This window comes from Asaia sp. Ae19-3 (assembly GCF_059801175.1).
Map to the genome: position 1 here is coordinate 114,356 of NZ_JBCHWF010000001.1, position 57,671 is coordinate 172,026.

45 protein-coding genes (2 of these 45 running past the window's edge) are annotated in these 57,671 nt (G+C 59.2%); 19 read left to right on the forward strand and 26 right to left on the reverse strand.

What is annotated here, in order from left to right; genetic code table 11:
- Positions 1-61, forward strand: the 3' portion of a protein-coding gene (locus AAID99_RS00510) for a hypothetical protein (RefSeq protein WP_188424577.1). The gene continues 176 nt to the left of window position 1, outside the view; the window shows 61 of its 237 coding nt (coding positions 177-237); the start codon falls outside the window, past its left edge; the stop codon is at positions 59-61.
- Between the two features lie 43 nt (positions 62-104).
- Here AAID99_RS00510 and AAID99_RS00515 read toward each other — a convergent pair whose 3' ends face one another.
- The 8 genes from AAID99_RS00515 to glgA all read right to left on the reverse strand — a co-directional run bounded on the left by AAID99_RS00515 (position 105) and on the right by glgA (position 13,176).
- Positions 105-1,196: a glycosyltransferase gene (locus AAID99_RS00515; RefSeq protein WP_229719457.1), complete on the reverse strand. Its 1,092-nt coding sequence runs from the start codon at positions 1,194-1,196 to the stop codon at positions 105-107.
- Positions 1,193-2,125 carry a galactosyltransferase-related protein gene (locus AAID99_RS00520; protein WP_188424579.1) on the reverse strand — a complete coding sequence of 311 codons (933 nt, stop codon included), beginning with the start codon at positions 2,123-2,125 and terminating at the stop codon, positions 1,193-1,195. The genes AAID99_RS00515 and AAID99_RS00520 overlap by 4 nt, the downstream gene beginning before the upstream one ends.
- Positions 2,122-3,255 (reverse strand): hypothetical protein, encoded by a 1,134-nt coding sequence (locus tag AAID99_RS00525; RefSeq protein ID WP_498492712.1) that lies wholly within the window; start codon positions 3,253-3,255, stop codon positions 2,122-2,124. The genes AAID99_RS00520 and AAID99_RS00525 overlap by 4 nt, the downstream gene beginning before the upstream one ends.
- A complete protein-coding gene (locus AAID99_RS00530) occupies positions 3,252-4,628 on the reverse strand; it encodes a glycosyltransferase (protein ID WP_498492714.1) in 1,377 nt (458 codons plus the stop codon). The genes AAID99_RS00525 and AAID99_RS00530 overlap by 4 nt, the downstream gene beginning before the upstream one ends.
- A 218-nt stretch (positions 4,629-4,846) precedes the next feature.
- The gene (gene treY / locus AAID99_RS00535; RefSeq protein WP_498492716.1) at positions 4,847-7,480 is read right to left on the reverse strand and encodes a malto-oligosyltrehalose synthase; all 2,634 of its coding nucleotides are present in this window, start codon (positions 7,478-7,480) and stop codon (positions 4,847-4,849) included.
- Positions 7,481-7,485: 5 nt separating this feature from the next.
- The gene (treZ, locus tag AAID99_RS00540) at positions 7,486-9,240 is read right to left on the reverse strand and encodes a malto-oligosyltrehalose trehalohydrolase (RefSeq protein WP_498492718.1); all 1,755 of its coding nucleotides are present in this window, start codon (positions 9,238-9,240) and stop codon (positions 7,486-7,488) included.
- 24 nt (positions 9,241-9,264) lie between these two features.
- Positions 9,265-11,481, reverse strand: coding sequence for a 1,4-alpha-glucan branching protein GlgB (gene glgB / locus AAID99_RS00545; RefSeq protein WP_498494222.1), 2,217 nt, complete (start codon positions 11,479-11,481; stop codon positions 9,265-9,267).
- Between the two features lie 51 nt (positions 11,482-11,532).
- Positions 11,533-13,176, reverse strand: a complete 1,644-nt coding sequence (gene glgA, locus AAID99_RS00550) for a glycogen synthase GlgA (RefSeq protein WP_498492720.1) — start codon at positions 13,174-13,176, stop codon at positions 11,533-11,535.
- 205 nt (positions 13,177-13,381) lie between these two features.
- Here glgA and glgX point away from each other — a divergent pair, with 205 nt between their 5' ends.
- On the forward strand, positions 13,382-15,514 hold the full coding sequence (glgX, locus tag AAID99_RS00555; protein WP_188424591.1) for a glycogen debranching protein GlgX: 2,133 nt from the start codon (positions 13,382-13,384) through the stop codon (positions 15,512-15,514).
- 41 nt (positions 15,515-15,555) lie between these two features.
- Here the strand turns inward: glgX and AAID99_RS00560 are convergent, their stop codons facing one another.
- Positions 15,556-16,005, reverse strand: coding sequence for an Lrp/AsnC family transcriptional regulator (locus AAID99_RS00560; protein WP_188424593.1), 450 nt, complete (start codon positions 16,003-16,005; stop codon positions 15,556-15,558).
- Between the two features lie 117 nt (positions 16,006-16,122).
- Here AAID99_RS00560 and AAID99_RS00565 point away from each other — a divergent pair, with 117 nt between their 5' ends.
- Positions 16,123-17,580: an aminotransferase class V-fold PLP-dependent enzyme gene (locus tag AAID99_RS00565; protein ID WP_188424595.1), complete on the forward strand. Its 1,458-nt coding sequence runs from the start codon at positions 16,123-16,125 to the stop codon at positions 17,578-17,580.
- A gap of 6 nt (positions 17,581-17,586) precedes the next feature.
- On the opposite strand, the gene crcB is transcribed toward AAID99_RS00565, so the two are convergent.
- Both crcB and AAID99_RS00575 read right to left on the reverse strand, forming a co-directional pair.
- Positions 17,587-18,021 (reverse strand): fluoride efflux transporter CrcB, encoded by a 435-nt coding sequence (gene crcB, locus AAID99_RS00570; RefSeq protein WP_188424596.1) that lies wholly within the window; start codon positions 18,019-18,021, stop codon positions 17,587-17,589.
- Between the two features lie 44 nt (positions 18,022-18,065).
- Positions 18,066-19,772, reverse strand: a complete 1,707-nt coding sequence (locus tag AAID99_RS00575) for a glycoside hydrolase family 32 protein (protein ID WP_188424598.1) — start codon at positions 19,770-19,772, stop codon at positions 18,066-18,068.
- Between the two features lie 490 nt (positions 19,773-20,262).
- On the opposite strand from AAID99_RS00575, the gene AAID99_RS00580 reads away from it, so the two are divergent.
- The 4 genes from AAID99_RS00580 to AAID99_RS00595 all read left to right on the forward strand — a co-directional run bounded on the left by AAID99_RS00580 (position 20,263) and on the right by AAID99_RS00595 (position 25,469).
- Positions 20,263-22,488, forward strand: a complete 2,226-nt coding sequence (locus tag AAID99_RS00580; protein WP_498492723.1) for a TonB-dependent receptor domain-containing protein — start codon at positions 20,263-20,265, stop codon at positions 22,486-22,488.
- A gap of 191 nt (positions 22,489-22,679) precedes the next feature.
- Positions 22,680-23,717: an NAD(P)-dependent alcohol dehydrogenase gene (locus AAID99_RS00585; protein WP_498492725.1), complete on the forward strand. Its 1,038-nt coding sequence runs from the start codon at positions 22,680-22,682 to the stop codon at positions 23,715-23,717.
- 25 nt (positions 23,718-23,742) lie between these two features.
- Complete coding sequence (locus AAID99_RS00590; protein ID WP_188424605.1) at positions 23,743-24,702, forward strand: AraC family transcriptional regulator; 960 nt, start codon at positions 23,743-23,745, stop codon at positions 24,700-24,702.
- Positions 24,699-25,469, forward strand: a complete 771-nt coding sequence (locus tag AAID99_RS00595; RefSeq protein WP_188424607.1) for an SDR family NAD(P)-dependent oxidoreductase — start codon at positions 24,699-24,701, stop codon at positions 25,467-25,469. Before AAID99_RS00590 ends, AAID99_RS00595 begins: the two co-directional genes overlap by 4 nt.
- Positions 25,470-25,592: 123 nt before the next feature.
- Here the strand turns inward: AAID99_RS00595 and AAID99_RS00600 are convergent, their stop codons facing one another.
- Complete coding sequence (locus AAID99_RS00600; protein WP_188425358.1) at positions 25,593-27,380, reverse strand: thiamine pyrophosphate-requiring protein; 1,788 nt, start codon at positions 27,378-27,380, stop codon at positions 25,593-25,595.
- A 279-nt stretch (positions 27,381-27,659) separates the two neighbouring features.
- Between AAID99_RS00600 and AAID99_RS00605 the strand changes: the two genes are divergently transcribed.
- From AAID99_RS00605 to AAID99_RS00620, 4 genes are all read left to right on the forward strand, one after another.
- Positions 27,660-28,862 (forward strand): alpha-hydroxy acid oxidase, encoded by a 1,203-nt coding sequence (locus AAID99_RS00605; RefSeq protein ID WP_188424609.1) that lies wholly within the window; start codon positions 27,660-27,662, stop codon positions 28,860-28,862.
- Positions 28,863-28,975: 113 nt separating this feature from the next.
- A complete protein-coding gene (locus AAID99_RS00610) occupies positions 28,976-29,932 on the forward strand; it encodes an SIS domain-containing protein (RefSeq protein ID WP_498492728.1) in 957 nt (318 codons plus the stop codon).
- 71 nt (positions 29,933-30,003) lie between these two features.
- Entirely contained in the window at positions 30,004-31,089 is a 1,086-nt protein-coding gene (locus AAID99_RS00615; RefSeq protein ID WP_498492730.1) for a catalase family protein, read from the forward strand.
- A gap of 224 nt (positions 31,090-31,313) precedes the next feature.
- Positions 31,314-33,134 (forward strand): OprO/OprP family phosphate-selective porin, encoded by a 1,821-nt coding sequence (locus AAID99_RS00620; protein ID WP_498492732.1) that lies wholly within the window; start codon positions 31,314-31,316, stop codon positions 33,132-33,134.
- A gap of 36 nt (positions 33,135-33,170) precedes the next feature.
- Here AAID99_RS00620 and AAID99_RS00625 read toward each other — a convergent pair whose 3' ends face one another.
- The 7 genes from AAID99_RS00625 to exbB all read right to left on the reverse strand — a co-directional run bounded on the left by AAID99_RS00625 (position 33,171) and on the right by exbB (position 38,909).
- Positions 33,171-33,737, reverse strand: a complete 567-nt coding sequence (locus AAID99_RS00625) for a PqiC family protein (protein WP_188424617.1) — start codon at positions 33,735-33,737, stop codon at positions 33,171-33,173.
- Positions 33,734-34,696 carry an MlaD family protein gene (locus AAID99_RS00630; RefSeq protein WP_498492734.1) on the reverse strand — a complete coding sequence of 321 codons (963 nt, stop codon included), beginning with the start codon at positions 34,694-34,696 and terminating at the stop codon, positions 33,734-33,736. The genes AAID99_RS00625 and AAID99_RS00630 overlap by 4 nt, the downstream gene beginning before the upstream one ends.
- Positions 34,693-35,463 carry an ABC transporter ATP-binding protein gene (locus tag AAID99_RS00635; RefSeq protein WP_188424628.1) on the reverse strand — a complete coding sequence of 257 codons (771 nt, stop codon included), beginning with the start codon at positions 35,461-35,463 and terminating at the stop codon, positions 34,693-34,695. Before AAID99_RS00635 ends, AAID99_RS00630 begins: the two co-directional genes overlap by 4 nt.
- 3 nt (positions 35,464-35,466) lie before the next feature.
- On the reverse strand, positions 35,467-36,624 hold the full coding sequence (locus AAID99_RS00640) for an MlaE family ABC transporter permease (protein ID WP_229719459.1): 1,158 nt from the start codon (positions 36,622-36,624) through the stop codon (positions 35,467-35,469).
- A gap of 199 nt (positions 36,625-36,823) precedes the next feature.
- Positions 36,824-37,723 carry an energy transducer TonB family protein gene (locus AAID99_RS00645; protein WP_498492736.1) on the reverse strand — a complete coding sequence of 300 codons (900 nt, stop codon included), beginning with the start codon at positions 37,721-37,723 and terminating at the stop codon, positions 36,824-36,826.
- Complete coding sequence (gene exbD, locus AAID99_RS00650; RefSeq protein ID WP_188424630.1) at positions 37,720-38,154, reverse strand: TonB system transport protein ExbD; 435 nt, start codon at positions 38,152-38,154, stop codon at positions 37,720-37,722. Before exbD ends, AAID99_RS00645 begins: the two co-directional genes overlap by 4 nt.
- Before the next feature lie 2 nt (positions 38,155-38,156).
- Positions 38,157-38,909: a tonB-system energizer ExbB gene (exbB, locus tag AAID99_RS00655; RefSeq protein WP_229719461.1), complete on the reverse strand. Its 753-nt coding sequence runs from the start codon at positions 38,907-38,909 to the stop codon at positions 38,157-38,159.
- A gap of 140 nt (positions 38,910-39,049) precedes the next feature.
- Here exbB and AAID99_RS00660 point away from each other — a divergent pair, with 140 nt between their 5' ends.
- The 3 genes from AAID99_RS00660 (at position 39,050) to AAID99_RS00670 (ending at position 41,461) form a co-directional block, all read left to right on the forward strand.
- The gene (locus tag AAID99_RS00660; RefSeq protein WP_188424632.1) at positions 39,050-39,733 is read left to right on the forward strand and encodes a Fe2+-dependent dioxygenase; all 684 of its coding nucleotides are present in this window, start codon (positions 39,050-39,052) and stop codon (positions 39,731-39,733) included.
- A gap of 88 nt (positions 39,734-39,821) precedes the next feature.
- Positions 39,822-40,034: a DUF3311 domain-containing protein gene (locus AAID99_RS00665; RefSeq protein WP_498492740.1), complete on the forward strand. Its 213-nt coding sequence runs from the start codon at positions 39,822-39,824 to the stop codon at positions 40,032-40,034.
- Positions 40,031-41,461, forward strand: a complete 1,431-nt coding sequence (locus AAID99_RS00670; protein ID WP_498492742.1) for a sodium:solute symporter family protein — start codon at positions 40,031-40,033, stop codon at positions 41,459-41,461. The genes AAID99_RS00665 and AAID99_RS00670 overlap by 4 nt, the downstream gene beginning before the upstream one ends.
- Here the strand turns inward: AAID99_RS00670 and AAID99_RS00675 are convergent.
- From AAID99_RS00675 to AAID99_RS00690, 4 genes are read right to left on the reverse strand one after another with little or no spacing between them, the layout of a single operon-like run.
- A complete protein-coding gene (locus AAID99_RS00675; RefSeq protein WP_498492743.1) occupies positions 41,405-42,154 on the reverse strand; it encodes an ABC transporter permease in 750 nt (249 codons plus the stop codon). The two genes, AAID99_RS00670 and AAID99_RS00675, sit on opposite strands and share 57 nt — an antisense overlap.
- Positions 42,151-42,933 (reverse strand): ABC transporter ATP-binding protein, encoded by a 783-nt coding sequence (locus AAID99_RS00680; protein WP_498492745.1) that lies wholly within the window; start codon positions 42,931-42,933, stop codon positions 42,151-42,153. The genes AAID99_RS00675 and AAID99_RS00680 overlap by 4 nt, the downstream gene beginning before the upstream one ends.
- On the reverse strand, positions 42,930-44,300 hold the full coding sequence (locus AAID99_RS00685) for a glycosyltransferase (RefSeq protein WP_498492746.1): 1,371 nt from the start codon (positions 44,298-44,300) through the stop codon (positions 42,930-42,932). Before AAID99_RS00685 ends, AAID99_RS00680 begins: the two co-directional genes overlap by 4 nt.
- Complete coding sequence (locus tag AAID99_RS00690; RefSeq protein ID WP_498492748.1) at positions 44,263-48,282, reverse strand: amino acid adenylation domain-containing protein; 4,020 nt, start codon at positions 48,280-48,282, stop codon at positions 44,263-44,265. The genes AAID99_RS00685 and AAID99_RS00690 overlap by 38 nt, the downstream gene beginning before the upstream one ends.
- A 525-nt stretch (positions 48,283-48,807) precedes the next feature.
- Between AAID99_RS00690 and dhaL the strand changes: the two genes are divergently transcribed.
- Together dhaL and AAID99_RS00700 are read left to right on the forward strand one after the other, a co-directional pair.
- Positions 48,808-50,640 (forward strand): dihydroxyacetone kinase subunit DhaL, encoded by a 1,833-nt coding sequence (gene dhaL / locus AAID99_RS00695; protein WP_498492749.1) that lies wholly within the window; start codon positions 48,808-48,810, stop codon positions 50,638-50,640.
- A gap of 28 nt (positions 50,641-50,668) precedes the next feature.
- Positions 50,669-51,796 carry an MDR/zinc-dependent alcohol dehydrogenase-like family protein gene (locus AAID99_RS00700; protein ID WP_188424654.1) on the forward strand — a complete coding sequence of 376 codons (1,128 nt, stop codon included), beginning with the start codon at positions 50,669-50,671 and terminating at the stop codon, positions 51,794-51,796.
- A 103-nt stretch (positions 51,797-51,899) separates the two neighbouring features.
- Here the strand turns inward: AAID99_RS00700 and AAID99_RS00705 are convergent, their stop codons facing one another.
- A complete protein-coding gene (locus AAID99_RS00705) occupies positions 51,900-52,085 on the reverse strand; it encodes a hypothetical protein (protein WP_498492751.1) in 186 nt (61 codons plus the stop codon).
- A 227-nt stretch (positions 52,086-52,312) separates the two neighbouring features.
- Between AAID99_RS00705 and AAID99_RS00710 the strand changes: the two genes are divergently transcribed.
- The 3 genes from AAID99_RS00710 to AAID99_RS00720 all read left to right on the forward strand — a co-directional run bounded on the left by AAID99_RS00710 (position 52,313) and on the right by AAID99_RS00720 (position 56,891).
- Positions 52,313-53,644: a carbohydrate porin gene (locus AAID99_RS00710; RefSeq protein ID WP_498492753.1), complete on the forward strand. Its 1,332-nt coding sequence runs from the start codon at positions 52,313-52,315 to the stop codon at positions 53,642-53,644.
- 318 nt (positions 53,645-53,962) lie between these two features.
- Positions 53,963-56,236 (forward strand): TonB-dependent receptor, encoded by a 2,274-nt coding sequence (locus tag AAID99_RS00715; RefSeq protein WP_498492755.1) that lies wholly within the window; start codon positions 53,963-53,965, stop codon positions 56,234-56,236.
- Positions 56,237-56,381: 145 nt separating this feature from the next.
- Positions 56,382-56,891 carry a tetratricopeptide repeat protein gene (locus AAID99_RS00720; RefSeq protein ID WP_498492757.1) on the forward strand — a complete coding sequence of 170 codons (510 nt, stop codon included), beginning with the start codon at positions 56,382-56,384 and terminating at the stop codon, positions 56,889-56,891.
- Positions 56,892-56,933: 42 nt separating this feature from the next.
- Here AAID99_RS00720 and AAID99_RS00725 read toward each other — a convergent pair whose 3' ends face one another.
- On the reverse strand, positions 56,934-57,218 hold the full coding sequence (locus AAID99_RS00725; RefSeq protein ID WP_025823789.1) for a hypothetical protein: 285 nt from the start codon (positions 57,216-57,218) through the stop codon (positions 56,934-56,936).
- Between the two features lie 238 nt (positions 57,219-57,456).
- On the reverse strand, positions 57,457-57,671 hold the 3' end of the coding sequence (locus AAID99_RS00730) for an AMP-binding protein (RefSeq protein WP_498492759.1). Its footprint extends 1,534 nt past the window's final position; the window shows 215 of its 1,749 coding nt (coding positions 1,535-1,749); the start codon falls outside the window, past its right edge — the gene reads right to left on this strand; it ends in the stop codon at positions 57,457-57,459.

Consider the following 57,671-nt stretch of genomic DNA (forward strand, 5'->3'; position numbering starts at 1 on the left):
GGCATTGGGCGGTACGCTCTTCTGGGCCATGTTTGCCGTCTATAACATGAGCGTTTCCTGAGCACAGAAGGCCCCCCGGCATTCTGAAATCTCAGGCTTGAAGCTCAGGCAGCAGCGTGCGTCCGTGTATGGCACGTGATGACCTTTTCATAGAGTGCTTCATACCGGTCGACCATGCGCGAGAGGCTGAAATACTCCTCCACGCGACGCCGGGGAATGATCCGGTCAATCTTAAGAGCCTCCAGGATGGCCGCAGCCAGGGCAACAGGGTCATCGGGGGGCGCAAAACGTCCGGCTTCCTCGCCGATGATTTCACGCGTAGCCCCCTGGTCAAAAGCTGCGACGGGCAGGCCACTGGCCATGGCTTCAACCGCCACAAGCCCGAACGGCTCATCCCAGCATGGCGTGAAGAGCAGCAGGGCGGCCTCGCGCATCTGTTCTGCCAGCCCTGCGCCGTCCAGCACGCCCCCATAGATGATCTTTTCGTCCAGCAGCGGGGCGATTTCCCTGTCAAAATAGGTATCATCTTCCTTGACGCCGAAAAGCCTCAGCCCAATGCCGCATTGGCGCGCAGCTCTTATCGCGTGGTGCGGGCCTTTATTTGGCGTGATCCGGCCACACCACAGAGCATGATTTCCGCGCTTCCCTGACCATGGCCAAAGGGCGAGATCGATGCCGTTATGAACGATTTCGGCTGTGTCAGGCGTTCCCTCGGGCCACCAGCACAATGTCTGTCGCTGTGATGTAACCGTGGCCCGGTGGGTGGGGCTGAGACTGTCGCGCACCACCCCGTGAATGGCTTCGAAAGGAGGCACATGCAGGGATGTGACGCAGGGAAGACCACTCTTTTTGGCGCCCTGCATCACGAAGCGATGGAGAGAGTTATTGTGCACGACGTCGAAGGCATTGCTGAAAATACGCGGACACGCCGAGGCGAAGGCCCTGTCGAGAACAGGGTAGAGCCTGGGGTCAGGCCGGGCATTCTCCCAAGGGAAATCGCGATCGTAATGGACATCCAGAACAGGATCGATCGTAAAGCGCGCATCGCTGTCACCTGCCGCGAACAGGGTGACATCGTGCCCACGTGCAATCAGCCCTTTGGCGAGATGAAAACTATGGGCTTCCATCCCGCCCTTGAAGGGTTCTGCGATCGGATGACGCGGATGCGCGACGAGCGCAATGCGCAGAGGGGTCATTCTGCAGCAAGGCTCTGGGCGAGGGGGGCGGTGCGCTGTTCCAGGATGCGAATGACCGACGCTGTATTGGCATAGGGCTGATGACTCTGCTGCCCGGTCAGGGCGAGATCTGCCTCATCGGGTTGCCGCAGAATGCGGATAGGGCGCCCCGCAGTATCGTCTATCAGACCCATGAGACGAAAGGCATGCAGCCAGTGGCCCATGGTGCGATAGCCCCATTTTCCCTCGAAGCGCTCTGCGTTTTTGACCACCGTCTCCAGATGATGCACCGGTGGCATATGGTGGGCATGGTGCTGGTGATAGACAAGCGCGCCTTTCAGCCAGCCCAGCATCCCGCCGGAAAGGGTAAAGCCTTTCGCGTAGTCCGTATCTTCACCACCATAGCCGACATAGCTTTCGTCAAAGCCGCCCGACGCCATGAAGCTGTCGCGTCGTATGGCGAAATTCAATGACCAGAAACAGCGATAATCCGAGCAGATTTCAACGCCTTCTGCTGGCGGCCCGCGCCTGTCGGAGTGTCGGGCACAATTCTGTTCGAACCCGGCATATGTCCAGCCCGATTGGGATGCGCCTGCCGGGAGGTACATGACTTCGCCCATCAGAAGCCCGTCACATTCTGTGAGGCCTTTCTGATAGTCATGCAGGCAATCAGGGGCCGGGATGCAATCGATATCCAGAAAAACCAGTGCCTCGCCGCTGGCGAGTGACGCAGCGCGGTTGCGGGCGGCCGAGAGACGCAGGGCAAGAGGATCGATTTTCACCTGCCGTACCGGAAAAGGCATCTCGGGCAGATTGTCGTAGAGCGTGTCCTGCATGACCGCGATGATGAACTCGTGTGGCAGAACGCTCTGCCGTGCGAGCCCGAGCATCATATTGACCAGATGCGCAGGCCGTCCTTTTGCGAGGGTCAGAACAGACAGGGTTTTCATGGAAGGAGAGTCTCACGGACAGAGGTGGGGTGGTCATTCCAGAAACGGGCGATCAGGCCTTCGATCCAGAGCGCGGTGCGTTCTGCAGGCTGGTCGTCGATGGCGGCGCGCTGGGTTTCAGGGGCGTGGTGGCTGTAGGTTTCGGTCAGCGCGCGCGACCAGGCCTGGGCGGAGCTTGGGAGATGGGGGCGAATGGTTGCCATCCCGGCGGCGGCGAGGCATTCCGCCTTGCGATGCTGCTCGTCGAAATACCGCCATTCCGGCACGGCGAGCCAGGGTTTGCCAGCCGCCAGGATTTGCTGACAGGTTGTATTGCCTGTGCTGGCGATGATGCAGTCAGCTGCCGCGATATAGTCTGCCGTCTGCTCGACCCAGCCATGATGGACCAGATTGCCCGGTTCCGTAGCATGCCAGTCGCGCGCCATGGGGCCGATCGTTATCCAGAGCGCGTCGGGCCTTGTGCGCGCGCCGACGGCGATAGGGGCTGCGGTGAAGCCGGTGCCGCCACCGCCTGCCATGACAAGAATGATTTCGCGCGTGTCATCGAGTCCAAGGCGTCGGCGGGCGACCTCCCTTTCCGGAAGGCTGTCAGCCTTGCCCAGACCGCCTGCAAAAAAGACCCGGTTGCGCAGCGCGCCGTACCACTCAGGCTGGGCGAGCTTGCCGGAAAACGGCGCCAGCACGCCAATCGCGCCGTCATACGCTGCCTGATGCCCTTCATCATCGCGATCACCATGCTGGAGGATCTTGATATGAGGCACGCTGCATAATCTGCTGAGCTGAGCGATTTCGGCCGAAACGTCGCAGATCATCAGGGCAGGATCGGCCTCGACAAACCAGGCGACGATCTGCCCCATTGCCTTGCGAATTCCCGGCCAGCCCAAAGGCGCGCAGTGAACGGTGCGCGGGGTCGGAATGTCTGCCAGTGCCGAATTTTCGTGTCCGTCTGCCTCGAAGAGTGACGGGATTCGTATCAGCTCGGCATGAGCCGGCAGCATGGGGAAAAGATCATCGCGCGCGCAGAATATCGTAACTGGTCGTGACGCCGGCAATGCGTTGATGATCGACAGGCATCTCTCGGCATGCCCGCGCCCCTGATGATGGACGAAATAACCGATAGGTCTGGTCATATGACGGTTCCTGAAAGGGCAGCGTGATCGGGTTCAATGAGGGGCAGAGCGGATCTGGTTGCAAAGCCGCGAGGCGCCAGATCGTGCTTCTTCCGGGTAAGCGAGCGGTAGACTGCGATCGAGGCGCGGGCATAAGCCTCCCAACCTAGCAGAGGGGCTGCACGTCTTGCCGCCGTGGCGAGGTGCTGTTGGAGTTCTGGCCTGTCCAGCAGACGATGAAGCGCCAGCTTCAAAGCGTCCGGCGAGTCAGGTGAAACAAGAAGGCCATGGCCAAGCCGGTTGAGAATGTCCACCGGACCACCCTGGTTTGTGGCTACGACAGGAAGGCCTGCTGATGCAGCCTCCAGAAGGGTCAGGCCGAAGGGCTCATGACGTGCGGGATTGACGAAAACTCCCCCCGATGCAGCAGCGTGCCGATAGAGCCCCGCGACATCATCGGGGCTATGACTGGAGGGGAGCGCGAAGCAGCTATCGAGACGATAACGGGCCCGGATCTGCTTGAGCTTAGACACGACCCCGGCTTCTTCCGTTCCCGGATGGAGAAGCGTGTGTTGCCCGCTCAGAATGAGGAGATTGGCCTTGCGCTGAAGGGCTGTGTCCTGCGCGTATAGCGTCGCGAAGGCAGCCAGATTTTTCTTCTCGACAGGGCGCGCAATAGCAAGGATGAGGGGCCGCGCCGGATGCGTCAGCTTTCCTTTCAGGAAGCGCGCGCCGTGTTCGGCATCCACGTCATTCAGAGCGGGAACCCCAGGGGAGATGATATGTGTTTTTTCCCTCGCCGTTGGGACGCCGTAGCGGGGGATCTGGCAATCGGCCTCATCTCGTGTCGAGACAATCAGGGCGTCAGCGTCACGAATGGCGCATGTCTCGAGGGCAATCCTGTCATACAGTGCCGAAGATGCCGTCCCGCCAGAGTGGAGCTTGTCGATACCGAGCGCATGAGGCGTATAGACGACCGGAAGGCGTTCGCTTCCCGACATGGAGAGCGCAAGAGACGCGGCATCGGCAAAATGCACATGGGCGACGTCAGGGCGGTAGTCGGGTCGCGTCAGAAGCCGCCGCAGGGCATATGAAAGCGCAGGGAGCTGGGCGGAGAGCGCCTCCTTTTCGCAATAGGGAGCGCCCGGCGCACCTAATCTGACAATCGTGATCTTGTCGGAAACAGGTTCGATTTCCTGATCATGCACCGCGCCAAGATGCTCATTGCTGAATCGTCTTGTTACGATAGTAATCCGATCGACATCGGGGCGGCGCTCCTGAGCGAGTGCTGCCCCGAGCACATACGCAATATGGCCGCCGGTATCGGGGGTGATGCCATAGGTGACAGGAGGAGCGCGGAGGCAGCCGCCAAGCGCAATATGGAGAATATGCACGCGTCACCTCATCTATGGGGCGATAGAACGCCACCTTATGAGAGGCGGTTTCTAATGCGGGTGATCGAAAATCGCATTGATGCAAAATGATGCTGAAATGGAACAGATGGCCGATTGGGGGCCATTCTTCACCCGGCCTCGGGAACCGGACCGGACTCATCAAAAAAGGGGAGAGGGTTGCCCCATCTCCCCCTTTTTTCTCGCGGGTGATTTGCTGTTTATTTTCTGAAGAGAACATCAATGGGTACGGCCCGATCAAGATAGGCGAGAGAGAATGCCTTGCCCCTCGTGCTCGTGTATTGGTGGAGCAGACTTCCCCACTCGCCCTCAACCGCAAGATGAGTCTCCGCCCAGCCGGAATGGACAGTGCTCAGATCATTATTGGGGGAGAGGGCCATGGTCAGGCGTGTTGCGATGACCAGATAAGCCCCCTCGGGGCTTTCACGCTCAAAGGCTACGATATGTTCCGAAAGCGGCCCCGTGACAGCCACGGGTAGATATCGCCCGGCTTCGAACAGATTAGGCTGCCTTAGCCGCAGGGCCAGCACTGTCTCGATAAGGGCCTGCTTGGCGCGCCCCGTTTTCCAGTGATGGCAACTCTCGGCGAAATCTTCGCCCTTCTCCAGATCCTGCGACAGTTTTGCGTAATCGACCGGGCGGCGGTTATCGGGGTCGACGAGGCTGAAATCCCATCCCTCTCGACCCTGATACAGATCCGGCACCCCTGGGCTGGTCACGCGCAGCAATGTCTGGGAGAGGCTGTTGAGGGCAGCGCTGTTTTCCAGCCGGTTGATATAGGTGGTGAGTTCCTCGCTGAACTCGCCCCCCACGCACGCCTTGGCAAAGGTCAGACAGGCCTCTTCATAGGCTTCGTCGGGCGTACTCCATCCCGTGCGTTCGCCTGCTTCTCGTAGTGCCTTGGTGAAATAGGCCTCCAGTCGCTCCGGATAGGCAGCCATCTCGCTCTTTTCCAGCGGCCACGAGGAAATCAGCGTCTGGAAAATGAAATAGGCATCTGCCGGAACCGGTGACGGACCGTGAGAGGTCTTTTCGAGAAGGGATTCTGTGTGGGCCAGCCAGTGTCGTGCCGTATGCGGCCATTCGGCCTCAGGCTCACTCAGCACCATCAGTCTCGCACGGCCATCCTCACCCCGTTTATGGTCATGGGTTGCTGTCGTCAGCAATGCCTGAGGGTGAGTGGCAAGGCGCTCCTTGTTCAAGGTATGAAACTGGAGCACTGAGCCAGCAAACCGGTCGGGGCTACAGCCGACATCATTGCGGGAGAGCAGGCGGGCATAGCGATAAAATGCCGTATCTTCGCCCGCCTTTGCGGTGAGCGGTGCTGTCAGATGTTCGAAACGCTCGAGAATATCCTGACGCTCTGCTGTATCAATGCGTGCATCGGCAAGATACTGACAGATCTGGTCGAGAATATTGTGCTGATAGGCGGGCAGCATGTGCTGGGCGGCCAGGCGCGCCCGATCGATCGCGCGGAAATCGGCGCCTGAATCGCCCCCATCGGCAAAATAGCTGCGATAGACCGGAAATGCGGTCAGAACCGCACGCAAGGTCGCGCCAAGGGCATGGGGTGTGAGGTCGCGCTCCAGCGGAAATTCCTTTGCAAGCAATGCGACCAAGGTTTCGAATTCGCCGACGAAAGAGGTGTCGAGCTTTTCGTGGCGTGCGGTCTGCTCGACTTCCTCGAAATCGGCCGGGCCGAATGCCGACCAGAGTTCGGTGATAAGTGTTTCACCTTTGGGATGGTGCAGCAGGAGATCGACCTGCTCGAGAAAATCATAGCCGGTCGTTCCTGTGACGGGCCATTCGAGGGGGAGGATCTCGTTTCGCTGCAGTATTTTTTCGACGAAGAACGGCGCCTGCTCCTGCAAGGATTCAGGGCGTTCGCGACGCAACGTATCGAGCCGTGCGCGCAGGCGTGTGCAATATTCGGCGGGGCGCGCGAGACCATCGACATGATCGACGCGCAATCCGTCGATCAGCCCCTCGCGATACAGATCGAACACCAGACGATGCGCGTCGTCGAAAACGATACGCTGGTCCATACGCAATGCGACGAGGGAGGTCACATCGAAAAAGCGCCGCCAGTTGATGAGATCACCGGCGACGCGCCACCAGGCGAGGCGGTAATGCTGGGCATCAAGGAGTGTACGCAGACGTGCCCGCCCGGCCTTGGTGTGATGGTCCAGCAATGTCTTGAGGCGGTCCAGAACGGCTTCGCCTGCGGCGGAATTCAGAAAACCTGCGTCGACAGGACGGCCATTGTCGTGACCAGCCTCTTCGAGCAGTGTTTTCTCGCTTTCCGGCGAGAGCGGAAAACGCTGATCGCCGTAATGCAGTACCGCGTGATGGCTGGCTGCGTCGAAGCCGAGCGTCAGTTCGCCTGAATGGATAATGTCACCGAGGGGCGCCCCCAGAAAAGGGAGGAGCACCTTGTGATGCAGGCTCACATCCGCCGGGCGCCAGTCTATGTCGAAATGCTGGGCATAAGCGCTGCGCTGGCCGAGACGCAGAACATCCATCCACCAGCTATTATCGGGGCCGACACCCATATGATTGGGAACGATATCGAGAATCAGCCCCATGCCTTCCTGACGCAGCCTCGCCACCAGTCGGCGCAGCCCCTCTATGCCGCCGCGATCGGGGTCGATGCGATGGCAGTCGATCGTGTCATAGCCATGCATTGAGCCGGGTGTGGAAGCGAGAAGCGGAGAAGCATATATATGGCTTATCCCCAGTTTCCTGAAATACGGAACGAGAGGGATGGCCTGATCGAAAGTGAATTCGCGATGGAATTGCAGTCGAAGCGTAGCGGTAAGGGGGAGGGGGTTCATGTGCATTACTCCAGACCGGCGACGAGACTGCCAGGAGGAAGTTCTTCTACTGCTCGTCTGGTTGCAGAGCTATAGAGAAGCTTGCCCGGCTCACTGATCCTGCATGTTTCGTGATCGGAGAGATTGAGGGCGATGGTCAGGATGGCACCGTTATCGAGTTTCCATCGAGCGAGCACGGATTTGTCGCCTATGACAGTTGCATTCAGGCTATGTGCCTGGGCCAGATAAGGGGCGAGCCAGCGTTGACGCAACGCCAGCAGGCTGCGCGTACGATCGAGCCAGATACGACCTTCGAGCGTATTTCTCTCCTCCCGATCGGGCCGAGACGTGTCGAAAGTCGAAAGCGCATTGGGGTCAGGGATGGTCTTGCGCTTTTCCGGGTCCTGAAACGCCGAGAACTTCGCAAATTCCTTGCGTCTGCCTTCGCGAACGGCATCTGCGAGATCATCATGAAAATCGCAGAAGAAGAGAAAGGGCGAACGACATCCCCATTCTTCTCCCATGAACAGCATGGGCACCATCGGGCTGAGAAGCAAAAGTGCATAGGCAGCGTGCAGCGCGTCGGGAGAGGCAAGTGAAATCAGGCGCTCACCCAGAGCGCGATTGCCCGTCTGATCGTGGTTCTGCAGGAAGAGGATGAATTTTGAGGCGGGCAGATCGCCGCTCGGCATGCCACGCTTCTTGCCGGAATAGGGGTTGATCTCGCCCTGATAGGCAAAACCCTCATGCAGGACCCGGGCAAGTATGCGTGTTGGATGTTCAGCAAACATCTCATAATAGCCCTCGGTCTCACCCGTGAGCATGACATGCAGCACATTATGCCCGTCATCATTCCACTGGGCGGTAAAGCCGTTGCGCAGCAGGCCCGCATCATTGTTCTCGTTTTCGAGAATCAGATGGACATGGCGCCCCTGTTCGACATGCGCGGCAACGCGCTCACGCAGTTTGCCGAACCAGGTATGGTCGGTGATCGCCGAGGCTGCATCGATGCGAACCCCGTCGAAGCGGAATTCCATCAGCCAGTAGAGTACATTGTCGATGAAAAAATCGGCTACCTGCGGTTTGGCAAAAGCGATGCCTGTGCCCCAGGTGGAATTATTCTCGTGGTCGAAAAAGTCTTCCGCGTAGTCGTGCAGGAAATTACCGTCAGGGCCGAAATGGTTGTAGACCACGTCGAGAATGACCATCAGGCCTTTATGATGCGCGGTATCGATAAGCCGCTTGAGGTCATCGGGCTCGCCATAGGCATTGGTGGGGGCGTAGGGCAGAACGCCATCATACCCCCAGTTCCGTGTGCCGCCGAAGCTGTTGATCGGCATGATCTCTATGGCAGTAATGCCGAGTGTCTTGAGTTCGTCCAGCCGATTGCGCACGCCCTCGAAGCCACCGAGCAGCCCTGCATGAAGTTCGTAAATGACAGCTTCACACCAGGGGCGTCCCTGCCATTGTGGCGTCTGCCAGACATACTCTGCGGGTGCGGTGACGACGCTCGGGCCGTGAACGCCTTCCGGCTGGCTTTTGCTGGCGGGGTCCGGGACGGCCAGATCATCGCGCACGCGATAGCGGTAGCGCGCGCCTGACGGACACTCTGTCACAAGAGTGAAAGTGCCTTCCTGGTCGCGGGTCATGGCACGCGGCGTGTCATTTTCGATTTCAAGAGAGACCGCCTGGCACGAAGGCGCCCAGAGCGAGAAACGTGTCGTTCCGTCGCTCTGGAGATTGGCACCGAACCGGGTCTGGTAGAAGAAATCTTTTCGCATCGGTGCCTTCCTGCTGAGGGAAACTCAGCTTCGCTTGGGGGTAAGATAGAGCACTGCGAGGGGAGGAAGTGTCAGAACGAGAGAATGTTCCATCCCGTGAGCAGATTCTCGCTCTGCAGGGATGGGTTTTTCGTGGCCGATGCCCGAACCGCCAAACTCCGTGCGGTCTGTATTGAGGCGCTCTTCCCACTCGCCGCCAAAAGGCACACCAACGCGATACTCGTGATGCACCACTGGCGTCATGTTGCACACGACGAGAACAGGGGGTGCGTCGGGCGCCTCACGCAGCCACGCGAAAACAGCATTCTCGGTGTCGTCAGCAATGATCCAGCGGAAACCGCCGTGATCGAAATCACGGGCGGAAAGCGCAGGTTCCTGCTGATAAAGCGCGTTAAGCGTGCGCATTGTGTCGTAAACGCCGCGCCCCAGCGTGTCGTGCATTCTGTGCCAGGCCAGCTCGCGGTCATTATGCCATTCTTCCCACTGGGCGAACTCGCCGCCCATGAAAAGCAGCTTCTTGCCTGGATAGGCCCACATCAACGCATAATAGGCACGCAGATTGGCATGGCGACGCCAGTCATCGCCCGGCATGCGTGACAAAAGGGAGCCTTTGCCATGCACCACCTCGTCATGAGAAAGGGGAAGCACGAAATGCTCGGAATAGGCATAGACCATCCCGAAGGTGATGTCCGAGCCATGATAGCGCCGCCAGAGCGGGTCCTGCTGCATGTAGCGCAGCGTGTCATGCATCCAGCCCATGTTCCATTTGAACCGGAAACCGAGCCCCCCCACTTCGGGAGGAGACGTGACGCCCGGCCAGGCTGTGGATTCCTCAGCGATAAGCGCGGCATCGCGACAATAATCCCGGACGATGCCCGATAGTTCGCGCATGAAGCTGACCGCTTCGAGATTTTCGCGCCCGCCATAGATATTGGGGCACCACTCGCCATCCTTGCGGCTGTAATCACGATACAGCATCGAGGCGACGGCATCGACACGCAGCCCGTCGAGATGGAAGTTGCGCAGCCAGTAGAGGGCGCTGCCAGTGAGGAAATTGCGCACTTCCGTACGGCCGAAATTATAGATCAGGGTGTGCCAGTCCTGATGATAGCCTTCTTTCGGGTCTGAGTGTTCGTAGAGATGGGTCCCGTCAAAAAGAGCCAGCCCATGGGCGTCGGACGGGAAATGGGCAGGCACCCAGTCCATGATCACACCGATATTGGCCTGATGACAGCGATCGACAAAACGGGCGAACTCAGCGGGCGTGCCGTGACGCGAGGTCGGCGCGTACATGCTGAGCGGCTGGTAACCCCAGGACCCCGAAAAAGGATATTCGGTGATGGGCATCAGCTCGATATGGGTGAAACCCAGCTCGGTGATATAGGGGATGAGCTGATCGCCCAGATCGTTCCAGCTGATATAGCCGGTCGGGCTGTTGCGACGCTGCCATGAAGGTACATGCAACTCATAGATCGAGATTGGCGCCCCCAAGGCCTGTCTCTCGGCGCGTTTCGCCATCCATTCCTGATCATGCCAGTCATGTTCCAGCGGCGGTGCAACGATAGAGGCGGTCGCCGGTGGCAGTTCGGCATAACGGGCATAGGGGTCCGCCTTGGCAGGCAGGATCACGCCCCCCTGCGCCATGATCTCGAACTTGTAGCGCTCACCAGAGCCGATGCCTGGCACGAATAATTCCCAGATACCGGCGCTGTGCCGCAGGCGCATCGGATGACGACGCCCGTCCCAGATATTGAAATCGCCGACTACCGAAACACGGTGGGCATTGGGCGCCCAGACGGTAAACCTTACGCCCGAAGCCCCGTCGATCTCGCAGATATGCGCACCCATGATCTGATCGATATCGCGGTGATTTCCTTCGGCGAAAAGATACAGATCGAGATCGCCGATCAGCGTGCCGAAGCTGTACGGGTCGTAGGTCTCTTGCCAACCATCGGCCCAGAGAATCCGCAGGCTGTAGCGCGTCGATTGAGCGCTTATTGAGGCTGTATAGATGCCACGCTCGTCGATGCGCTCCATCTTCTTTTCAAGCGAAGGCTTGCCTTTGCGCTCGGCGACGAGACGTACTTCGACCGCATCCGGATAAAAGACACGCACGATGCCGCTGCGTCCTTCGCGGTGTCGGCCGAGATAGGAAAAGGGGTCATGAATGCGCCCTTCGACGATCTCGTCGATCAGAACTCTCTCCTGAGGCTTGAGAGCTTTTTGTGGCGTCAAAGCCATGTCGGTTTCGGTCATGGAGAGCTGCGTTTCGCCTCAGAGTAAGAAATCGTGTCAGGACGTTGTGCCGAAACGGGGCAGATCCGTTTTGCCAAGGCCGGGATTGCGCGGGCGGCTTTGAGGCATTCTTGCCGTCCGGGTGAACGAACTGTTCGGCGAGAGGGGCATTCCCATATCGCTGAGTCTCGGAGCGATGTCGTTCTCGTGGAGCGCCCGAACTGGCGCGCGTCCAGCCATCTCCATCAGGAGGCGTGCATAATGCGCGGCCTTGCCATGCCATGAGACATCATGCAGTGAGCCATTGCGCTGCAAACGAGCCCAGACCGACTTCTGTTTGAATAGTTTCTTGCCGTGCTTGATCGCCCGATAGAGAGCGTCGCCCTGTGTCGGGGCGAAGAGGATGCCATTAGCGACACCTTCCTCGATAGCTGCGGTATTGGCATCGACAATCGTATCGGTCAGGCCACCGACACGCGCGGCGATGGGAACCGAACCATAGCGCAGCGCGTGAAGCTGGGTCAGCCCGCACGGTTCGAAACGCGATGGAATGAGTGAGGCATCCACGGCGGAGTGGAGGCGATGACCGAGAAGCTCGTCATAGCGCAGATGGCAGACCAGATTACGTGGATAGGCAAGCTGCAGCGCACGGAATGACTGCATGATGTCGGCATCGCCCACCCCCACCACGGCAAGCTGGATATTGGTTTTGAAAAGGCGCGGGGCAATTTCGGCAAGGATATCGACCCCTTTCTGTCGGGTCAGGCGGCTGACGATCCCGAGCAGCATGGCATTTGGGTCCTGAGGTAGACCGAACTCCGCCTGAAAGACCCGCTTATTGGCTCGCCGCCCCGCGATATCGCCTATGGCATAGGGGAAAATAACCGCCGGGTCTGTCAGTGAGTTCCAGTCATGCAAATCAATCCCGTTGAGAATGCCGTGTAGGTCGGCAGCACGGCTGCTCAGCAGGCCTTCAAGGCCCATGCCGTTTTCTGCTGTCTGGATCTCTTCAGCATAGGTCGGCGAGACGGTGATCAGGCGGTTAGCAATCTGCAGCCCCGCCTTAAGGTATCCGATTTTGCCGTAGAATTCGACGCCATCGACGGTGAAAGCGTGCTCGGGCAGCCCGATGCGGGATAGAATTTCGCGTGGAAACAGACCCTGGAACGCCATGTTGTGAATCACGTGAGCCACAGGCGGCGCCGGACGTTCGTCATAACGCAGATAAGCGGCAACAAGACCAGCCTGCCAGTCATGGGTCATGACGACATCGGGGCACCATTGACCAAGGCAACCCTGTGCGATGCAGGCCGCCACTCTTGAAAGTACGGCAAAGCGAATGTCGTTATCCGCCCAGTCGCGACCATCCGGGCCCAGATAGGGGCCGCCGGACCGGTCATAAAGCTCGGGCACGTCGATGACATAGAGATGATGTCCGTGCGCTGTCCCTTCCCACACCGTGGCGCGATAGCCCAGCATGTCGTGAAAGACATAGGCCTGCGTCTTGGTGGTGAGAGCCGACAGCACGGATGGATAACCGGGCAGGATTGTGCGTGTGCGGACACCGTGATGGCGCAGTGCCGTCGGGAGTGAGGCCGCGACATCACCCAGCCCGCCCGTTTTCACGAACGGAAACATTTCCGCCGTGACTGAAAGGAGCTGCAGATCCGTTGGAAGTGCAACGATCTGGTCTGTAGGCATGGCGGGCCTCGTTTTTTACAGGAAGCCGCAAGAAATGACGGCACCGGGATAATGGTATTACTTGTGAAACGCCGGGAAGCTAAAATCGTTATCACCTCGCGTTTATGTTATCAGCCCTTTCTCCTGCCTGCGCCGTTAGGCGTCTCGTTATCCCAGCCAGGATTGCGAAAACGCTGGGATATCGGGTCAGGATGGAAAGAAACCTATGAGTGATTCTTTTGAAAAACGCCTGAAAGAGGGAAGCCCGACGGAACGCGGCGCAGTCTATGATGGCAAGGGCGTCAATTTCGCGGTTTTCTCTGCCAATGCCGAGGCGGTCGAAATCTGTTTGTTCGACCAGAACGGAGAGAAGGAAACCGACCGGATCAGATTGCCAGAATATACCGATCAGGTTTTCCATGGCTGGGTTCCCGATCTGCGACCGGGGCAGCTCTATGGTTACCGCGTGCATGGTCCCTATGAGCCGAATGAGGGGCATCGCTTCAACCCCAACAAGCTGCTGCTTGACCCGTATGCGCGCGAGCATTTCGGCGAAATCACCTGGAATCCTGCGCTTTTCGGCTATCAGCTCGGTCATGCCGACAAGGATCTGAGCTTCGATGATCGTGACAGCGCGGCTTTCATGCCCAAATGCGTCATCACCGATCCGGCCGCGCAGAATCTCCGCCCGCTCAAGACGCGCTGGACCGACACTGTCGTCTATGAAACCCATGTGCGAGGCTATACGCTCAATCATCCGCGCGTGCCCCGCAGGCTGCGGGGTACCTACGCCGGACTGGGAAACCGTCACGTCATCGAGCATCTGAAATCGCTTGGTGTCACCACCATCGAACTGCTGCCGATCCAGAGCTTCGTGGCTGACGAATATCTCGTGGATAAGGGCCTGACCAATTACTGGGGCTATAACACGATCGGCTATTTCTCGCCCGATACGCGCTATGCGGCTGATCAGGATGACGCGCTCTCAGAGGTGCGCCGCATGGTGGCGGCCTATCACGAGGCGGGCATCGAAGTGATCATGGACGTTGTCTATAACCACACGGCAGAGGGCAACGAGCTTGGCCCAACCCTGTCGTTCAAGGGACTTGACAATGCTTCCTATTACCGGCTCATGCCGGACAACAAACGATTCTATATTAATGATACCGGAACAGGTAATACGTTTAACCTGACCAAACTGGCGCCAATACAATTCGTTGCAGACAGCCTGCGTTACTGGGCGAACGAGATCGGTGTTGACGGGTTCCGGTTCGATCTCGGCACGATTCTGGCACGCGAACTCGATGGCTTTGACAGTGAGTCAGGCTTTCTCAGGATCTGCCGTCAGGACCCGACCCTGACGCATCTGAAGATGATCGCCGAGCCATGGGATATCGGCCCTGGCGGATATCAGGTGGGGCATTTCCCGCCGGGCTGGGCAGAGTGGAATGACAAATTCCGCGATACGGTGCGCGATTTCTGGCGCGGTGAGGCCAAGGCCGATGTGCTCGCACCCCGTCTGCTGGGCAGCCCGGACATGTTCAACCATTCGGGTCGGCAGGCCTGGGCAAGTGTGAACTTCATCACGGCTCATGACGGGTTCACTCTGCTCGATTGCGTCTCCTATAACGAGAAGCATAACGAGGCGAATGGCGAGGATAACCAGGACGGTACTTCTGACAACCGTTCCTTTAATTACGGCGTAGAAGGGCCGACAGACGACGCAGAGATCAATGCGGTACGCTGGCGTCAGTGCCGGAACATGCTCGCCACCCTGATCTTCTCGCAGGGGACACCGATGATTCTGGCGGGTGATGAGTTCGGTCGCACCCAGGGGGGCAATAACAATGCCTATTGCCAGAACAACGATATCTCATGGGTCAACTGGAGCATCAGTGAAGAGGGCGCACGGCTCTCCAAATTCACCACGCGACTTCTGGCCCTGCGTCGGCGTTTCCCCATTCTGCGCCGCTCGCGTTTCCTGACCGAGGCTTACAATCCCGATCTCGATGTGAAGGAACTGAGCTGGATCAGCGCCTCGGGTGGCGTGATGCAGCAGGATGAATGGTCGCAGGCACAGTGTTTCGGTCTCATGCTCGATGGGCGCGCCCAGCCGAGCGGCATCATGCGTCGTGGCGCCGATGCAACCCTGCTGCTCATTCTCAACAGCTGGCACGACGTGGTGCAGTTCACTCTGCCCAAGGCGGAAGGGGAGGAGTGGAAGCTGCTTCTCGATACCAACCGGCCGGATGATGGCGACACGCTCGAGCAGGAGCTTTTCGCACAGGAGAAGGTCTATACGGTCACAGGCCGATCGGTTCTGCTGTTCGAACTGATCACCCAGCCCGAGGCCAACTGATCCGGCAGGCGCGGCGGTTCTCATGCCGCCGCCCTTGAGTTTCAGACGGGCATATCCCTGTTATTGGCGATGGCCTCCATCGAGAGATAGGAGGTCACCGTGTCGAGTTCGACCTTGCCGATCAGGGTCTGATAGATCGTGTCAAAGGCATTCATGTCCTTTGCAACGATCTTGAGCATATAGTCGTAATCCCCCGCCAGCCGGTGGAAATCGACGATATGCGGAATTGAGAGAATGGCCTCGCGAAACTGGCCAAGCCATTCGCGCGAATGATAGCGCGTGCGCACCATCACGAATACCGTCACGCCGAGACCGATCGCCTCTTGGGAGAGGCGTATCGTCTCTCCCTGAATGACCCCTTCGGCCCGTAACTGGTGGAGGCGGCGCCAACAGGCATTTTGCGACAGCCCCACCTTGTCGGCCAGTTCGCGCTGCGAGAGCGAGGCATCGTTCTGCAGCGTACGCAGGATTGCCTTATCAATTTGATCCATAAAACCTCTGAAAACAGATCATTTGATAGAAAGATACCGCGTATCGTGAGGAAATAGGAGGAGTTTTTGCGGGGACGTCGCAGTAATCTTGCCGCACTGCCATTTGGAGCTGCGTTCATGTTCACTCCCGAGACCTGTCTTGCCGATTTCGCCCGTTCCCTGAGCATGCCCGAGGGGTTCGAGGCGCTGCGCAAGGGCGTGATTGGTGAGGGGGTACCGGTGCCCGGACCGTTCGGCGATCATCCTTTGCTCTATGCCGATTATGTCGCATCGGGGCGGGCCCTTCTGCAGGTCGAGAACTTCATGCTGACGCAGGTACTGCCCTATTACGCCAATAGTCACACCCAGGCGTCCTATTGCGGCCGCATGATGACCCGTCTGCGTGCCTCTGCTCGCGCCCATATCGCCCGGCTCTGTCAGGCGCCTGCAGGATTCAGCGTGGTCTTTACAGGCTCGGGCGCCACATCCGGCATCAACCGTCTGGTCAGTCTCATGGGCATCGGCGCAGCGATTGCAGCGGGTGAAACCCCGCTCGTGCTGATCGGCCCCTATGAGCATCATTCCAATATCCTACCCTGGCGTGAGAGCGGGGCCGAGATCATCGAGATCGAGGAAGGACCAAAAGGCGGCCCCGATCTTGAGAGCCTTGAAAGGGTTCTGGCGGCGGTCAAGCCGGGGCGTCTCGTTGTCGGCGCTTTTTCGGCTGCCTCGAATGTGACGGGCATCCTGACGGATGTGGATGCCGTGACGCGTCTGCTCAATGCTCATGGTGCCCGCTCGGTCTGGGATTATGCCGGTGGCGCCCCCTATCTGGCCATCGACATGAAGGCTGGAACCGAGGTCCAGAAAGACGCGGTTGTCATTTCGCCTCATAAGTTCATCGGCGGGCCGGGCGCTTCGGGTGTAATGATCGTACGAGATGCGGCAGTAGCCATCACGCGTCCCAGCTTGCCGGGGGGCGGAACGGTGCGTTTCGTCTCGCCATGGGGGCATGACTATTCTGCCTGCATCAGCGACCGAGAAGAAGCCGGGACACCCAATGTCGTCGGCGATATCCGCGCCGCTCTGGCGTTTCTGGTCAAAGAGGCCATCGGGCAGGATTTCATGGACGCCCGTCACGCCGCCCTGCGTCAGCGTGCGCTCGATGCGTGGCGCTCTGTCGCTGAAATCGAGCTGATCGGTACGGCGAAAGACGCGCCGGCACTCCCGATCTTCTCAATGCGCATTCGCGATCGCCAGCGTGGTGGCTATGTGCATCAGCAGCTCTTCACGCGGCTCCTGTCTGATTGCTACGGCATTCAGGCGCGAGGCGGCTGCGCCTGCGCCGGGCCTTATGCCCATCGCCTGCTTTCGATTGATGCCCCTGCTTCAGCCCTGCTGCGTCAGGCCATTCTCTCGGGGCAGGAAATCGAAAAGCCGGGCTGGACCCGACTGAATTTCAGCGTGCTGATGAGCGATGAGAAGGTCGATCGCGTCATCAATGCCGTCACGACACTCGCGCGCCAGCCTTACCCGATGGCCGATTTCTATCGCTGCGATGAGCAGACAGCGCGTTTCGAGGCGCTCTCGGCCTGACAGAACTCAGGCGTCTTCTTCGGTTTCGTTCTGCGCGATCTGGAAGGCGCCTGCATTGAGTTTCGAGGCAGCCTGATGGCCGAGCGAAACGGCACCGAGGCAAAGCAGGGCAGAGAGCGCGATATTGAGCATCGCCCGCCCCCAGGCATCAGCACGCAACAGATCGAGGGTCTGCAGGCTGAACGACGAAAAAGTCGTATAACCGCCGCAGATACCAACCATCACGAACAGGCGCATATTTTCCGAGACAGGAAAGCGCCCATGCGCCAAGGTCAGTGTTCCAAAAAAACCGATGATGAATGACCCGACCGTATTGATGGCGAGGATCGTTCCCCAAGGCATGGCGCGGCTATAGGGTGCTGTTGCGAGCGTCACGAGATAGCGTCCCAGCGTGCCCAGCGCACCACCGAGCATGACAAAAAGGCAGGTCGTAAAAGACATCGGGTCAGGATACTCCGCTTGGAACCATCAGGATTGCGGCCTTATCACAACGCTGTCTCACGCGGCATGACTTTCTTGAGGCGATGGAAGCTCAGGGTCTCGATCGTCGCCCCGGCGCCCGTCGCCTCGAGCTTGAGAAAGCTCAGCGGATTGGCGGGAAAGAGCAGGGCGGTGCCAACCGAAAGACCGCCATTGGCAAAAACCTCGAGCGTGCAGGCATCCAGCACGATCCTGACATCGAAATGGCGGTCATCGGGGTTGAGGGCGGTTGAAAACTGACCGGTAAAGAAAGGCTGCTTGAAGCCGTTGAGGTCGCCTCTGTCGATCCAGAGCTGCCCGCTGAAAGCATCAAAGCCGATGGTCAGATTTTCACTCAGATCATTGCCGAACACGATGACAAAGCGCCCGGTACGTCCCTTGTCGCCCAGTGGCAGATCGGGGGTCATCTGATCGACAGTGACACTGAGCGTCAGTTCCAGCGCGGTGCCAAGCGGTAGCGGCACAGAGGCGCTCGCCCCTGCAGCCAGTTTTGGGCAGGCGAAGGGGATGGGCGCCTCGCGCAGGGCTTCGAGCCCTCTCGGTGCTTGCGCCAGACGCAGCCACCCTGCTGAGTCGTGCCGTAGTGTCATGAGCCGTGGCAGCGTCATGCAGCCGCGCCAGCTCTGGGTCGGCAGTTCCTGGCAATATTGCCAGTTACCCAGCCAGGCGATGGAGACAGCCTCATTGCCTGGCATATTCTCATAGCACTGAAGGGCGTAGGCATCCTTGGCGAAATCGGTCAGGCCGATCACCGTGTCGTCTGGCGTGAAGCGACTGCCATCGAAATTGCCCACAAAATACTGGGTCGTGCTGCCACCCGTCGGCCCACCGGGATTGACCGAGATGAACAGAACCCAGCGTGATCCGCCACCCTCGATGGGGATCTCGATCAGGTTGGGGCATTCATAATCGACACCGAACAGTCCCGAAGGGCCAAAATCGCTGGTGTGGGTCCAGTGCTGCAGGTCGGTCGAGGCGTAGAACGCGATCTGATGCTGGCGAGCCTTGGCCACGACCATGACCCATTGGCCGGTGGGCTTGTGAAAGATCACCTTGGGGTCACGAAAGGAATTGCTGCCGATGTCGAGCACCGGGTTATGCGCGATATCCTTGAAGCTCTTGCCCTGGTCATCGCTGATCGCGAGAAACTGCGTCTGTTTTTTCGGGGTTGCCCGCGTATAGAGCGCCACGAGTCCGCCTTTGCCTGAAGGAAAGAGGTTGGATGTGTTCTGGGCGTCCAGCACGGCGCAACCCGTGAAAGCCTCGCCCTCTGGCGTTTCGCTCAGGGCTATGGGCTGATCTTCCCATCCCAGAAGATCGGTGCTCGTCGCATGGCCCCAGTGAACGCGCCCGGCATAGGGGGCAAAGGGGTCATATTGATAATAGAGATGATAGACCGTGCCGTCATGGATCAGCCCGTTCGGGTCATTCATGAAGCCGCGTTCGGGCGAGTAATGGATAGTAGGGCGATAAAGCGCGTCGGCCTGTGTGCGAATGACAGGATGCGAGGTCACGTCCGGCTGGTCGGCGGGTGAGGGGTGAGAGGCATTCGGTTCTGACTTGCGCTCGCCCTCGGGTGCGCGCGGCGGAGCCTGGGGGCCGGGCTCAGACGCCTGCGCGATCGACAGACCCACGACGCCTCCACCAGTGGCGAGCAGCGAGGCAAGTGCCGTGCGTCGGCTCAAACCGGGGGCGGTGGGGCGCTTGGCCATGCAGATCGTCCTTATCTCTCTTCAGGAAGGGGCAGCATAGGCTCGAGATTGCAGCAGCGCCAAATCGGTCTTTGCCCGTTTTTGGGCAGTTCAATGCCTTCATTCCGATCACAGGCTCCTCTCAGCCGGGATATGTAACGGTTCTTGCATCCACACTTTGTCACATTTAGCGTCATGATAACGATACAGCATCATTCCTGTATCGGAACAAATGTGCGGAGGTCAGCTCGATATGCGTCATGATGGCAAGGGGCGACGAACCCCGAACGCAAGGCAGATCCTGATCTGTGCTTCTGCCCTTTACTGCGTTTCTCAGCTTGCCTTGTCTCGATCTGCAGCAGCTGAGGCGAAACCAGTCGGCAAACAGAACTCAGTTTCGGCAGATACTGCAAAAAAGGCGCGTCACCACACCGCCCTCAGAGGGGGTGAACCGCGAACGCATACCCGTCATGTGCCAAGGCACGATGTCGAGGCCCGATCTGGCGAGTCCATGGTGATCTCTGCCCATCGCATTGCTTCTCACGGCGCGACAGAAATGGTCACACGCCAGACGATGGATCATTTTACCGCTGGCACGAGCCCCATGCAGATCCTGGCACTTACGACACCGGGCGCCAATTTTGCTTCAGACGATGCGTTCGGTCTCGATACAGTCGCCAATACGCTTTATATCCGTGGCTTCAATCAGTCGCAGCTTGGTGTTTCCATGGACGCTATTCCCATGGGTACGCAGGGCTTTCATAACTGGAACGGTCTGGGCGTCGACCAGATGGCGATTCAGGAAAACATCGCCGGCATGACGCTCACACAAGGCGCAGGCGCGGTGGAAATGCTCTCTGCCCAGACGCTCGGGGGCGCGATCACCTTCACGACGGATGACCCGCAGGACAAGGCGGGCGGGCGAGTCAGCCAGACCTTCGGCAGCTTCGACTTGTTTCGCACCTTTGCCCGCGCCGATAGCGGCATCCTGAATGCGACCGGCACGAAATTCTACGCCTCCTATGCGCGTACGGCTCAGGATCTGTGGAAAGGTTTTGGTGACCAGCAGGAGCATCAGGCCAATTTCAAGCTCGTACAGCCCGTCGGAGAGCATGGAAAAATCACGGCGATCTTCGATTATTCCAATTTCGACCAGTATAATTTCATGAGCCTTACCAAAAACATGTGGCGCCTGCTGGGGCGCAACACGACCTATCTCAAGCCCGATTATGAAAAGGCCAAGCAATACGCCTATTATGCCCAGAACGGCGGTATCCCGCCCGGACTACCCGCCGGGATCACCAATGACGAGGTGGGGGATTTTGCCTATGACGGCACGCAGGAGCAGCGCAATTATCTCTCGGCGGTTCGGGGTGATTTTGACCTGGCTTCCAATATCACCTCGCACACACTGGCCTATGGCCATATTTCCAACGGCGTCTATCAGGGCACCAATCCCTTTCTGATTTCACCGGGTTCGGGCGTGTTGATGGCCGATCAGGCGGGGCACCCTGATGTGCGTCGGCTTGGTATGACCCAGAGCTTCGACATCAAGCTGCGCCACCACACCATCCAGACCGGCCTATGGTATGAGAATGACCGCTTCAATTATCCGATGCGTCTGTACGAGGACGGGCAGGATGCAGCGCATAATTCAAAGAGCGATTATTATGCCTATCAGGCGACAACCTGGTATGCCGACTCATTCAACACCAACACATTCCAGTTCTATATCCAGGATGTCTGGCACCTCACCAAAGGCATGACTCTTACGGGCGGATTCAAATCGCTCACCCAGACGACGCATGGTGGGACGAGCTTCGACCAGACCAGCGCGCTCGCCGATAGCTGGGGCACCTATTACAGCCATCCGGCCTCAGGCAGCCTCACTGCGTCGAATGCGTTCCTGCCGCATTTCAACTGGGACTGGCATTTCGGGAATCATCATGAGCTTTATTGGGATATCGCTGAAAACATGCGCGCCTATGATTTTGGGGCGCAATCGGGATCTGGCAATCCATGGGGCGGGCTGGGCTCGTCAGCCAACCCGGCACAATCGGTGTTCGATGCCAGCAAGAAAACACTCAAGCCCGAGCGCACCTGGAATTACGTGATCGGCTATCGCTTCAATTCGGAATTTTTCTCCGGCAGCGCCGATTTCTATCACACGGATTATATCAACCGTCTCGCGGCGATCACCAGTGGCCCGACCAATAATGTCTATGCCGCCTTTCTCAATGTCGGGCACGAGACCATGAACGGTGCCGATGTTCTGGGCACGATACGCCCTTTCAAGGGGCTTGAAATCACGAACAGCTTCAGCTGGAATAACGCAACATATGAGGATTCAGCCCTGCCTTATAATGGGACGACGATCAGCATTAAGGGAAAGCACCAGGTCTATTATCCGAAATTTATGTACAAGGCGAACTTGACCTATACATGGCGTCGCGCCAGCTTCAACTTCAACACGACCTATACCAGCCGTCGTGCCATGACCTATACGAATGATGAATATATTCCGTCCTATTGGACGTCCAATATCAATGCCAGCTACGATTTCGGCAAAATCCTGTTCGCGCGCGGCATGAAACTGTCGGTTGGCGTCACCAACCTGTTCAACAGCGACTATATCGGCGGCGTCTATGGCGCCGCCTCCGTTTCCGGAGACGATAATGCCAATCTCTTTGTGGCGGCCCCACGGGAGTTTTTTGGCACGATAGCCGCGCAGTTCTGACAAGCTCGGGTGGGGGATGCGCCCTCCGCCCGATAATCCGCGCCCACAATCACATAGTAGTGTTCTGCGGACGCAAAAAATCATCGGTTTTTGTTAAGAGTCAATCTATTTCATGAGATAAAGTCGTTATATCTAACAGAAGGCGCGTGAAGAGAGGGTTCCTCAGGCGTCTCTGAAAGGGAAACGGCACAATGGCACAGGCCCTGGTTCTTGAAGAGCGTGGTGTTCTTTCGCTGCGGGAAATCGCGCTCGACGAGGCGCTGCGCCCGGATGATGTGCGTATCGCCATCCATACGGTCGGTATCTGTGGCAGCGACGTGCATTATTACACCCATGGTGCCATAGGCCCTTTTGTCGTGCGTGAGCCCATGGTCCTGGGCCACGAAGCTGCAGGGACGATCACCGAGATCGGTTCTGCCGTGACGGATCTCAGAGTTGGTGATCGTGTCTGCATGGAGCCGGGTATTCCCGACCCGCATTCACGTGCCACACGCATCGGTCATTATAATATCGATCCTGCCGTGCGCTTCTGGGCAACACCCCCTGTGCATGGCTGTCTGACCCCCTCGATCGTTCATCCGGCGGCCTACACTTTCAAACTGCCCGATCAGGTAAGCTTTGCCGAAGGGGCGATGGTGGAGCCTCTCGCCGTCGGGGTTCATGCCTGCGTCAAGGCCCGTTTGCAGCCGGGGGATGTCTGTCTTGTAACCGGGGCAGGGCCGATCGGCATCATGACGGCGCTTGCCGCTCTGGCCTCGGGGGCAAGCCGCGTTTTCATCAGCGATTATTCTGCACCGAAACTGGCCATAGCCGGAGCATATCCCAATATCGTGCCTATCAATCTTGGCGAAGGCAGTCCTGCTGCAATGATCGGCGCGTATTGTGGGGCCGGTTGGGGTGTGGATGTCACATTCGAGGCGAGCGGCTTCGAAGGCGCCTATCAGGATGCGCTTGACTGCACCCGCCCCGGTGGGCGTCTGGTTCTGGTCGGTATGCCGCCAAAGAAGGTCGCGTTCGATATCGTGGCAGCCCAGGCCAAGGAGCTGACGATAGAGACGATCTTTCGCTACGCCCATGTCTATGACCGGGCGATTGCGCTGATCGCGTCAGGCAGTATCGATCTCAAACCACTCGTTTCGGCCAGTTTTCCTTTTCAGGAAGGCGTGGCGGCGTTCGAAAGAGCGGCTGAGGGGCGTCCTGATGACGTGAAAATCCAGATCACGCTCTGACGCTCTGCGGGGAGAGGCAGCATTTATGGTGGCGACCCGTGCAGACAGGAATGACAGGCGGCGTGGCGGGCGCATTCCCGCCATTCTAGAGTTGTTCCCCGACCAGAAGGTCGAGAGTTTTCGTTGGCATCGCCATGATTATCCCGCGCCGATTGCCTGCTGGAATTATCACCCGGAATACGAACTGCACCTGATCACGCATGGTGCGGGTCGTGTCATGATTGGTGATCATATCGGCCCTTTTGAGGCGCGACAGCTTGTTCTCGTCGGGCCGGATCTGCCCCATGCCTGGTTCAGCCCGCTCGGTGAGGGAGAGGTGATGGCAGGCCGTGATGTCGTGCTGCAATTCAGCCAAAGCTGGATTGACGGTCTGATCGGTCTTTGTCCGGAGCTGGCCGGGCTATCGCAGATGCTGGCAGAGTCCCGTCACGGTCTCGAGTTTTCGGGCGAGCAGGCATTGCGCTGTGGCGCCAGGCTGGAAGAGCTGGGGGAAAGAACTGGCGGCGCACGTCTTGCTGGAGCGATTGCCCTTCTGGCTGATCTCACGCGCTGTTCGTGGCGCCGTCTTGCCACGCGGCATGATCCGGAGACGCCGGAAACGACAAAGGGAGGGCAGATCGCGCGTCTGGTGCGTCAACTGCTTGCGGCAGATCCGGCGGAGATCCGCCACGAAAGGATTGCCGCGTCGCTCGGCATGACCGCATCGACCTTCTCGCGCCAGTTCCGTGCACTCACTGGCGAGAGTTTCATGGGCTTTCTTCAGAGGCTGCGCATCGGTCACGCCTGCCATCTGCTGACAACCACCCCTCTGGCCGTGACGGATATCTGTCGCGCCTCCGGGTTTGGCAATCTCTCCAATTTCAATCGCGCATTTCTCAGCCTGCGCGGTTGCACGCCCCGTCAGTTTCGTCAGCAGGCCCGGCAGATCGCGATGGCTGAAACGCGTGCTGCTGTCGTCCCATCAGAAGGTTTGGTTCTCTCATGACCCGTCTTTCCGAACGCTTTTCCCTTTCCGGTAAAACTGCCGTCATTACCGGTGCCTCTCGCGGCCTGGGCGTCACGCTATGTGATGTCCTGAGCCAAGCCGGGGCGGATATCGTGGCTGTCGCTCGCGATGAAGCCCTGCTGGCCGAGACACAGGCGATCGTCACTGAAAACGGGCGCCGCTGTCTTTCCATCGCTGCCGATCTGCTCGACGCCAGCGCTGCTCACAGGGTGAAAGTGCGCATCGAGTCCGCATTCGGCACGCCCACTATTCTTGTCAATAATGCAGGGATGAGCATCCCCAAAACCCTGCTCGATCAAAGCGTCGAGGAGTGGGATTCCATATTTGCCCTCAATCTGCGGGCCCCATGGCTGATGGCGCGCGCCCTGGCACCGGGCATGATCGAGGCGAGGGGCGGCAAGATCATCAATATCAGTTCGATGGCCAGTTCTGTCGCCCTGACGGAGCATGGTCCCTATGTCGCCTCGAAAGCCGGATTGAACGGGCTCACCAAGGTGATGACGGCAGAATGGGGGCCCCATAACATTCAGGCCAATGCCGTCTGCCCTACGATTGTCTGGACCCCCATGGGCGAGCGCGTCTGGGGTGTTGGCGACAAGCTGACCCGTTTTCTGGAGAAAATTCCTTCGGGTCGCGTCGCAACCCCCGAAGAAATTGCCGATCTCGTGCTCTATCTCGCCTCTCCTGCCTCCGGAATGGTGAACGGGCAGGAGATCTTTGTCGACGGGGGCTACACAGCGCTCTGAGACGACAGATCGCGCGCCGTTGTTGGGCGCTCTTTTCCTGCACAAGTCGTGAGACCGCCGATGACGCCCTCATCGGCGAGATCGGCGGTCAGACGCATCGACAGGGCGATGAGAGCGTCTTGATCAGGATTTCTTCGAAGGCAGGAAAGTCGCAAGCATTTCCTTCGCCGATCCCCGGATCACATCGAGCAGTTCCGGCTCGTTGCGCAAGGATGAGAGAAAAGCCTTTGCCTGTTGCAGGGTGATGTGCGGCGGGAGGGGCGGCACATCGGGGTCGGTGCGTGCTTCCAGAATCACCGGGCGATCGGCGCTGAGCGCTTGTTCCCACGCCGCGCCAATCTGGTCAGGGTGGTCGACCAGAATACCCTTCAGATCGAGCAGTTCGGCATATTTATGATAGGGGAAGTCCGGGATGGATTGCGTGGCAGTCGTCTTGCCTTCACCGAGCTGAACGCGCTCTTCCCAGGTCACCTGATTCAGATCCCGGTTGTTCAGAACCAGCACAATCAGCTTCGGATTATCCCATTGCTTCCAGTATTTGGAGATGGTGATCATCACGTTCAGCCCGTTCATCTGCATCGCCCCATCACCCATGCAGGCGATGACGGTACGCTCGGGAAAGGCCATCTTGGCAGCAACGGCGTAAGGCGTCCCTGCACCGAGTGAGGCAAGCCCACCCGAGAGCGAGGCCTTCATGCCGCGACGGATTTTCAGATCGCGGGCAAACCAGTTGGCGACCGAGCCTGAGTCAGCGGTAATGATCGCATTGTCTGGCAGGCGCGGTGACAGTTCCCAGAAAACGCGTTGCGGGTTGACCGGGTTGGCGTCGGTCATGGCACGGGCTTCGAGCACCTTCCACCAGGTTGCGACTTCCTTTTCGATCTGCTCACGCCAGCTGCGGTCTTCCTTGCGCTTGAGCAGCGGGATGAGCGCGCGCAGGGTCGCGGCACTATCGCCCTGAAGACAGAGCTCCATCGGATAACGCAGCGACAGATTGGCAGTGTTGATATCGATCTGGACGCCACGCGCCTGACCGGGGTCGGGCAGGAATTCGCTGTAGGGGTAGGCGGAGCCGACCATCAGGAAGGTATCGCATTCCTTCATCAGATCCCATGAGGGCTTTGTGCCGAGCAGACCGAGCGATCCTGTGACATAGGGCAGCTCGTCAGGCACGGCGGCCTTCCCCAGCAGGGCCTTGGCGATGCCGGCGCCAAGCAGATCGGCAATGGCGATCAGCTCATCCGTTGCATCCAGCGCGCCTGCACCGGCGAGAATGGCAACCTTCTTGCCGGAATTGAGGATATCCGCCGCAGCCTGAAGCCCATGGGCTTCAGGCACCGGACTGATGATGGTCTCGCCGATGCCGGTATGGGTAAAGCCATGGGCGACCGGGCCATCCTTGTAGGGAAGTTCCTGCAGATCGTTCGGCACGATGACAACCGTCGGCGCGCGCTTGTCTCTGGCAATACGCACGGCACGGTCGACGGCATGGCGCATCTGGGAAGGCTCGGTGACGGTCACGATATACTCCGACCCGACATCCTTGCAGAGCGATTGCAGATCGACTTCCTGCTGGTAGTTCGAGCCGAGACAGCTGCGCGCCTGCTGACCCATGATCGCAACCACGCCCATATGGTCGAGCTTGGCGTCATAAAGCCCGTTGAGAAGATGAATGGCGCCCGGGCCGGAGGTGGCGAAGCAAAGCCCGACCTGACCCGTGAATTTGGCATGGGCCGATGCCATGAAGGCGGCCATCTCTTCATGGCGCACCTGCACATATTCCATGCGCCCACTATCGATCTCGCGCTGAAGCGCCACGTCAATGCCACCGGCCCCGTCGCCGGGGTAGCCATAGGCCCGTTTCAGCCCCCATTCCTGAAGGCGTTTCCACATGAATTCACTGACATTCATGGACATGGCGTCGATGCTCCGGTGGGTGGCTTTGTGCTTCAGCAACGTCGCGTCAACCGGATCTGTTCAGTCCATTCCCCGATAAAATTATTTTATGTTCATAAATCAGAATGATTATTTCATAGTTTGTCGAGGTTTTTCAGTGGCTGATGCGATGGTTCCCACAAGGAGAAGCTCTTCACATTAACGTGAATGCCATAATTCCCGAAAAAAGCCCCGTCTGGCTCGTTCTGTTGGTGTTGGCATCTGGCCTGCATTTTTCAGCCCCGGAGTTTCTCGATGTCCATGACGGCAAAGCGGCGTTTGCACGATATCTATCAGCTCACCGATTTCGAAAAAGCCGTGAAGCGCTATTTGCCCAAGGCGGTATATGAATATGTACGCAACGGTGCCGGGGCCGAACTCAGCCTGCGGCGCAACAGGGCGATCTTCCAGCGTTATCTCTGGCGTCCCTATCGCCTGCGCGACGTCTCATCCCTGAATACGAAAATCACCCTCTTCGGCGAGGAATATGCCCAGCCTTTCGGTCTGGCTCCGACAGGGGGCGCAGCCATGACGCGCTACGATGCCGACCGCATCGAGGCCGCTGCCGCACGGCGGCATAATCTGTTCTATGCACTCTCGGCCAATTCGCTGACACCACTTGAAGAGATTATCCGTATCAACCCGCGCACCTGGTTTGCGGCCTATCTGCCGAGCGATCTCGGCGTGATCGATGGCATGATCGACCGCGTGCAGAAGGCCGGATATCCCGTATTGCTGATTACCTGCGATGTGCCGGTTCCGGCGCAGCGCATTGCCGAGACGCGTGCAGGCTATTCCATGCCCATACGTCCCAACCTGAGGGCGACGATCGGTGGCATTCTCAACCCGGGCTGGACATTCGGCACGCTGGGGCGAACCATTCTGCGCGACCGCAATCCGAAAATCGTGAATATCAGGCCGCAGGGCGGGCCGGGTCTTTTCTCGAACGAGATCGCAGCAGTCGGTGGCTCGCCCCATTTCACCTGGGATCATATCCGCCATATCCGCAGACGCTGGAAAGGCAAGCTGATCCTCAAGGGTATCCTGCGCCCCGAGGATGCCGAGGAAGCGGCAAGGATCGGTGTCGATGGCATTGGCATTTCCGATCATGGGGCCCGTCTGCTCGATTCAACCGTCTCTCCGCTCGAGGTGCTGCCCGAAATCAGGAAAGCGGCACGGGATATGAGTGTCGTGATCGATAGCGGCTTTCGTTGTGGTGGCGACGTGCTCAAGGCCATGGCGCTCGGGGCCGATGCCGTCATGCTCGGGCGGCCTTTCCTTCAGGCCTGTGCGCTGGCGGGTAGCGCCGGGCTCGACAAGGCCGTTTCCATTCTCAGCACCGAAATCAATCGTGACCTCGCCCTGCTTGGCGTGACAGATCTGGCATCGCTCGATGCATCCCTGCTCAGGGATCTGGGGACGATGTCATTTGCAGAGCGAGCCCCCGAGACCACCTGACAGGAGCGAACCTGACCGAAGAGAGGAGATTTTACCGCTCTCCTCTCGGAAGCACGGAAAGCTTGTGTCATGATCGAACGAATAATGCCCATCTGCAGAGGAAAGTCAGGCTGATGAATGCGACCGAACGGGGAATACGAGAGCAGTTTTCGTTCTGGAGGGCGCTGACCAGACCGCAATCCAGCCCGCAGACAGGGCAGATGCACGCCATTATCGGTTGTGGCACCTCCGTTCATATTGCCGACAGCATTGCCTGTGCCCTGAACGAGGCGGGTTTTCTGGCGCGCGCTATTCCGGGGAATGAATGGATACGTCGTGCCTCATCCTACGTGCCTTCAGGTACGAAAACGCAGCTTGTGGCGCTTTCCCGCAGTGGGGAATCAACCGAGACGGTTGCCGCTGCCGCAGCGGGGCTTGAGGCCGGTCACGAGGTTCTGGGCGTTACCTGCGCTGCCGGCAGTGCATTGACGAAAATGTCTTCTGAAGTGTTCGAGGCGGAGACCCACCCCGAGGAAGGCATTGTGATGACGGCATCGGCCAGTCTGATGCTGCTGGCGGGGCTTCGCTATGCCGGTCGCAAGATCGGTCCGGCCAGTATTGCTGCGGCCGAGGCCCTGCTTGAAGAGGCGGATACGCATCTCGTTGCCCTTTTGCGTGGGCGTTCGCATTTCGTGTTTCTGGGCGGTGGCGCGCTCTACGGTGTCGCTCGTGAGGGCGCACTGAAAATGCAGGAAATGAGCCTCAGTCAGAGCGAGGCCCATCATCCACTCGAATATCGCCATGGCCCCATCAGCCTGATCGACGAGCGGTCATTCGTCGTCATGCTCTATCATCCTGACACGCGTGAGGAAGAGGCCCTTGTGGCGCGCGATGTGATGGAGAAAGGCGCTGTCGTGCTGGGGCTCGGCGGTCCCGGCACAATCTCGCTGGCTGTCGAGGGCGATCACGGAGCAGAGCCTCTGATCTGTCTGCCTGTGTTGCAATTGCTTGGCGAGTATGTGGCACGCGCTCATGGGCTGGACACACTCGCCCCGCGCCATCTCACGAAAGTCGTGACGCTCAAGGGCTGAGCGGAAACTCTCGCAGCGGGGGCGGGTTGGAGGGGATCGAAAAATCGTCTTTCCCTTTCTGGAGCAGCGTGATGCGTCCCCCTGTCGCCTATGATGACTCACTCGAAAAGCTGCGTTCCGACGAAGAGGCTGTGAAGGCGGGGCTCAGGAAGAGCTTCCGCAAGATCATTACCGCAACAAGGCGCGATCTCGGCCATGCCTCCCGAGGGGTTCACGCGAAAAGCCATGCCCTGCTTGAAGGCACGCTTCATGTCAGGTCGGGTCTGCCGCCCGAACTCGCCCAGGGGCTTTTTGCCAGACCAGGCTCATACCGCATCACGGCCCGGCTTTCGGCCATTCCAGGCGACCCGCTGCGCGACGATGTTTCAGGGCCACGCGGGTTTGCGCTCAAGATCCATGACGTGCCCGGCGATCTGCTTGACGATACGCAGGGTGTTGCGGTGCAGGATTTCCTGTTTGCCAATGGTCCGGCCTTCGGGGCCCCCCATGCAGGGGTGTTTCTGAAAATGCTGCGTCTGCTCGCTCTGACGACCGACAGGGCAGAAGGGGCTAAGGCGCTGCTTTCGCGTGTCCTGCGGTTTGTGCAGGACGGCCTTGCGCGCTTTGCCCGACGTAGCGCGGCGCTGGATGCACTGGGCGGTTTTGCGCCGACGCATCCTCTTGGCGATCGCTTTCACTCCCAGGCGCCCTCGCGCTACGGCGATTACGTCGCGAAATTTGACATTGTTCCGGAGTCGGAAAGTTTCCGTCGTCTGACAGGGCGTCGCATCGATATTGATCATGACCCGATCGCGATACGGCGCGCTGTGGGGCGTGTTCTGGCTCAGGAGGGAGGAAGCATGAGCCTGCGCGTGCAGCTGTGTCGCGATCTTGCGACCCAGCCCATCGAGAATGCCCAGCTTGCCTGGAGTGAGGAGACAAGCCCGTTCCAATGCGTGGCCAGTCTCGATTTCCCGCCCCAGAAAAGCTGGAGTGAGGAGAGGTCACGGCAAGTCGATGACAGCCTGTCTTTTTCCCCTTGGCATGGTCTGGTGGCGCATCGGCCCCTCGGAAACATCATGCGTGCCCGCCGTGTCGCCTATCCATTTTCCGCGACGTTACGTGCCGGATTGAATGGCTGCCCTATGCGCCTTCTGCCAGAGAAGAACCGTCTTTAAAAGATGCAGGGGTTGCTCCGGCATTTTGTGCCGGGTAGCCCCGCTGCATCCCGCCACATAGAAGGGCGTGGCAAAGAATTAGAAAAGTAACCGTCAATCATGACAAAACATTTCATCCCTGAAGACTGGGAAATTGCTCTGCGGTCATAAATTGTCATATGATTGACTTATGTGCTCGTTTATAGCAGCGCGCAGTTAATTCACATCAGAGTTTTGTCTAACCTATGCGCGTGCGCCATTTCACGACCATGCTGCTGCTTTGCGGCACCGCGATCCCTGCTTCGGCCTTCGCTGCCAGCCAGTCGGACGACATCGCCGCCCTGCGTCGTGAAATGCTGGAAATGCGCGCGCAGATGCAGGGGCAGATTACCGATCTCAGGCACGAACTGGCGAAAGAGCGCGCCTTGCGCCGCAAATCGGAGCTGGCACAGGCGCAGCCCGCCCATGAGGCGACAGAGGGCGCAGCAGGCAGAACGCATGCGCCCCGTCATGCTGCCCCCACACCGGTCCATGCAACGCGTAGCGAGCCTGCAACCGCTGTGGCAAGCACCCGATCGGCACCCGGAGGAAAGCCTGCGACTGACGTGACAACGGTTCAGCCGCATACGGTGCCCTCGACATCGGGACCGGTGCAGTTGGTGTCGGCCTCGGTCAGGGACGCAGGCAAGCCGTCGAACCCGCAAGTTGCCTATGACACTCATCTCATCCCGCCGCCTGATCATGGCCTGAACATGTCTCTGGCCGATTTTCGTCGCGCCTCACGTTCGGCCGAGACGGTTGATATTGGCGGGATCAGGATCGGCTTTCCGGCCGGACGTCCGACCATCGCGTCAAGTGACGGGCTCTATGCCTTCTCGGTCGGTCTCGTCATGCATCTCGATCTTGGCGGGTTTCCGTCTTCGGGTGGCGCGGCACAGGGGCAGACGGGTCGTTTCCCGAAAATGAACGAGAATGCCCGTCGCCTGCGTCTGCCGCTGACATGGCGTTATGGCAATCTTCTGGCCAATCTCACCCCGGAATGGGGCCGTACGGTCGATGGAACGGCAGGGCTGTATGAGGCGAATATCGTCTATAGCGGCATCCATAATTCGCAATTCACTGTCGGCTATTATCAGCCGCGCGTGACCATGCAGGACTCGGAATCCTCCAACGGCTTCATCCTGATGGAGCGCGCATCGATTTCAGAAGTCGTGCGTCAGATCGCTGCGGGCGATACGAGGCTGAGTGTGGGAGGGCGCACGCATCAGAAACGCTGGTATCTGGGGGCTTATCTGACCGGCCAGACCTATGGCGACCGGACAGCCGACCCGACTGTCTCGGACAGCCAGATGGGCGGGCTTCTGCGCGTTGCCGGGCGGCCTGTCGCGACGGAGAATGTGGATCTGCATCTGGGCATCTCCTCCACAATGTCCTTCAAGCGTAACCAGACCGCGCAGGGGCGTGTGCTGTCGATCAGCGACCGTCCTGAAATCCGCCTGACCAATGAGCGTCTTGTGTCGAGTGGCACGATTGCCGATGTCGGCAAGGTCTGGGCTGTCGGGCCGGAAATAGCCCTGCGTTACGACAAGGCGGTGATTCAGGCCGAATATTATCATATCGGAGTAGACCGGAATGCCGACGCCCGCAGTAAAGGCCCGGCACCTAATCTCGGGTTCGATGGTTACTATGTCGCTGGCAGCTATACGCTGTTCGGCCAGCCACGCCGCTACAGCCCCAAGGATGCGGCGTTTTCCGCGCCAGCGCCAAAGGAAGATGTCGATTTCTGGAACAACCAGTGGGGTGCGCTCGAGCTGGTCGGACGCTGGAGCGTCATGGATTTCAACAGCGATATCATCAAGGATATGCCGGCCTCTGCCACGGGAGGCGTACGCGGGGGCGTGCAGACCGTTTGGGCGGGCGGGTTGAACTGGTACATCAACCGCCATTTCCGCATTCAGCTGCAATACAGCCATATCAACGCCACGCGTTCGCAGACGGTAGGCAGCGTCAATACCAAGGGCCGTTCGATTGATGCACTGGGCAGCCGTATTCAGGCTGCCTTCTGAGCCGGGGCATCGCGGAATTGATCCCGCGATGCAGTTCTAGCGCGTGGCGAGACTTGCTGCGATCTTGTCAGCCAGCTGCTCGAAAAGCTTCTGAAGCAGTGCCGCCTTGGCGGCATCGTCCGTCACGCTCCCCTGCACGCTGACGGAAGCGCGGCCCTGACGCGGCGGGCTGGTTTCGTCGCGGGGCAATTCGGTCCAAGAAGCGATCAGTGTGGCCTGACCTTGCTGAAGCAGGTCCATACGCTCGATGGTGATCCCAAGGCGTGACTCGGGCGTGTCGAGCGGCGGATAGGCCGTGACCATGCGTTGGGGCCAATCCTGCGACAGTCGTGCCACGATCAGATCGGTCGCGGATTGCGACAGGCGGCTCGCCCAGCGTCCATTGCTGCTGCGAACGAGACGACTGCCATCACGCACCAGGATATCCTGCGTATCGAGATAATCGGGCATCGACACACGCGGCACGTAGGTGACCGGCGCGTTTCTGGGGGCGAGCGTGATGTCGCTCGCAGTCGGGGCGATTGTGTAGAACTGGACCGGTGCCGAGGCGCAGCCCGAGAGCAGACCCAGAGCGAGCACGAAGAGAAGGGGGCGCGGGCTCATTGGCGGCGTCCTGTCAGCAGAAGTTGCGGATTGCGCTCGACGTCATTGGCAAAACCGCGCAGCGCGGCGGCGGCGGCGGCGATATCGCGCAGGCTCGACTCCAGATTGGCGCGGTCGATCGAGCGCGGAGACGTCATGCCCTGAAGATTCGCCATGGTCTTGTTGGCGTTGGCCATGGTGTCACGGCTGGTCTGGAGCAGGGTGTGCAGCTCCTGACCGCGCGCCGAAAGCTGATCGCTGCCGGTGGAGGCCAGACGATCGACACTCTGCAGCGTGTGCAGCAATTGCGGTTGAAGGGCCACGATCATGTCGTGGGCGGCATCGACCGTGGCGCGGCTGTGGTCTGATGTCTGCTGCACGCTGTCGACAAGTGCCGGCAGGCGCTGGTCGAGCGTATCGGCAAGGTGATGAATGACCGCAAGCGTGGCAGCAGCATCATCGCTGATCTGGCGCAGTGGCAGATGGGTCAGCGTATTGGTGATGGCCTGAATTGACGACTGACGCGTCGGAATCTCGATTTCGTTGGTCAGATTGGGATGAAGCACGGCCGGCGTTCCGGGAGAGACATCGAGATCGATCTGGGATGTGCCGGTCACGAAGCTCTTCAGATTCATTTCACCGCGCAATCCGTGCGCGACCAGATCGCGCAGATCGGGCAGGTGGCCATGTTTTTCGCCAGCGACCAGAATATCGTCACGGCGTACGGTCACATAGACCGGAATATAGGCCTCGCGTGTCTTGGGGTCGTATTCGATGGCGATGCGATCCACGGCCCCGACCTGAACCCCGCGGAAATTGACAGGGGCGCCGACCGAAAGCCCGTTTGTAGAGCCGCGGAAAATCAGCACGGCCCGATCTGTATGGGTGAAGGGGTGAAAATTACCGAAAAAGACGAAGGCGCCGACCATGAGCGTCAGCCCCCCCAGAACGAACGCACCGACAAGCGCCTGTCTGTTCATGATGCAGTTCCTTCTTCGTTTCGTTGTCTGTTCATGAAGGCATGAACCTGAGGGTCGGTGCAGTGATCGCGCAACTCGCGCGGCGAGCCAGAGGCGATGGGGCGCTTGGTGATGGCATCGAGAAAAATACCATCATCGGCAATGGTGAACAGGCTGGGCAATTCATGGCTGACAATCACAATGGTCGCACCGAGCCCATCGCGCAGATTGAGAATGAGGTCATCCAGCCTTGCAGAGGTAATGGGGTCGAGTCCTGCGGAAGGCTCATCGAAAAACAGGATATCCGGGTCGAGTGCCAGCGCGCGCGCGAGGCCGGCGCGCTTGCGCATGCCACCGCTGATTTCAGACGGGGTAAGGTCGATCGCATCCAGAAGCCCGACAAGCGCCAGCTTGAGTTCGACCAGTCGCCTGATGGCGCGCGGGCCGAGATTGGTGAACATCTGCAGTGGCAGGGCGACATTCTCGCCAACGGTCATTGAACTCCACAGCGCGCCGCTCTGGAACAGCACGCCAAAACGATGATTGAGTTCGGTGCGCTGTGCATCGGTGCCTGCCCAGTAATCCTGGGTGCCGACATGAAAACTGCCTGTTCTGGGGCGCAGCAGGCCGATCATGCTTTTGAGCAGGGTCGATTTGCCGCAGCCCGACCCGCCCATGACGGCGAAGATACTGCCACGTTTGACAGAAAGCGAGATGTCGGACTGGATCACTTTTGGCCCGAAAGCCAGAGTGACATCCTGCATGGTCATGATGGAATCCTGCGCCATGGCTCAGATCCCCACGCTATTGGCAATAATGGCAAACAGGGCGTCGAGTGCAATCACACCCACGATGCCGATCACGACGGCGTGAGTGGCGGCAATGCCGACATCAGCGGCAGAGCGCCCTGCCTTGAGGCCGATGCGGCAGCTGGTCAGTCCGATGAAGGCGCCAAAAACGATGCTCTTGATGAAGCCGAAGATGAACTGGCCGATACCGAAGGCAATGATGGTCTGATGAAAATAGCCCAGGCTCGTGATGTCGAGCATCGAGATGGCCACGATATAGCCGCCCAGCATGCCAATCAGACAGCCATAGAGATAGAGAAACGGCATGGTGAACACGAGCGACAAAACGGCAGGCAGAATGAGATAGGACGAGACCGATATGCCGAAAACCTTCAAGGCGTCGATTTCCTCATTGCCTTGCATGGTCGAGATGCGGGCGGCATAGGCCCCACCTGTGCGGCCCGCCATGATGATGGCGGTCATGACCGCAGCCATCTCACGCACCGTGGCAATGCCGACAAGGCTTGCCACATAGATGCCTGCGGCAAATTTCTGCAATTGTACCGCGCCGACGAAAGCCAGAATGGCCCCGACCAGAAAATTCACGACCCCGACAATCACGAGGGCGGACGGCCCGGCATTGTAGAGATCGCTCAGCAGATCGCTGCGTCTGAGGCCGGCCTTGCCGAAAAGCGAGCGATAGGCGGCCAGGCAGGTACGGCCGGCGAGCCCCGCCACGATGCCGATCTCTGCAAGGATGGCGATGGATCTGATGCCCACCCTTTCGAGAAAGGGAAGTTTTTTGCTGCGTGTCGGCAGAGCCGGGGCTGCCCTGTCTGGCAGGAGGTTGAGCAATTGCTGCATCGGATGCGGCAATGAGCCGATATCGAAGACCTTGCCTGACTCGTCGCAGGCGCGTCTGACATCCCACAGGAAGGCAATCAGCCCCGTGTCCCAGTTGGACACATTCCGCGTATCGCAGGTGAGCGAGGCGCCGACGCTGGCGATATCACCGGAGAACTGGGGAAGTGTCGCGTCATGGCTCAGCCATGATCCGGACAGGACAAGGCAGGAAACGCCTTTGCTGGCATCCATACGCCAGTCCGGCGGCGTGTCAGAGGCCGCGGCGCCATGAGAAGCTGGGATCTCTGTCAGGACCATGAAGGAGGCTTTGCGTGCGATGCGGTCATGTTCGTGTATTCTGATCGCATGCGCAGGGTCTGGCAAGAATGAGCCCCCTCGACAGGGGGTATTCACGCAAGCTTTGATCGCAACAGCTCGGAATGTCGTCCAGATCGAGCCCGGTTGCAGTCAATGATGCCAGTCTGTGTGCCTCGCTCCAGGTCAGGAGGCGCGCGAGTTAGTGTGTCTCGAGATAGAACTCGACTGGCACAGTCAGGGTAAGCGTGGCTCCCTCGATCGTATCGGGTGGCTCGGGCAAGGGCTCGGCGCGGCGGATGAGAGCCAGTGTCTCCTCATCGAGAAGCGTGTAGCCCGTGGGGCGCACGATAAAGGCGGCCAAAACATGGCCCTTGCGGTCCATGGTAAAGCGCAGCATCGGCGAACCTTCCTGATGCTCGGCCTGTGCCTGGGGCGGGTAGCGCTTGAACCGCTCCAGACGCGCCAGAAGCTTGCCTTGCCAGCTTTCCTTGGCCTGAGAGGCCTCGCGCGACGACGGAGCTCCCTTGGCATTGGTGGCCGAAACCGTCGAGGGCGGCGCATCCGAAGGCGGGGGTGCCGTGTCGGCAGTCGACTGGGTAGGGATTGGCGGCGGCAGATGCTTTGGCATAGGCGGTGAGGGAGCCACCTTGCGATGCACTGGCACGACCTTGATCTTTTGTGGAACCGGTACGGGCGGCAGAGGTGCCGGGGAAGGCGGGGCCATCACCTCAGGTGGTTTCTCCGGTGCCGGGGGCTCGGGGGTCGCCATCTGCGGGGGGCCGGGCGGGCGTTCCTGCGGTGGGGCAGGCACACTGGCGGGTTCAGGCGCGAGATCGATCGCAATGGCCGCGGGTGGTGGCGAGTAAGGGGGTGGAGAACTTGACGGGACCATTGCCACCAGACCCAGCGCCAGCCCTGCCACCAGCGCGACGGTGGCAGCCGAATAGCCTCCGCAGCGACGGCGCAATGCGGCCTCGCGTTGCAGATGCATCTGATAGGCCTGCCGGAACGGCATGATGGCTGCGTGCCCTGAGGCGGTCAGGGCAGGGGAAGCGGCAGGGCTTGCAGGCAGGGAGGGACGCAGATCGCGAGCCGTCACGGTTCGTCACCCTCCTCCTGGCCTTGCAGATTGACCAGTGCGACCTTGAGGAAACCGGATTTACGCAGGAGATCCATGGCCTTCATGAGCGTCTCGTAATCGACGGTCTTGTCTGCGCGCAGGAAGATGCGCTCATCCTTATGGCCGTTGGTGAGAGCCATGAGTCTGGCGGGCAGCGCGTCATTGCTGACATCGTCTTCACCCAAGGCAAGGCTGTGATCGGCCTTGACGGTGACGAAGATCGGGTTGGCCGGGCGCGGGGCGGGCTTCTGCGTGGAAGAAGGCAGATCGACCGGCACGTTCACGGTGCTGAGGGGCGCCGTCACCATGAAAATGACCAGCAGTACGAGCATGACGTCAATCAGAGGCGTGACGTTCAGCTCATGGGCATCGAGTGCGGTGTCATCCGCATGGCGCATACGCAGGGCCATGATCAGCGACCGGCCTGCTCGGCGCGCGGCGTGGCAAAGCGCAGCACCTGTGCGCCGTGGCTCTGCACATGAAGCCGGCTCAGATCGCGGGAGACAAGGCGCAGGATGAGCGCGGTAAGGTCACCCACCTGGGCCTTGCAGCCAAGGCACTGGCGGGAGAGATAATTATAGATGACGACGGCCGGAATGGCTGCGACGAGTCCGAGCGCTGTCGCCAGAAGGGCCTCTGCGATGCCCGGAGCCACCACGGCAAGGCTCGTGGCCTTGGTGGCCGCAATGCCGGTGAAGGAGGTCATGATGCCCCAGACTGTGCCGAACAGACCGATGAACGGTGCCGTCGCACCAATCGTGGCCAGAATGCCCGTGCCGCGCATGAGGCGTCGGCCCTCGGCAGATTCCAGACGTTCGAGATGCAGCATGATGCGCTCTTTCAGACCCTCGCGGTCTTCGAGCACATCGGCAGAACGCGTCCACTCATTCGACGCCGCGCTCAGCAGCGCCTTGGCGATGCCGATATCGGGGCAGAGCGTATGGGCGGCTTCAAGCGATGAGGCGTCTTCGAGCGTGATTTCGGTTCTGGTAAGCGCAGCTCTGACGCGGATCATCTCGACAACCTTGGCCGCAAAAACCGCCCAGCTGACCACGCAGGCCGCAATCAGCAGCAGCATCACACAGCGCACGACAAGACCGGCGCCGAGAAACATCTCCCACGGCGTGAACGGAAGTGAGGCGAGATCGCCGACGGGCGTAGCCATGGGGCTCTCCTGTTTTTTCTGGTGCCGCAACCCGCCTGCGGGCGCTTTCAGTTCTTGTTACCGGGTGTAACCGTGCGGTCCTGATGTGTTAATCAGATTCATTCTCAATTACAAGAACTCGATTCCGAAGGAGAGCGTCCATGCTGGTTCATATTCCCAACGTCCTGACCGCAGACGAACTGCGCTATTGCCGTGAGACGCTCGAACGGGCGGCATGGCTTGATGGCAAGGTGACAGCGGGCCAGCAATCGGCAAAGGCCAAGAATAACCTGCAGGTGCCACAGGATTCGGCGGAGTCTCGCGAACTGGGTGAAATTGTCCTGCGTGCGCTGGGTCGTAACCCGACCTTCAACAGTGCGGCCCTGCCGCTGCGCGTTTTCCCGCCGCTCTTCAACCGCTATGACATCGGCATGAAGTTCGGCGCTCATGTCGACAATGCGATCCGCCCCATCCCGGATAGCGGTTTTCGTATTCGCACCGATGTTTCCTCGACGCTCTTCATCACCGGTCCCGATGAATATGATGGCGGTGAACTGGTCATTCAGGACACGTATGGCGAGCAGCGCGTCAAGCTGCCCGCGGGCGACATGGTCGTCTATCCCTCGACCAGCCTGCACAGCGTCAGCGAGGTGACACGAGGCAGCCGCTGGGCGTCGTTCTTCTGGAGCCAGTCCATGGTGCGTGACGACACGAAGCGCGCGCTGCTTTATGATTTCGATCGCTCGATCATCGAAACACGCAAGACTCTGCCTGACGATCATCCCGGCGTTCTGGGGCTGACCTCGACCTATCATAACCTGCTGCGTCAATGGGCCGAGCTGTAAGGCCAAAGATTAATCCATTCCAGGCTGGCATCGCGGCAGGGCTTGGCTCTATGCCGGGCTCTGACTTTCCGATTTCAGAGTACCTGCCATGTCTGTTTCCTGTTCTGGCATCCGGCTTCGGCACGGTTTTCTGGCCCTGCCATTCTGCCTGGTGCTTCTGCCACTGCCGTTTCTCTACGGCGCGTCCCTGCGTGTCATGGGGGTGCCGCTTCCGCTGGTCTGGCTTTTCGCCTGCCTGCCCCTGACGACACTCTGTCTCGCACTGGCCGTCAGGCCGGGTGAGCGAGAGACCGATCGATGATGCTGAGTGCCTTTCTGGCCGTTCTGGTGCTTGCACTCGCCCTTTCTCTCCTTTCAGGGCGGGGGGAGGCAGGTCAGGACCCGAAGCGTTTTTTTGCGGCACGCGGACAGTTCGGGGCGGTCCTGTTCTTTCTGCTATCGGTTGGCGAGACCTATTCCATCGGCTCGGTTCTCGGGTTTCCGGGGGGTATCGCTGCCAGTGGTTCGATCGACGTCGCGCTGTGGTTTGTTGGCTATATCCTGCTTGCCTTTCCTGTCGGCACAATACTTTATCCAAGGCTCTGGCAGCTCGGGCAGCGTTTTGGCGCGATTACCCTGCCCGATCTCCTGGGGGGATATTTCGATAGTCGTCTGGTCTCCTGTGTGAGCGGAAGCGTTCTGGTGGTTCTGATGCTTCCGCTCGGTACCATGCAGTTCATCGGGCTCGGTGCCGTGTTTTCCGCGCTCGCCCTGCCTGTCTCGACAGTCGTTCTGTCTTCTCTGGCGGCCCTGCTGGCTTTTCTGTTTGTCGCAAGTGCCGGGTTGCGCGGTACGGCGCTGACGGCGGCTCTCAAGGATTCACTGATCCTGATTGCCATATTCTGCGTTGCGCTGGGGGCTGTGTTTCACTGGTCGGATGGGGCAAAGACGCCGCTCACTGCAGTGCTTCATGGTGCAGGCGGGCGCCCCGCATCCTCCTGCACCATGATCATCACGACCATTCTGACACAGGCGGTTGGTTTCTGCATTGCACCGCAGACAGCGGCAGCGGTCTTTTCGGCACGCAGTCCTGCGACGATCAGACGTGCCCAGATCTGGATGCCGCTCTACATGGTGCTGTTTCCCCTGCTCGCGGTCGTGGCCTTTTACGGGCTGACCCATCCTTCTGTCATGACGCACCCTGACAGGGTGTTTCTCTCTGTGGCCGCGGCCCTCCTTCCCCCCTGGATGGCAGGTCTGGTTGCCGGGGCCGTTGCCCTTACGGCCCTTGTCTGGCTTGGGGCTGTCTGTCTGAGCCTCGCCGCCATCGTGACACGCTCGATCGTGCCGCATGTGCCGCCCACTGCCCAGAAACGAATGGGGCTCGGGATCATTATCGCCTATCTGGCCCTGTCGGTGATTACTGCCGCCGTGCAGACGACGCTGATCGTCACACTGAACCGTCTGTTCTATGTCGGGCTGGTGCAGCTCCTGCCAGCGGTGCTGCTCTGTGTTTGCGGCTATCGCGTTACCCCGTCCCGTCTGCTGACGGGGCTCGCTGCCGGTCTGGTGACAGGGGCAGGATTGTTTCTGTCAGGCGTGCCTCTGGGTGGCGTCAGCGCCGCTCTGCCAGGACTTGCCGTCAATCTTCTGGTTCTGCTTCAGGGTGGAAGACCTGTCAGAGACAGCGTCTCAGGGGCGAATACGCGAGAAGGCGATTTGTGCCACGCCAGCAGCGAAGAGCGTTGAGAGAGACAGCACAAAAAACGAGAATGCCGGGGGAATGACGTAATGCCCGCTGAGCGCGCCTCTCATGCCATCAATGCCGTAGGTAAGCGGATTGCAGAAGGCCATCACCCTGATTGCGCCTGATTGCCCTTCGAGAGGAAAGACAGCGCCCGAGAGGTAGAAAACAGGCGTGATAATGAAATTCACGATCTGCGAGAAGCTCTGGGCATCGCTCATTACCGACCCCAGTATCGAGCCGAAAAAAGCGCAGAGCACTGCTATCAGCAAGGCGAAGAGGAGAAAAAGGGTAAGGGCTCCGAGGGCGGGCAGAGAGGCGCTGAAAATAAGGCAGATCGCCCCGACGATTATCGCCTGAATCATCGCCACGCTTGCAACGCCCAGTGCCCGCCCAAGCAGGATCCAGTGTCTCGAAACAGGGGCGACGAGCGTCTCCTTGATGAAGCCGAACTGTCTGTCCCAGAGCAGGTCGGCGCCTGAATAGACCGCATTGAACAAGATCCCCGCTCCAATGACGCCCGGTGCAAGAAAGGCGAAATAATCGCCTTCTCCTGCCTTGCGGAAAACCGGGGCAAAGCCCAGCCCCAGCGCAATCAGGAACAGGAAAGGCTGTGACAGGGCGGAAAACACCCGACCGCGCGCGCGCAGGAAACCCCTGACCTGTCTCAGCCAGAGAGAGAAAAGGACATCGATCATCCGGCTGTCTCGTCGTCGGCTGCCCCGTCTTCGGCTGTGAGCGACAGAAAACTGTCTTCCAGAGAGGCATGTGCGGTGTGGCTGATAATCGCAGCGACAGCGCCTTGCGTCACGATCCGTCCTTTCTTGATGACGGCAACACTCTGGGCGTAACGCTCGACCTCATCCAGATAATGGCTCGTCAGAAAAATGGTCGTGCCATGGCGCGCTTGCAGAAGCTGAAGATGGTCCCACAGAACGCGTCGGCTTTGTGGATCGAGCCCCAGTGTCGGCTCGTCCAGAAAGATCAATGCCGGTTGATGGAGCAGAGCGCGTGCAATCTCGACCCGTCTTTTCAGCCCGCCGCTCAGTGTGCTGACGATGCTGTCGCGTCGATCCGTGAGTGCGAACAGGGCCAGCACATGGGCGATGCGTTCCGGCCTTAGGGCGCGCGGAATACGATAGAACGCGCAGTGCATCCAGAGATTTTCCTGAACCGTCATGGCCGGGTCGAGCGTGCAATCCTGAAACACCACGCCAAAATGGCGACGGGCCTCCATTGGGTCAGTGGCCAGATCGACGCCATTCATGAGGATACGCCCCTCATCGGGTGGAAGCAGGGTCGTCAGCATCTTGATGGTGGTGGTTTTCCCAGCGCCATTGGGGCCAAGAAAGGCGAAGATCTCGCCTGCGCTGACCGAAAACGAGAGACCATCGACCACTCGCTTGCCAGCATATTTCTTGGCCAGATCCTGTACGGCAATGACGGGGCAGGGCGCTTGCGGAGATGTCTGGCTCACGCTGCTCCTTCTGCCTCCGCAGACCTGTCCGAAGGGTTTTTCTCACCGAGAAGGCCCCAGTCCGAGAGTGTCTCTATCGCACGATCAACGCCATGTTCGGCGTTGATCAGCGAGCCGAGCGCATGGGCGGCTGTGGTAATCCTGAGCGAGCCTGCCCGCCCGATAGCCAACGCGAGCGTCTCTGGTGTGAGGTGTTTGCGGGAAAGGATCGTCGGGCTAATGCCAATCTCGTGCAGGCGCCAGCTCCAGTAAAACTGATCCGCCAGAAACGGAATCACGATCTGCGGCAGACCAGCGCGTGCCGCTGCGGCCACCGTGCCCGCGCCGCCGTGATGAACGGCCATGGACATGCGCGGAAAGAGCCAGTCATGGGGTGCATGGTCAATGAAGAAGAGGCCGTCTTCCTCGTGACCGGCCTGATTTTTCAGAGCGCCCCACCCAGTTGCTATGACGGCGCGCCTGCCCGTCAGACGCAGGGCCTTGAGGATGAGCTGGGTGAACGCCTTGGGATTGCCGCACATCATGCTCCCGAAACCGACATAAAGGGGCTTTGGCCCCGCGGCGAGAAAGGCTTCCAGCGCGGGTGGGGGAACCCAGTCGTTTTTCTGGTCGTAGAACCAGTTTCCCGTAACAGTGATCCGGTCTTTCGGCCAGTCCGGAGGTTGCGGTTGCAGGTAGCGGCTGAAAGCGTAGAGCAGACAGCGCCTCGACCCGTTGGCGTCCTTTTCCGACCAGGGGCCAGCCCATGCTATCGGGGGCAAAGCCAGTTCACGCCGCATGATTGCGATGGGCCGGGACATGAACCGCCAGATCAGCACCCTTGCGCAATGGGTCAGGGCGAGATTGAGCACCCCTGGCAGACGAAAACGTGGATTAGGCCAGAGCGGCGGTACGTTTCGTGAGGGGGTCATGGGCATGAACTGCGCCTGAACGAAAGGGAGTCCGCGTTTCTCGGCGATAGAGGCGCCAAGCGCTGTTCCCGAACCGGAGCCGATAATCAGATCGGCGTCCTTCGTGGCTTCGAGCGCCTGATTCACCCATAGAGGCATCCAGTCGCAGAGCGCTCTGCTCATCTGGCGACCGATGCGTAGCTGGTTTCCCTTGTCCATGGCAGCGTGTTCCTGCGCCATGAGATCTGCAAAATCGGACGCGATCGGGGCGAAGGAGAGCCCGCCGCCCAGAATGAGCGACTTGTGCCGTTCCGATGTGACGATGCACACGTCATGGCCATGGGCGACGAGCCCCTGACCCAGAGCGACGAAAGGGCGGGCATCGCCCTGGGTACCGATGGTGAAGATCACGATTTTCATGGGCTGGCTCGGTACAATTTCAGGCGGCAGACAGGTCGGCACAAACAGGCTGGCCAAAGGCCGGGTGGCTCCTGATCAGGCGCGCTACCATTTCAACATGACCGGGTAGCAGCATATCTCCATGACGACAGGGCAGATCATGAACCGTGATGCGGCCAGAACTATAATTGGCCCAGGACAGAGGGTCGTCAGTCACGCTGATCTGGTCCGTCATGTCGCCCTTGTTTGCAGCGCGCAGGAACAGGATATCCGTCTCTCCATGGGTTGGGCGGTGGGTCGTGAGCATCTCGATATTGCGTCTGGTGACGAGGCGCAGCTTTTCGGCGAGCCCCATCAGATCGCCGAGATCCTGTGTCGGCAGGTCAGGGAGCAGCGTCGTATCAAGTGTTGCCAGAAAAAGATCGGCCAGCGCCTCCAGTGTCGGGGGGAGAGGCGTCTCATTATCCAGCGGCATGTTCAGAAAACCCAGAGCCGCCCGTATGGCCTGCGGACTGTCAGGGTCATCAAGCGGCCCGCCCGAGGCGCCTCGATGGGAGCAGCCGGGTTCCGTCAGGGTTGGATAGGAGTCCAGCATCGCCAGCAAGGCGACGTCTTGACCCTCGCGGCGGAAAGCGGCGGCAATTTCATGAGCAATGACCCCGCCCATTGACCATCCAAGCAGATGATACGGCCCGTGCGGCTGGATGGCCCGGATCTCCTGCACATAATGGGCTGTCAGCTCGTTGAGCGTGCGCGGCGGATTGGCGCCAAGCAGCAGCCCGGCATCCTGAAGGCCATAGACCGGGCGTGTGTCAGGCAGGAGCGGTGCAAGCGTGTTGAAACTCCAGCTCATGCCAATGACCGGATGCACGCAGAAGAGAGGCGCTTCGCTTCCGTGGGGCCTGATGGCAAGACGTGTGGCGAGCGGATCGCAGGTGATCGGACCGCCTTCGAAAAGCGGTGCAAGAAGGGTGATGGTCGGGGCCGCGAAGATCTGCCCGACCGGCAAGGCGTATCCCTGCTCGGAAAGGAGGGAGATCATTTGCACGACCATGATGCTGTCGCCACCCAGATCGAAGAAACTGGCATGGATATCGATCTTTTCGAGTCCGAGCAGGTCGCTCCAGAGCGCCGCAAGCATTTTCTCTGCCGGTGTGCTGGCATAAACAGCATCGGTTGCGATCGTGTCTTCTTTCATGGCGCGCAGGGCGGCGCGGTCGAGCTTGCCGCTTGTCAGACGCGGAAGGGCGTCTACACACACGATACGGACCGGGATCATCTGAGGGGGGAGCAGCCCTAGCAGGGTGCGTCTTATCTGGGCTGCGTCGAGCTTGGCACCTTCTGTTGCGGGTACGAGATAGGCCGCCAGAAGAGGCTGATCCCGTGTCGCTGTTTCCTCGATCATGACGGCAGCCTGCAGGATCTCCGGCAGGCTGAGCAAAGTGCTCTCTATCTCGCCGGGTTCGATCCTCATGCCGCGTATCTTGATCTGACAATCGGCACGACCAAAAATGCCGAGCACGCCCTCTGAATCGATGGCAGCACGATCGCCCGTGCGATAAGCCAGAGCTCCGGGGTTGCCCTCCGGATCGGGTATGAAGCGGCTCTCTGTCAACTCGGGGCGATTGAGATAGCCGCTCGCCACGCCGTCACCGGCAATGACCAGTTCACCGACAACGCCATCCGGCAATGTTTGGCCGAACGGGTCGACCACATAGAGGCGGGTATTGGCCAAAGGCAATCCGGCTGGCGGAGAGTCAGGCTCGTCTGCCGTCAGGCAGCAGGCCGTTGACCAGATCGTGGTTTCGGTGGGGCCATAGAGATTATAGACCGCCCGTCCGAGATGGCCCATTTGTCGCGCCATATGGGCGGGCATGGCCTCGCCACCGCTCAGAAGAAGCAGACCACGCAGGCTGCTGCTTTCTGCCGTGCCGAGCAAGGTCTGCCATAAGGTGGGTGTGGCCTGCAGCGCCGTCACGTCATGCTGGCGGATCAGTGTGCAAAGGCGTCCGGGATCTCGCACGTCTTCTGGTGTCGCAATAACGCAGCGACTGCCTGAGACGAGCGGCAGGAGCATTTCGAGTATAGCGATATCGAAAGTCCAGGCGGTGACAGCCAGAAGCGTTTCCCGCTCTGAAAAAACCAGAATGTCGCGAATGCTGTGCAGAAAATTCAGAAGGGCCTTTCGGGGGATGATGACGCCCTTGGGGCGCCCCGTCGTGCCCGATGTATAGGTGACATAGGCTGTATCCTCAGGGAGACGCGACGCAGATAGGGGGGCAAATCCGGCTTGCGGCGCGGCAGGAGCGAGCGGTCGAAGCACCAGTGTCGCCGCGTCCATCTGCCAGGCCTCGTGGCCGCAGGCCCAGCCGATATGATCCGCGTCTGGCAGGATCACCAGGGTCGGACAGGCATCTTCCAGGATCAGCCGGGCGCGAGGCTGAGGGGCGTCGACATCGATCGGCAGCCAGGCCGCGCCGGTTGCGGCCACCGCAGCCACGCAGAGAAGCATGCGTCTGTCTCTTGGCAGGGCAAGGGCGACAAGCGTGCCGGGTCGCGCGCCTGCCGCACGGAGTTGCATTGTCAGTTGATGCTGATGCCTCTGGAAATCGTCTCGTGTCAGAGCGCCTCTATGGTCCTGCACCACCTTATCCGGGCCGGTCCCTATGCCTGAGGCGATGAGTGCCGACAGGGTGATATCGGGCCAGACCCGCCTTGTTGCAGCGTTGCGTACGCCCTGAGCGTGCCGGGCTTCTGAAGTAAGGAGTGGAATAGAGCGGAGCGGCGTTTCCGGTGAGGCAAGAAGCTGATCGGTCAGAGTCAGGATGCGCGCCAGATGGGCGTCAAGTTCATCGGCGGTGTAGAGCGCCGGATTGGCATCGCATTGGATACAGAGACCGCCTCCGTCGCATCGGTCGAACACGAAGAGGGTCAGATCCTCCATGGCGCCGTTGCTGAGATTTTCATTGCGTGAATGGACCGGCCCAAAAGAGAGATTATAGTCGAAAGGCTCGATATTGATCCCGATCCGGCTGATCTGAGTGGTATTGTTGAACATACCCAGATCGCGGCGCATATCTTCATAACGATATTGCTGGTGACGCAGGGCGCTGCGCATGGCGCGACGGGATTTGATAATCAGCTCGGCAAAGCTCGTTTCGGGCGACATCATGAAACGCAGCGCAACGGCATTGGCGACCATGCCCGGCGTCTGGCGCAGAAGGCGGTTGGCTCGTGCACTGACCGGCATGCCCACAACGAGATCCGACTGTCCGGTGAGACGATGCAGATAGCTGACGAGAAGGGCAGTCAGGGTCTGGGGAAGGCTCGACTCATATGTGCGGCCAAGCGCCCTGAGTGCCTCAGCGCGCGCTTCGCAAAGTGTGGCCGCACGCGTTATCGCGCCGCCAAAATCACCGGTGGTTACCCGGTGGGGCCTGAGCGAGAGCGATACCGGCTCGGGCGTATCCTGAAGGGTCTCACGCCAGTACGCCTTGTCGATCTCGAAACGGGGCGAGGCCCGATAGGCTTCCTCCTGTTCGTGAAGGGTTGCAAGGGAGAGAAAGCCGGGGGCTGGCGCGTCGCGCCCCTCGGTCAGGGCCGTATAGAGCGCAGCAACACGGCTCACGATCATGCCGCCGGAAAAACCATCAAGAATAGCGTGATGGCAGCAGTGAAACCAGATCCAGTGCGTTGAGGCGACACGGAGAAGGGCATTCTGCCAGAGTGGGTCCCGCTCCAGATCGAGAGGAGCCTGAATGCGTTCCTGCATCCATCTGCGGGCGAAGAGAGATGGGTCGGCCTCGTCGCGACAATCGATGACAGGACATTCAGGCAATGATGGTGGTCGGATTGCGTAGACCGGTCCGTCATCTGTTCTGATAATGGCTGTGCGCAGTGTTTCTGCCTCGGTCTGTACAGAGGTCAGAGCTTTCCTGAAGAGAGACTCATCTACAATCCCGTGCAGATGGATAGCCTCGGCAATATTCAGGCTCGAGCCCTTGGGTGCAAGAAATTGGGTCATCCAGAGGCCGCGCTGGGCGGTGGTCAATGGCAGCATCACAGCGCGGTATTCCTGCAGATTGTATCCGGAGGCGGCTCCTGTTGCGTGGTGCGGCATACCGGATTGTTTCTTGTTGTTTTGCTTCTTTTTTCTCTTAAGAAACGATTTCTAATAACATAAATTCACCTGCTAATTCAGTAAACAGTTCAAAATTATTGTTTATAAATATTATTTTTTCTCTTTTTGTTCTTTTTCTTCTGTCTGGGCCGTCATGTCTGGCCACACAGCCCCGCGAAAGAGAGACACAAAATATAACATTTGTTCAGTTTGGGCTCAGAAGGGCTTCAAATGCCTTTTTTACGATACGCAAGAGGGGGTATTGATTTAGATCGTTGTTTATAATGGATTTTATCAAGGGTGTTTCCTCGTGGTAGGGGTGTCCCGTGAAACAGGAGCGCTCAAATCCTACATATTAGGTCACGAATATCACTCTCGGTAGTGTGATTTTACGCATAATGCCTGTTACGGTTAAGACGATTGGGCACACAGGGTGTTTTCCCGGCATTCAGTATGGGGCCCATTATGGATCGTTCTCTCGTTTACGCAGCGCATACCGGCCACGGCGATGGCGCTTCTTCCCAGTCTCCCGCGTCACGTCCCAAGCTGGACCGTATCTTCAACGACCCCGATGGCGTGGTTGAAGACGGCGTGCGCGGCGCGCTTCTTGCTCATCCCGATATCATCGTTGAGACCGCCAACCCGCGTGTCGTCAAGCGCGCCAAGACCACGGGCCGTCGCAAGGTCGGTGTGATCACGGGTGGCGGTTCGGGCCACGAGCCTGCTTTCCTTGGCTATGTCGGCACCGGCCTGCTGGATTCTGTTGCGATCGGCGAGATCTTCTCTTCGCCGACAGCCGTGAGCTTCCTCGACGCCATGAAGGAAGCCGATACGGGCGCAGGCGTTGCCTGCCTCTTTGGCAACTACGCTGGTGACACGATGAATGTCCGCATGGCAGCGCGCGATGCGCAGCAGGCAGGCATCAAGGTCGAGACGGTAGTGGCGACCGATGATGTGGCCTCTGCTCCGGCCAGCGAAGCCGAGCGTCGTCGTGGCGTTGCCGGTGAAATCCTGATGTGGAAAGCCGCCGGTGCCCGCGCTGAAGAAGGCGGATCACTGGATGAGGTGATTGCCGTGGCCCGCAAGGCCATTGCCAATACCCGTTCCATCGGTGTCGGCCTCACGCCCTGCACCATTGTTGCCAATGGTCATCCGAATTTCTCGATCGAACTCGGCACCATGGAAGTCGGCATCGGCCATCATGGCGAGCCCGGCGTCTCGGTTCAGGAGCTTGGCCGCTCGCGCGATATCGCCAAGCTGATGCTCGAGCATATCCTGCCCGACCTGCCCTTCACGAAGGGTGATCGCGTGACGGTGTTGCTCTCGGGGCTTGGCGCAACGCCGATCATCGAACTCTATGTGCTGTATGCCGACGTGGCCGATCTCCTGAAGGAGAAGGGCATCGAAGTGGCGCATCGCTTCGTTGGCAACCTCTTCACCTCGCTCGAGATGAAGGGTGCGACCCTCACCATCATGAAGACCGATGAAGAGCTGGATCGCCTGATGGCTGCGCCCGCCGAATCCATCGGCCTGGTGCGCGTCGGCGCCGGTGCGGCACAGGTTCAGGCTGCTGAAGCGCCGACGGCCAAGGCCGACCCGGTCGAAGCACTGGTCAAAACCGCGACGGGCGAGAAATACGTGCCCAAGAGCGGTGTGCCTGTTGGCGAAACCACAAAGGTCATCCCGGCTCTGGTCGATGCCATCGTCAAGGCACGCGACTGGCTGAGCGAGATCGACGGCAAGATCGGCGATGGCGATCATGGTATCAACATGGCCAAGGGCTTCGCCCGCTGCGGTGAGGCTCTGGGTGCCAACCCGCCGGTCATGGAGAAGGGCCTTGATGCGCTGTCAGACTCCCTGATGGCCGGTATCGGTGGCTCGATGGGCCCGCTTTATGGCCGTTTCTTCGAAGGCATGGCGATCCCGCTGCGCAATGTCGAATTCCTCGACGGCAAGCTTTTCGCCCAGATGCTTGACGGTGCGCTGGCTGGTATCAACAGCCTTGGCAATGCCCGTGTTGGCGACAAGACCCTGGTCGATACGCTGCAGCCTTCGGTTGAGGCCTTCCACAAGGCTCTTGATGACGGCAAGTCGTTCGAGCAGGCCCTGATTGCGATGTCCGAAGCGGCAGAGCGCGGTCGTGACTCCACGATCGATCTGGTGGCCCGTATCGGCCGTGCCAGCCGACTGGGTGAGCGTTCACGCGGGGTGCTCGATGCCGGTGCAACCTCCTGCTGCCTGATCCTGCAGACCATCGCGAAAGAACTTGAGGCCCCGGCGCGCAAGCACAACGCCTGAACTGCCTCAATCCTGAAAGATCAAGACCATGAACAAGATCGTCACCCCTGATCTGGGCGCCCTGCAGAAAGAAGCAGCCAGCGTTGCCCTCCCGGCAAAGATGAATGCCGTTGTTGCCTACGAACCCGGCGATTATCGCTGGGAAGAGGTGGACGTGCCCCGCGCTGGCCCCGATGACATCATCATCGAAGTCGAGGCAGTCGGCATCTGTGCCGGTGATATCAAGTGCTTCCTGGGCGCACCGTCCTTCTGGGGCGACAAGGAGCAGCCGCGCTACGTCAAGCCGCCGATGATCCCGGGCCATGAATTCGTTGGCCGTGCCGTTGAGGTGGGTGAAAACCTGCGCAGCCAGTACAAGATCGGCGATCGCCTGATCAGCGAGCAGATCGTCCCTTGTGATGATTGCCGCTATTGCAAGGGCGGTCAGTACTGGATGTGCGAACGTCACGATCTGTACGGCTTCCAGAACAACACCAATGGCGCCATGGCGAAGTATATGCGCTTCCCCAAGACGTCGCGCACCCATCGTGTTCCCGAGAACATGCCGCTTGATGCAGCCGCTCTGATCGAGCCCTATGCCTGCTCGGTTCACGCCGTCAACCGCGCCAATATCCAGCTGGATGACGTGGTGGTTCTGGCCGGTGCCGGTACGCTGGGTCTGGGCATGGTGGGCGCTGCCCGCCTGAAGAACCCGAGCAAGCTCATCGTGCTCGACACCAAGCAGGACCGTCTGGACCTGGCCAAGAAGTTCGGCGCGGATATCGTCATGAACCCGCTCGAAGAGGATGTTGTCGCCAAGATCAAGGAACTGACCGGCGGCTATGGCTGTGATGTTTACATCGAAGCAACCGGCCATCCTTCCAGCGTCCGTCAGGGCCTGCACATGATCCGCAAGCTCGGCCGCTTTGTTGAGTTCAGCGTGTTCGGCGATGAAGTGACCTGCGACTGGTCGATCATTTCCGACCGCAAGGAACTGGACGTTCTGGGTTCGCATCTTGGACCGTATTGCTATCCCTTCACCATTGCAGCTATCGCCGATGGTCGTCTGCCGGTCGAAGGCGTGGTGACCCACACCCTGCCGCTGGACCAGTGGAAGGAAGGTTTCGACCTGATGAAGAAGGGCGACAAATCCATCAAGACGGTTCTTATTCCGTAAGATCTGTCAGTCTTCTGCTTGGAAAGGCGGCTCCGGAAGGAGCCGCCTTTTTTCGTTCAGAGCGGGGTCGTGTTCGCGATGGCACAGGAACGATGTCAGCAATTCAGATCGCGGCATGGGCGCCAGCACTGCGCTTTGCATGCCTTACGCGCCGCACAAACAGGGAATCACCTGGCGGGCAAAAGAGACGCAGCGACAGGAGGCGCCCGGCGTCATCGCGGGCAGCAGGAAGGGTCGCTTTTCCCAGATTTATGCCATAGGCGCTGTGCATCACGACGCCGTGGCTCATGTGATCTGCATTGGTGGGTATAGCTGAGGCACGAGCGCAGGACGCCTTATGTGGCCATAGTGGCATGGAAGCAGAGTGCCTTGTCGCAGCGCCGATCTGCCGCCAGGCGCTTGAAAATTCCGGGATCGAAACAGACAAAACGTTTCAGGACTTTCCAGCGCTGAAAAAAGCCACAAACCGTCGCGATAGCCCCTGCAACGCCGGAAAACGGGAGGAAATCAGACGCAATGACATGTCATGCCCGTATCGAGCTGAAAATGTTCTGGTTGACCCTGCTGGCTGTTGCTCTCACGACGCCATCCGCGGTTGCGGGCAAGATGCTGACGGGCCTTCCGGCCCTGCGCGAAAAAGGTGTGGCCTTTCACGTGCAGAATACCAACGAGATGCAGGCCATGCTGAACGATCCTGCGCCATCGCATGAAAAAGGCGTCGGGAATGTCGGGATTGTGACTTATGGCAACGATATTGATTGGGAGCGTCTGGCCGGGTTTTCCGGCGTCTCGACCCATATCGTCCTTGCGAGCGGCTATGGTACGCCCACAAGCCGTAAATTCGGTGATCATCTGACCCCAAGCCAGGCAACCTATGGCGGGGTGGGCAATGTCGTGATCCATCTCGTTTCCGCCTATATCGAGCGGTCGATGTTTTATGACCGCCTCAATGCGGCCGTCGGGCGGATGACCTTTCTATCTGATTTCTCTGCCAATCCGCTCTACTGCAATTTCATGAACGCAGCGTTCTGCGGCAACCCAAGGGCGGCAAGCGATAATACGGCTCATGCGGCATTTCCTACTGCGACCTGGGGCGCGCGGTTTCGTGTGCAGATTAGTGAGGCATTGCAACTTCAGTCAGGCGTCTATTTCACGCAGGCCGCATCGCAATATGCGCTGTCGCAGATGCGTAGCGGCTTCAAGTTCAATGGTGCGACAATTGACGGTGAAGCCATTCCTCTCGAACTCGCTTGGGAACCGCATGCGGGCAGAGGGGGCACTCTGCCGGGGCATTACAAGCTGGGCGCTGTTTACGACACGGCGCCGCATAGCAGCCTGTTCGAAGATCATGATGGTGAAGTTCTCGGGCTGACAGGTGCCCCGGCGCGTGTCGTCAATGGCTCCTGGTCGGCCTGGGTACTGGCTGACCAGCAACTGCTTCACTTTGCGGGCCGTGGCCCTGATGCGGGTCTCACGATCCTTGCGAGCGCCTATTGGAATAACCCGCGCACAGCTCTCAGGGCGGCTCAATATTCTGTCGGTTTCATGGTTCGGGGGCTGATGCGGAAGCGCCCTCAGGACATGATTGCGATCAATCTGGCGTACACCCGCATCGCCCATCATGTCACCCGTGCGCAGCGACTCCGGGCGGCGCTGCAGAAACCCGGTGATGGCTCGCCGTTTCCGGTCCAGCGAGAGGCGCTGATTATCGAGGCGCTTTATCAGATCCATCTCATACGCGGCATCACGGTGGCGCCCGACCTGCAATATTACATTCACCCGAACGCGCAGCATGATTTGCGCAATCAGTGGATGCTCGGGGTCAAGACCCAGATCGAATTCATCTGAGCGTCGCCCCGACTTCTCCTCGGGGTGTCGTGCTGCGTGACACAAAAGGCACAGTTCTGGTCCGAGTTAAGAAAGATTTTAAGAATCGTTTGCATCTTCTCGTAACATGACGGTAACACCGCCGGCGAAGACACGCCCGATCTCTTTCAGGTAATGATTCGTCATTTTCCTCTTTTGAAAAAAAAGAGTCAGGATGATGACAAAACATTTCAAAGTTATCGGATGTCGATCTTTCGATTTGAAACCGGAAAAGTGGTGAGATCTATGCCAGAAGATTACGGATGCCGTTCTGAACATCAGCCATCTCATGAAGAAACGGTGTTTTCGTCTCGTGACGTGGCGAAGAAACAGAAACGTCTTCTTCTTCTGGCGCTGACAGCTGGGGTTGGTCTGGGTGGTGTCGAAGAGGCCGATGCCCAGGAAAAGTCTTCGGGAGACGCGAAGACGACCGAAAGCTCGGCGATGCAGCTTCCTGCGGTCAAGGTGCGTGCCGCGACGCCGGTAAACACCATGAACACCAATACGACCACGCTCGATATCGGTCGTATGCCCGCGACCGTGCGTGAAACACCGCAGACGATCAGCGTCGTGCCCAAGCAGCTTATTGAAGAGCAGCGCGTCTTTACCCTTGATCAGGCCCTGTCCAACGTGCCCGGCATCACGATGTCGGCCGGTGAGGGCAATGGCGGGATGAGCGGCGACCAGTTCCGTATTCGTGGCCAGCAGGCGCGTGGCGATATCTACGAAGACGGTCTGCGCGATTTCGGCAATTATGTGCGCGATGTCTACAACACCGAGAGCGTCGAGGTCGTCAAAGGCCCGTCAGGTCAGTATTTCGGTGCAGGCAATGTGGGCGGTGTGATCAACCAGACGCTCAAGAAGGCGCATTTGGGCAAGTCTTTCGGTGCCGATCAGTCTTTCGGTAGTGGCATGCAATATCGCGGCTCGGCCGATGCGAATTACGAGATCAATTCCCGTACCGCGCTGCGCGTGAACGGCATGTACAACCAGCAGATGGTCGCCGACCGCAACAACGTACGCACCGACCGTTATGGCGCCGCCGCCGATCTTGGCGTGGGGCTGGGTACCAAGAATACCTGGCATCTGAATTATCAGTGGCTCGGCAGCCGCGGTCGCCCTGACTATGGCGTGCCCATGATCCAGACCGGCACGACATTCCGCCCGATCACCGAGCGCGGTCTGGCACGCGACACGAATTATTCGCGCAATTTCGATCGCGACCGTGGCAATGTGCATATGGTGACGTCCAAATTCTCGTCGCAAATTGCAAAATGGCTGACCTTGTCAAACGACACGCGCTATTCGCATTACACGCGTAATTTCGCAGCGACGACACCGGCTGCCTGCTCTGGCGCGTGCGCAACCGCGTTTCTGGCTGGTAGAAATCCATCCCTCACTTATGGCGCCGGTGGTGGCATGGCCTATGATCAGGCGGGTTGGGGCGTGCAGAACGTTTTGATGGGCCACTCAAAGTTCAAGACGGCTTTCCTGCGTCATGATGTGCGCGCTGGTGTGGATATCAACTATACCAAGGACGACCGTATCTATGGCACTTACATAAACCGTGTAAACAATCAGCTGATCCGTACGCCGCAATTCGAATATCCAGGCACGCAGGTGACCTTCCCGGCAACGGGTGGACGGACGTCCGATTTCCGCGATCTCGGCCTCTTTTTGGCTGACAAGATCAACCTGACCAAGCAGCTCTCTGTCTATGGTACGGTGCGTTGGGACAGCTATCGCTCGACCTATTGGAGCGCCGCTGCTGCCGCGCAGGGTCTGCAGAAGCAGAGCTCGAACAAGTTCAGCCCGTCTGCCAGCCTCATGTATGATCCGCTGGACAACATGACGTTCTACTTCACCTTCGCCCAGTCCTATAAGCCGGTCGGAACCGACGTCTCGTCTCTGACGGCCAGCTCGACAAGCATCAGCGACGTTGCGACCAACGGCCGCGATCTCAAGCCTCAGCGCAGTGATCTTTACGAGCTAGGTGGCAAGGCCGATTTCCTGAACAAGAAACTGGGTGTCACGGCTGCGATCTTCCAGATCGAGCAGAACAACTCGTTCACCTATGACGATTTTGGTCAGATCATCACCGGTTTCTCCGATGCCGGTTCGGGCCGACGCATTCGTGGTCTTGAAGTAAGTGCGACGGGCAAGATCACCAATGAGTGGGAAATCTTTGCCTCATACTCCTATATGGGTGGCAAGGTGACGCATAGCACCGCCTATCGTGGCAACAAGGCACCGCAGCTGCCCAATAACAGCCTGTCAGTGTGGAGCACCTACAACCTGTCGCGTTTCCTGCTGAAGCCCAGCCAGGGCAAGCTTTCCGCAGGTGGTGGCGTCCAGTATTCCTCGGGCTACTGGTCCAACGAGGCGAATACGGGTCGTATGCCTGACAATGTGTCGCTCAACGCCATGCTGTCTTATGACTACGAGCGTTATCATGTGCAGTTCAATGCGAACAACCTGACCAACCATCTCAACTACGCCTCTGCCTTCTCGTCATCCCGCGCTGTGCCGCTTTCGGGCCGCACCTTCCTCGGGTCGGTCGGGCTGCGCTTCTGAGACACCGGGCGCGGTTCGAAACGCGCCCGGGCATGGCACGGAAGGGGAAAAAGGCTCCCCTTCCGTGCCTTTTCTGTTGTCCCGGCTGTTCTCATGTCTGAAGTCGGGCATCCTAGCCTTATGAGATCTGCGGAGTTCTCTCCCGATGCCGGTGCCTCCCGCAATGCCCGCACTTGATGAACGTCTAAAGGCAGAGCTCTATCTGGCGCAGTGGCATCTCGACCGTGGCGCCGTTCAGGAAGCCTGTCGTCTGTTCACCCAGGCGGCTCAGTCACGGCACCCGACTGCTCTCAACATGCTGGGTCGCGTTTATGAGCGGGGCTGGGGCGTGGCGCGCGACGTCGAACTGGCACGCACCCTGTTCGAGGCGGCCGCAGACGGCGGCGAAGGATGGGCTTTCTATAATCTCGCCGATTTCTATCTGACGGGCGACGGCGTGCCATGCGACAAGGCCTATGCCCACGCCCTCTATGTCGAGGCGGCAAGGCGTGGGGTCAGCAAGGCCTTCAACATGCTGGGCCTGCTGCATGAAGAAGGCTATGGCGGGGTTGCTGCCAACCTCGATTACGCCCGCCATTACTTTGAAGCCGGAAGCGCCTGCGATGACGCCGACGCCACGGCCAATCTTGCCAGAATGCAGCAAACCATCCGCTGATGGGCGATTGACTGACGAGATCAGAGCCGCAACCGGTTTCGTCTAGTTGACGGAAGCTTCCTTGCGTTCACCCATGGCGAAAGCCTTCAGAATGGATTCCGCAAGCAGTTTAGCGGCCTTGGGTGTCAGGCGCAGATGCGCCGTTGGCGCAATGACGATCTCATTGCCATGAGGTCGTTCGGCTGCGAGCGTCACCGTGATAATGCCGCCGACATGACCATAGACGGGGACGTTATCGGCGAAAATGATCGGCGCTGATTCGGCGTTGAGTGATGCTATGCCCTGTGCAATCTGGTGCAGGATCTTGTCTGAATTATTGTCTGCCATTTGCAGAATGCCTCTGGATATTTTGAAAGGTGCAGCCTGATCGAGCCGAAGATGTCACAACGAGGCGAGGCTCACAAGTTTTGCGATTGGTTCACGGATTCCCGGAACTCCCTCCCGCAGCCTTGCTAGTCGTGCATACGTGACCGGTCCGGTGTCCGACAAGACCAAGTTGGAGGAGTATCCATAATGTGAGCATGTCGGACCATTATGGTCCGCTAGGCTGAGTGCCCCGTGCTGCCTAGATTATCAGGCTTGCGCTTGTCGCGACGGGAGAATGGGTATCTCCGGACAGAAGAATGGCCGTCTTTTCTGTCAGAATATTCGCGAGTGTCAGATCGGCGCGCTGCTTGCCACTCGGAGTGCGAATTACGAAGCCCTTGCGAATAGCATAGTATTCGAAGAGCTGGATTCTGTAGCGCTTCATTGTCTCGACTATGGCCGCGCGTAACGCCG

What these genes read in the sequence shown, in the direction of transcription:
- AAID99_RS00515 (WP_229719457.1), bottom strand. Translation starts at nt 1,196, where the DNA reads ATGACCCCTCTGCGCATTGCGCTCGTCGCGCATCCGCGTCATCCGATC.
- AAID99_RS00520 (WP_188424579.1), bottom strand. Translation starts at nt 2,125, where the DNA reads ATGAAAACCCTGTCTGTTCTGACCCTCGCAAAAGGACGGCCTGCGCAT.
- AAID99_RS00525 (WP_498492712.1), bottom strand. Translation starts at nt 3,255, where the DNA reads ATGACCAGACCTATCGGTTATTTCGTCCATCATCAGGGGCGCGGGCAT.
- treY (WP_498492716.1), bottom strand. Translation starts at nt 7,480, where the DNA reads ATGAACCCCCTCCCCCTTACCGCTACGCTTCGACTGCAATTCCATCGC.
- treZ (WP_498492718.1), bottom strand. Translation starts at nt 9,240, where the DNA reads ATGCGAAAAGATTTCTTCTACCAGACCCGGTTCGGTGCCAATCTCCAG.
- glgB (WP_498494222.1), bottom strand. Translation starts at nt 11,481, where the DNA reads ATGGCTTTGACGCCACAAAAAGCTCTCAAGCCTCAGGAGAGAGTTCTG.
- glgA (WP_498492720.1), bottom strand. Translation starts at nt 13,176, where the DNA reads ATGCCTACAGACCAGATCGTTGCACTTCCAACGGATCTGCAGCTCCTT.
- glgX (WP_188424591.1), top strand. Translation starts at nt 13,382, where the DNA reads ATGAGTGATTCTTTTGAAAAACGCCTGAAAGAGGGAAGCCCGACGGAA.
- AAID99_RS00560 (WP_188424593.1), bottom strand. Translation starts at nt 16,005, where the DNA reads ATGGATCAAATTGATAAGGCAATCCTGCGTACGCTGCAGAACGATGCC.
- AAID99_RS00565 (WP_188424595.1), top strand. Translation starts at nt 16,123, where the DNA reads ATGTTCACTCCCGAGACCTGTCTTGCCGATTTCGCCCGTTCCCTGAGC.
- crcB (WP_188424596.1), bottom strand. Translation starts at nt 18,021, where the DNA reads ATGTCTTTTACGACCTGCCTTTTTGTCATGCTCGGTGGTGCGCTGGGC.
- AAID99_RS00575 (WP_188424598.1), bottom strand. Translation starts at nt 19,772, where the DNA reads ATGGCCAAGCGCCCCACCGCCCCCGGTTTGAGCCGACGCACGGCACTT.
- AAID99_RS00580 (WP_498492723.1), top strand. Translation starts at nt 20,263, where the DNA reads ATGGTGATCTCTGCCCATCGCATTGCTTCTCACGGCGCGACAGAAATG.
- AAID99_RS00585 (WP_498492725.1), top strand. Translation starts at nt 22,680, where the DNA reads ATGGCACAGGCCCTGGTTCTTGAAGAGCGTGGTGTTCTTTCGCTGCGG.
- AAID99_RS00590 (WP_188424605.1), top strand. Translation starts at nt 23,743, where the DNA reads ATGGTGGCGACCCGTGCAGACAGGAATGACAGGCGGCGTGGCGGGCGC.
- AAID99_RS00595 (WP_188424607.1), top strand. Translation starts at nt 24,699, where the DNA reads ATGACCCGTCTTTCCGAACGCTTTTCCCTTTCCGGTAAAACTGCCGTC.
- AAID99_RS00600 (WP_188425358.1), bottom strand. Translation starts at nt 27,380, where the DNA reads ATGAATGTCAGTGAATTCATGTGGAAACGCCTTCAGGAATGGGGGCTG.
- AAID99_RS00605 (WP_188424609.1), top strand. Translation starts at nt 27,660, where the DNA reads ATGTCCATGACGGCAAAGCGGCGTTTGCACGATATCTATCAGCTCACC.
- AAID99_RS00610 (WP_498492728.1), top strand. Translation starts at nt 28,976, where the DNA reads ATGAATGCGACCGAACGGGGAATACGAGAGCAGTTTTCGTTCTGGAGG.
- AAID99_RS00615 (WP_498492730.1), top strand. Translation starts at nt 30,004, where the DNA reads ATGCGTCCCCCTGTCGCCTATGATGACTCACTCGAAAAGCTGCGTTCC.
- AAID99_RS00620 (WP_498492732.1), top strand. Translation starts at nt 31,314, where the DNA reads ATGCGCGTGCGCCATTTCACGACCATGCTGCTGCTTTGCGGCACCGCG.
- AAID99_RS00625 (WP_188424617.1), bottom strand. Translation starts at nt 33,737, where the DNA reads ATGAGCCCGCGCCCCCTTCTCTTCGTGCTCGCTCTGGGTCTGCTCTCG.
- AAID99_RS00630 (WP_498492734.1), bottom strand. Translation starts at nt 34,696, where the DNA reads ATGAACAGACAGGCGCTTGTCGGTGCGTTCGTTCTGGGGGGGCTGACG.
- AAID99_RS00635 (WP_188424628.1), bottom strand. Translation starts at nt 35,463, where the DNA reads ATGGCGCAGGATTCCATCATGACCATGCAGGATGTCACTCTGGCTTTC.
- AAID99_RS00640 (WP_229719459.1), bottom strand. Translation starts at nt 36,624, where the DNA reads ATGGTCCTGACAGAGATCCCAGCTTCTCATGGCGCCGCGGCCTCTGAC.
- exbD (WP_188424630.1), bottom strand. Translation starts at nt 38,154, where the DNA reads ATGGCCCTGCGTATGCGCCATGCGGATGACACCGCACTCGATGCCCAT.
- exbB (WP_229719461.1), bottom strand. Translation starts at nt 38,909, where the DNA reads ATGGCTACGCCCGTCGGCGATCTCGCCTCACTTCCGTTCACGCCGTGG.
- AAID99_RS00660 (WP_188424632.1), top strand. Translation starts at nt 39,050, where the DNA reads ATGCTGGTTCATATTCCCAACGTCCTGACCGCAGACGAACTGCGCTAT.
- AAID99_RS00665 (WP_498492740.1), top strand. Translation starts at nt 39,822, where the DNA reads ATGTCTGTTTCCTGTTCTGGCATCCGGCTTCGGCACGGTTTTCTGGCC.
- AAID99_RS00670 (WP_498492742.1), top strand. Translation starts at nt 40,031, where the DNA reads ATGATGCTGAGTGCCTTTCTGGCCGTTCTGGTGCTTGCACTCGCCCTT.
- AAID99_RS00675 (WP_498492743.1), bottom strand. Translation starts at nt 42,154, where the DNA reads ATGATCGATGTCCTTTTCTCTCTCTGGCTGAGACAGGTCAGGGGTTTC.
- AAID99_RS00690 (WP_498492748.1), bottom strand. Translation starts at nt 48,282, where the DNA reads ATGCTGCCATTGACCACCGCCCAGCGCGGCCTCTGGATGACCCAATTT.
- dhaL (WP_498492749.1), top strand. Translation starts at nt 48,808, where the DNA reads ATGGATCGTTCTCTCGTTTACGCAGCGCATACCGGCCACGGCGATGGC.
- AAID99_RS00700 (WP_188424654.1), top strand. Translation starts at nt 50,669, where the DNA reads ATGAACAAGATCGTCACCCCTGATCTGGGCGCCCTGCAGAAAGAAGCA.
- AAID99_RS00705 (WP_498492751.1), bottom strand. Translation starts at nt 52,085, where the DNA reads ATGAGCCACGGCGTCGTGATGCACAGCGCCTATGGCATAAATCTGGGA.
- AAID99_RS00710 (WP_498492753.1), top strand. Translation starts at nt 52,313, where the DNA reads ATGACATGTCATGCCCGTATCGAGCTGAAAATGTTCTGGTTGACCCTG.
- AAID99_RS00720 (WP_498492757.1), top strand. Translation starts at nt 56,382, where the DNA reads ATGCCGGTGCCTCCCGCAATGCCCGCACTTGATGAACGTCTAAAGGCA.
- AAID99_RS00725 (WP_025823789.1), bottom strand. Translation starts at nt 57,218, where the DNA reads ATGGCAGACAATAATTCAGACAAGATCCTGCACCAGATTGCACAGGGC.